The sequence below is a fragment of the Amycolatopsis sp. NPDC024027 genome (genome assembly GCF_040638975.1).
GTDB lineage: Bacteria > Actinomycetota > Actinomycetes > Mycobacteriales > Pseudonocardiaceae > Amycolatopsis.
Map to the genome: position 1 here is coordinate 1 of NZ_JBEZYY010000005.1, position 56,565 is coordinate 56,565.

General features: G+C 72.1%; 54 protein-coding genes (1 of these 54 only partly in view). 32 read left to right on the plus strand and 22 right to left on the minus strand.

Annotated features, from left to right (window positions below; genetic code table 11):
- The 3 genes from AB0F52_RS14285 to AB0F52_RS14295 all read right to left on the minus strand — a co-directional run.
- Positions 1-985, minus strand: a 985-nt coding sequence (locus tag AB0F52_RS14285; protein WP_360169622.1) for a 3-deoxy-7-phosphoheptulonate synthase, incomplete at its 3' end; no start/stop codon positions are given.
- 248 nt (positions 986-1,233) lie between these two features.
- Positions 1,234-1,593 (minus strand): nuclear transport factor 2 family protein, encoded by a 360-nt coding sequence (locus AB0F52_RS14290; protein WP_360169625.1) that lies wholly within the window; start codon positions 1,591-1,593, stop codon positions 1,234-1,236.
- A gap of 57 nt (positions 1,594-1,650) precedes the next feature.
- A complete protein-coding gene (locus tag AB0F52_RS14295; RefSeq protein ID WP_360169628.1) occupies positions 1,651-3,069 on the minus strand; it encodes an MFS transporter in 1,419 nt (472 codons plus the stop codon).
- Between the two features lie 86 nt (positions 3,070-3,155).
- On the opposite strand from AB0F52_RS14295, the gene AB0F52_RS14300 reads away from it, so the two are divergent.
- From AB0F52_RS14300 to AB0F52_RS14380, 17 genes are all read left to right on the plus strand, one after another.
- Entirely contained in the window at positions 3,156-3,752 is a 597-nt protein-coding gene (locus AB0F52_RS14300) for a TetR/AcrR family transcriptional regulator (protein ID WP_360169631.1), read from the plus strand.
- 604 nt (positions 3,753-4,356) lie between these two features.
- Complete coding sequence (locus AB0F52_RS14305; RefSeq protein WP_103339865.1) at positions 4,357-4,620, plus strand: acyl carrier protein; 264 nt, start codon at positions 4,357-4,359, stop codon at positions 4,618-4,620.
- The gene (locus tag AB0F52_RS14310; RefSeq protein ID WP_360169634.1) at positions 4,617-5,819 is read left to right on the plus strand and encodes a beta-ketoacyl-[acyl-carrier-protein] synthase family protein; all 1,203 of its coding nucleotides are present in this window, start codon (positions 4,617-4,619) and stop codon (positions 5,817-5,819) included. Before AB0F52_RS14305 ends, AB0F52_RS14310 begins: the two co-directional genes overlap by 4 nt.
- Positions 5,816-6,805, plus strand: a complete 990-nt coding sequence (locus tag AB0F52_RS14315) for an AfsA-related hotdog domain-containing protein (RefSeq protein ID WP_360169637.1) — start codon at positions 5,816-5,818, stop codon at positions 6,803-6,805. The genes AB0F52_RS14310 and AB0F52_RS14315 overlap by 4 nt, the downstream gene beginning before the upstream one ends.
- Positions 6,802-7,761, plus strand: a complete 960-nt coding sequence (locus AB0F52_RS14320; RefSeq protein ID WP_360169640.1) for a beta-ketoacyl-ACP synthase 3 — start codon at positions 6,802-6,804, stop codon at positions 7,759-7,761. The genes AB0F52_RS14315 and AB0F52_RS14320 overlap by 4 nt, the downstream gene beginning before the upstream one ends.
- 65 nt (positions 7,762-7,826) lie before the next feature.
- On the plus strand, positions 7,827-8,882 hold the full coding sequence (locus AB0F52_RS14325) for a thiamine pyrophosphate-dependent enzyme (RefSeq protein ID WP_360169643.1): 1,056 nt from the start codon (positions 7,827-7,829) through the stop codon (positions 8,880-8,882).
- 56 nt (positions 8,883-8,938) lie between these two features.
- The gene (locus AB0F52_RS14330) at positions 8,939-9,901 is read left to right on the plus strand and encodes an alpha-ketoacid dehydrogenase subunit beta (protein WP_360170771.1); all 963 of its coding nucleotides are present in this window, start codon (positions 8,939-8,941) and stop codon (positions 9,899-9,901) included.
- 5 nt (positions 9,902-9,906) lie between these two features.
- A complete protein-coding gene (locus tag AB0F52_RS14335) occupies positions 9,907-10,428 on the plus strand; it encodes a biotin/lipoyl-containing protein (RefSeq protein WP_360169646.1) in 522 nt (173 codons plus the stop codon).
- Between the two features lie 8 nt (positions 10,429-10,436).
- Positions 10,437-10,892, plus strand: a complete 456-nt coding sequence (locus tag AB0F52_RS14340) for a MaoC family dehydratase (protein WP_360169649.1) — start codon at positions 10,437-10,439, stop codon at positions 10,890-10,892.
- Positions 10,885-12,129, plus strand: coding sequence for an enoyl-CoA hydratase-related protein (locus AB0F52_RS14345; protein WP_360169652.1), 1,245 nt, complete (start codon positions 10,885-10,887; stop codon positions 12,127-12,129). Before AB0F52_RS14340 ends, AB0F52_RS14345 begins: the two co-directional genes overlap by 8 nt.
- Before the next feature lie 38 nt (positions 12,130-12,167).
- On the plus strand, positions 12,168-12,530 hold the full coding sequence (locus tag AB0F52_RS14350; protein ID WP_360169655.1) for a hypothetical protein: 363 nt from the start codon (positions 12,168-12,170) through the stop codon (positions 12,528-12,530).
- Between the two features lie 67 nt (positions 12,531-12,597).
- Positions 12,598-13,593 (plus strand): AfsA-related hotdog domain-containing protein, encoded by a 996-nt coding sequence (locus AB0F52_RS14355; RefSeq protein WP_360169658.1) that lies wholly within the window; start codon positions 12,598-12,600, stop codon positions 13,591-13,593.
- A complete protein-coding gene (locus AB0F52_RS14360) occupies positions 13,590-14,231 on the plus strand; it encodes an HAD family phosphatase (RefSeq protein WP_360169661.1) in 642 nt (213 codons plus the stop codon). Before AB0F52_RS14355 ends, AB0F52_RS14360 begins: the two co-directional genes overlap by 4 nt.
- Positions 14,232-14,269: 38 nt before the next feature.
- On the plus strand, positions 14,270-15,031 hold the full coding sequence (locus AB0F52_RS14365) for a 3-oxoacyl-ACP reductase family protein (RefSeq protein ID WP_360169664.1): 762 nt from the start codon (positions 14,270-14,272) through the stop codon (positions 15,029-15,031).
- A 188-nt stretch (positions 15,032-15,219) separates the two neighbouring features.
- Positions 15,220-17,991: a BTAD domain-containing putative transcriptional regulator gene (locus tag AB0F52_RS14370; protein ID WP_360169667.1), complete on the plus strand. Its 2,772-nt coding sequence runs from the start codon at positions 15,220-15,222 to the stop codon at positions 17,989-17,991.
- Positions 17,992-18,235: 244 nt separating this feature from the next.
- Positions 18,236-19,174, plus strand: coding sequence for a hypothetical protein (locus tag AB0F52_RS14375; protein WP_360169670.1), 939 nt, complete (start codon positions 18,236-18,238; stop codon positions 19,172-19,174).
- 275 nt (positions 19,175-19,449) lie between these two features.
- Positions 19,450-19,896 (plus strand): hypothetical protein, encoded by a 447-nt coding sequence (locus AB0F52_RS14380; RefSeq protein ID WP_360169673.1) that lies wholly within the window; start codon positions 19,450-19,452, stop codon positions 19,894-19,896.
- A gap of 273 nt (positions 19,897-20,169) precedes the next feature.
- Here AB0F52_RS14380 and AB0F52_RS14385 read toward each other — a convergent pair whose 3' ends face one another.
- The 5 genes from AB0F52_RS14385 to AB0F52_RS14405 all read right to left on the minus strand — a co-directional run bounded on the left by AB0F52_RS14385 (position 20,170) and on the right by AB0F52_RS14405 (position 24,707).
- Positions 20,170-20,937: an ATP-binding cassette domain-containing protein gene (locus AB0F52_RS14385; RefSeq protein ID WP_360169676.1), complete on the minus strand. Its 768-nt coding sequence runs from the start codon at positions 20,935-20,937 to the stop codon at positions 20,170-20,172.
- The gene (locus AB0F52_RS14390; RefSeq protein ID WP_360169679.1) at positions 20,934-21,908 is read right to left on the minus strand and encodes an ABC transporter permease; all 975 of its coding nucleotides are present in this window, start codon (positions 21,906-21,908) and stop codon (positions 20,934-20,936) included. Before AB0F52_RS14390 ends, AB0F52_RS14385 begins: the two co-directional genes overlap by 4 nt.
- Before the next feature lie 8 nt (positions 21,909-21,916).
- Positions 21,917-22,945, minus strand: coding sequence for a sugar ABC transporter substrate-binding protein (locus AB0F52_RS14395; RefSeq protein ID WP_360169682.1), 1,029 nt, complete (start codon positions 22,943-22,945; stop codon positions 21,917-21,919).
- Positions 22,946-23,732: 787 nt separating this feature from the next.
- On the minus strand, positions 23,733-24,089 hold the full coding sequence (locus AB0F52_RS14400) for a hypothetical protein (protein WP_360169685.1): 357 nt from the start codon (positions 24,087-24,089) through the stop codon (positions 23,733-23,735).
- A gap of 165 nt (positions 24,090-24,254) precedes the next feature.
- On the minus strand, positions 24,255-24,707 hold the full coding sequence (locus AB0F52_RS14405) for a peptidase inhibitor family I36 protein (protein WP_360169688.1): 453 nt from the start codon (positions 24,705-24,707) through the stop codon (positions 24,255-24,257).
- A gap of 126 nt (positions 24,708-24,833) precedes the next feature.
- Between AB0F52_RS14405 and AB0F52_RS14410 the strand changes: the two genes are divergently transcribed.
- Complete coding sequence (locus AB0F52_RS14410; protein WP_360169691.1) at positions 24,834-27,743, plus strand: BTAD domain-containing putative transcriptional regulator; 2,910 nt, start codon at positions 24,834-24,836, stop codon at positions 27,741-27,743.
- 111 nt (positions 27,744-27,854) lie between these two features.
- Positions 27,855-28,292: a hypothetical protein gene (locus tag AB0F52_RS14415; protein WP_360169694.1), complete on the plus strand. Its 438-nt coding sequence runs from the start codon at positions 27,855-27,857 to the stop codon at positions 28,290-28,292.
- 52 nt (positions 28,293-28,344) lie between these two features.
- On the opposite strand, the gene AB0F52_RS14420 is transcribed toward AB0F52_RS14415, so the two are convergent.
- The 5 genes from AB0F52_RS14420 to AB0F52_RS14440 are packed head-to-tail and all read right to left on the minus strand — an operon-like array spanning position 28,345 to position 32,958.
- Positions 28,345-29,250, minus strand: coding sequence for an acetamidase/formamidase family protein (locus tag AB0F52_RS14420; RefSeq protein WP_360169697.1), 906 nt, complete (start codon positions 29,248-29,250; stop codon positions 28,345-28,347).
- Positions 29,251-29,273: 23 nt separating this feature from the next.
- The gene (locus tag AB0F52_RS14425; protein ID WP_360169700.1) at positions 29,274-29,588 is read right to left on the minus strand and encodes an NIPSNAP family protein; all 315 of its coding nucleotides are present in this window, start codon (positions 29,586-29,588) and stop codon (positions 29,274-29,276) included.
- A 12-nt stretch (positions 29,589-29,600) separates the two neighbouring features.
- The gene (locus AB0F52_RS14430; protein WP_360169703.1) at positions 29,601-30,086 is read right to left on the minus strand and encodes a nuclear transport factor 2 family protein; all 486 of its coding nucleotides are present in this window, start codon (positions 30,084-30,086) and stop codon (positions 29,601-29,603) included.
- Positions 30,083-31,855, minus strand: a complete 1,773-nt coding sequence (locus AB0F52_RS14435; protein WP_360169706.1) for a CocE/NonD family hydrolase — start codon at positions 31,853-31,855, stop codon at positions 30,083-30,085. Before AB0F52_RS14435 ends, AB0F52_RS14430 begins: the two co-directional genes overlap by 4 nt.
- Complete coding sequence (locus AB0F52_RS14440; protein ID WP_360169709.1) at positions 31,852-32,958, minus strand: FAD-dependent monooxygenase; 1,107 nt, start codon at positions 32,956-32,958, stop codon at positions 31,852-31,854. The genes AB0F52_RS14435 and AB0F52_RS14440 overlap by 4 nt, the downstream gene beginning before the upstream one ends.
- A gap of 101 nt (positions 32,959-33,059) precedes the next feature.
- On the opposite strand from AB0F52_RS14440, the gene AB0F52_RS14445 reads away from it, so the two are divergent.
- From AB0F52_RS14445 to AB0F52_RS14460, 4 genes are all read left to right on the plus strand, one after another.
- Positions 33,060-33,968, plus strand: coding sequence for a LysR family transcriptional regulator (locus AB0F52_RS14445; protein ID WP_360169712.1), 909 nt, complete (start codon positions 33,060-33,062; stop codon positions 33,966-33,968).
- A gap of 207 nt (positions 33,969-34,175) precedes the next feature.
- Positions 34,176-34,370, plus strand: coding sequence for a DUF6229 family protein (locus AB0F52_RS14450; RefSeq protein ID WP_230468333.1), 195 nt, complete (start codon positions 34,176-34,178; stop codon positions 34,368-34,370).
- Between the two features lie 82 nt (positions 34,371-34,452).
- Positions 34,453-37,275 (plus strand): type 2 lanthipeptide synthetase LanM family protein, encoded by a 2,823-nt coding sequence (locus tag AB0F52_RS14455; protein ID WP_360169715.1) that lies wholly within the window; start codon positions 34,453-34,455, stop codon positions 37,273-37,275.
- A gap of 201 nt (positions 37,276-37,476) precedes the next feature.
- Positions 37,477-38,097: a hypothetical protein gene (locus AB0F52_RS14460; protein WP_360169718.1), complete on the plus strand. Its 621-nt coding sequence runs from the start codon at positions 37,477-37,479 to the stop codon at positions 38,095-38,097.
- Between the two features lie 196 nt (positions 38,098-38,293).
- Here AB0F52_RS14460 and AB0F52_RS14465 read toward each other — a convergent pair whose 3' ends face one another.
- The 3 genes from AB0F52_RS14465 to AB0F52_RS14475 form a co-directional block, all read right to left on the minus strand.
- Positions 38,294-39,481, minus strand: coding sequence for a cytochrome P450 (locus tag AB0F52_RS14465; protein ID WP_360169721.1), 1,188 nt, complete (start codon positions 39,479-39,481; stop codon positions 38,294-38,296).
- On the minus strand, positions 39,478-39,915 hold the full coding sequence (locus AB0F52_RS14470; protein ID WP_360169724.1) for a MarR family transcriptional regulator: 438 nt from the start codon (positions 39,913-39,915) through the stop codon (positions 39,478-39,480). Before AB0F52_RS14470 ends, AB0F52_RS14465 begins: the two co-directional genes overlap by 4 nt.
- 143 nt (positions 39,916-40,058) lie before the next feature.
- Entirely contained in the window at positions 40,059-40,640 is a 582-nt protein-coding gene (locus tag AB0F52_RS14475) for a TetR family transcriptional regulator (RefSeq protein WP_360169727.1), read from the minus strand.
- A gap of 107 nt (positions 40,641-40,747) precedes the next feature.
- Between AB0F52_RS14475 and AB0F52_RS14480 the strand changes: the two genes are divergently transcribed.
- From AB0F52_RS14480 to AB0F52_RS14490, 3 genes are all read left to right on the plus strand, one after another.
- On the plus strand, positions 40,748-42,310 hold the full coding sequence (locus AB0F52_RS14480) for a GMC oxidoreductase (RefSeq protein WP_360169730.1): 1,563 nt from the start codon (positions 40,748-40,750) through the stop codon (positions 42,308-42,310).
- A gap of 29 nt (positions 42,311-42,339) precedes the next feature.
- Positions 42,340-43,518: a lipase family protein gene (locus tag AB0F52_RS14485; RefSeq protein WP_360169733.1), complete on the plus strand. Its 1,179-nt coding sequence runs from the start codon at positions 42,340-42,342 to the stop codon at positions 43,516-43,518.
- 104 nt (positions 43,519-43,622) lie between these two features.
- Positions 43,623-45,449 (plus strand): cellulase family glycosylhydrolase, encoded by a 1,827-nt coding sequence (locus tag AB0F52_RS14490; protein ID WP_360170774.1) that lies wholly within the window; start codon positions 43,623-43,625, stop codon positions 45,447-45,449.
- Here the strand turns inward: AB0F52_RS14490 and AB0F52_RS14495 are convergent.
- From AB0F52_RS14495 to AB0F52_RS14505, 3 genes are all read right to left on the minus strand, one after another.
- Entirely contained in the window at positions 45,446-47,020 is a 1,575-nt protein-coding gene (locus AB0F52_RS14495) for a M48 family metalloprotease (RefSeq protein WP_360169736.1), read from the minus strand. The genes AB0F52_RS14490 and AB0F52_RS14495 overlap by 4 nt on opposite strands.
- A gap of 88 nt (positions 47,021-47,108) precedes the next feature.
- A complete protein-coding gene (locus AB0F52_RS14500) occupies positions 47,109-47,651 on the minus strand; it encodes a hypothetical protein (protein ID WP_360169739.1) in 543 nt (180 codons plus the stop codon).
- Between the two features lie 153 nt (positions 47,652-47,804).
- Positions 47,805-48,899: a helix-turn-helix domain-containing protein gene (locus AB0F52_RS14505; RefSeq protein ID WP_360169742.1), complete on the minus strand. Its 1,095-nt coding sequence runs from the start codon at positions 48,897-48,899 to the stop codon at positions 47,805-47,807.
- A gap of 165 nt (positions 48,900-49,064) precedes the next feature.
- Between AB0F52_RS14505 and AB0F52_RS14510 the strand changes: the two genes are divergently transcribed.
- From AB0F52_RS14510 to AB0F52_RS14530, 5 genes are read left to right on the plus strand one after another with little or no spacing between them, the layout of a single operon-like run.
- Positions 49,065-51,419: a LuxR C-terminal-related transcriptional regulator gene (locus tag AB0F52_RS14510; protein WP_360169745.1), complete on the plus strand. Its 2,355-nt coding sequence runs from the start codon at positions 49,065-49,067 to the stop codon at positions 51,417-51,419.
- Between the two features lie 22 nt (positions 51,420-51,441).
- On the plus strand, positions 51,442-52,155 hold the full coding sequence (locus AB0F52_RS14515) for a transglycosylase SLT domain-containing protein (protein ID WP_360169748.1): 714 nt from the start codon (positions 51,442-51,444) through the stop codon (positions 52,153-52,155).
- Between the two features lies 1 nt (position 52,156).
- On the plus strand, positions 52,157-53,164 hold the full coding sequence (locus AB0F52_RS14520; protein WP_360169751.1) for a CHAP domain-containing protein: 1,008 nt from the start codon (positions 52,157-52,159) through the stop codon (positions 53,162-53,164).
- The gene (locus tag AB0F52_RS14525) at positions 53,161-53,424 is read left to right on the plus strand and encodes a YbaB/EbfC family DNA-binding protein (RefSeq protein WP_360169754.1); all 264 of its coding nucleotides are present in this window, start codon (positions 53,161-53,163) and stop codon (positions 53,422-53,424) included. Before AB0F52_RS14520 ends, AB0F52_RS14525 begins: the two co-directional genes overlap by 4 nt.
- Positions 53,421-53,786 (plus strand): hypothetical protein, encoded by a 366-nt coding sequence (locus AB0F52_RS14530; protein ID WP_360169757.1) that lies wholly within the window; start codon positions 53,421-53,423, stop codon positions 53,784-53,786. Before AB0F52_RS14525 ends, AB0F52_RS14530 begins: the two co-directional genes overlap by 4 nt.
- Positions 53,787-53,805: 19 nt before the next feature.
- Here the strand turns inward: AB0F52_RS14530 and AB0F52_RS14535 are convergent, their stop codons facing one another.
- Complete coding sequence (locus AB0F52_RS14535) at positions 53,806-54,579, minus strand: ESX secretion-associated protein EspG (protein ID WP_360169760.1); 774 nt, start codon at positions 54,577-54,579, stop codon at positions 53,806-53,808.
- 48 nt (positions 54,580-54,627) lie between these two features.
- On the opposite strand from AB0F52_RS14535, the gene AB0F52_RS14540 reads away from it, so the two are divergent.
- Positions 54,628-55,413: a helix-turn-helix transcriptional regulator gene (locus tag AB0F52_RS14540; RefSeq protein WP_360169762.1), complete on the plus strand. Its 786-nt coding sequence runs from the start codon at positions 54,628-54,630 to the stop codon at positions 55,411-55,413.
- Here AB0F52_RS14540 and AB0F52_RS14545 read toward each other — a convergent pair.
- Positions 55,325-55,918 (minus strand): hypothetical protein, encoded by a 594-nt coding sequence (locus tag AB0F52_RS14545; RefSeq protein ID WP_360169765.1) that lies wholly within the window; start codon positions 55,916-55,918, stop codon positions 55,325-55,327. The two genes, AB0F52_RS14540 and AB0F52_RS14545, sit on opposite strands and share 89 nt — an antisense overlap.
- Positions 55,915-56,565 carry the 3' portion of a hypothetical protein gene (locus AB0F52_RS14550; RefSeq protein WP_360169768.1) on the minus strand. Its footprint extends 42 nt past the window's final position, so the window shows 651 of its 693 coding nt (coding positions 43-693); the start codon falls outside the window, past its right edge; it ends in the stop codon at positions 55,915-55,917. Before AB0F52_RS14550 ends, AB0F52_RS14545 begins: the two co-directional genes overlap by 4 nt.

The window sequence follows — 56,565 nt, forward strand, 5'->3', positions numbered from 1 at the left end:
ACTCCAGCGCCTGCTCCGGCGTGGTCGTCGGGCCGATCTTCAACCCGATCGGGTTGGCCAGCAGCTCGGCGAACGCGATGTGCGCGCCGTCCAGCCGGCGGGTCCGCTCGCCGATCCACAGGAAGTGCGACGACAGGTTGTACAGCTTCGCGTCCGGATCGCCGGGTGAGTCCAGGCGGAGCATGGCGCGTTCGTAGTCCAGCAGCAGGCACTCGTGGCTCGCGAAGATCTCCGTGGTGTGCCACGACGGGTCGTTCGCGCCGCAGGCGGTCATGAACCGCAGGCCGCGGTCGATCTCGGTGGCCAGCGCCTCGTAGCGCTCCCCGGCGGGGGAGTTGCGCACGAAGTCCTTGTTCCAGTCGTGCAGGTGGCTCAGGTCGGTCAGCCCGGCCGACACCAGGGCGCGGAGGAGGTTCATCGCGGCGGCCGAGTTGGCGTAGGCGCGGATCATCCGGTCCGCGTCCGGCACCCGCTCGCGCGGGTCGGCTCTCAGCGAGTTCACGATGTCACCGCGGTAGACGGGCAGGCCGAGCGCGTCGGTCGTCCCCGACCGCGGCTTGGCGTACTGCCCGGCGATGCGGCCGACCTTGACCACCGGCGTGCTCGAGCCGTAGGTGAGGACCACGGCCATCTGCAGCAGCGTACGGATGTTCGACCGGATGTGGGACTCGGTGTTCGACTCGAAGGTCTCGGCGCAATCCCCGCCCTGCAGCAGGAAAGCCTCGCCCTGAGCCACCGACGCCAGCCGCCGCCGCAGCAGGTCGATCTCCGCGGGCACGGTGATCGGCGGGACCGCCTCCAGCGACGCGCGGACCCGGTGGACCGCCTCGGCGTCCGGCCACTCCGGCTGCTGGGCCGCCGGGCGGGCGAGCGCGTCGTCGAGGCGCTCCCGCAGCCCGGGCGGCAGCGCAGGCAACGGCGACAGCGCGCTCAACAGCAGGTCGGCGTCCCACGATCGCCGGACCGGCAGCACCTCGGAGCTCATCGTCGCTCCCGGTGGATCGTGACCCGGCGCGCCGGCGTTCCCGGCCGCGCGCGTTCCCGAACCGCTTTCAAGTCCCCCATGGAATTCCCCTCCAGAACTACAGTGACCGCGCAACCGTCACGGCCGGTGGAACACGGACGGCCGGCGGATCCGCGCGTTGCCGTCGAGAACGAAGACGTCCGTGCCGGAAAGCACCGCCTCGCCGGTGCTTTCACCTCGCGACCGCCGATCAGCGTGTCCGGGACGTCCTACCCCTGGAACATGTAGAGCGCGGTGATGCGGCCGTCCTCGTCGAGCACGAAGAAGTCCGTGCCGGACTTGACGGTGTCGCCCGCCGGGCCGGCGATCTCCCAAGGGAGCTGGATCGCGTTGCCGTTGAGGACCGCGTCCCCGACGCGGAACTGGAGCCCGTGTGCGGCGATTTGCTCCTTGTGCACGCGGGCGATGTTGGCCTCGACGTCCTCACGCCCGGTGAAGGAGACACCAGCGGGGGAAATGTGGTGCACGGCGTCCTCGGCGAAGAGCTTTTTCGCCAGCAGGCTCCGCTCTCCGTCATCGGTGGTCTTCCACACCGAGAGGTAGGTCTGGGCGAATTCGTTGGCGTTCATCAGGGTTGAACCTTCCTCGTATCGGTTTTTCCGTGGAGCGGGCGGGGAGCCGGGTGTTCAGCTCTCCACCGGATCGGTGGCCGGCACGGTGACGCGCTCGGCCGGCGGCGCGGCGGCCGTCGCCCGGCCTCGCGGCAGGATCGTGGCCACGACGAGCGCGCCGGCGCCGGCCACGCACACCCCGGCGATCATCGGGGGCGTCAGGTCGGTCAGCACGCCCGTCGACGCCGTGGCCGCGGCACTGCCCATGATGGCGATGCCGAGCGACCCGCCCATGTTCATGGCGACGTCCGCGACGGCCGAGCCGGCACCCGACTGCTCCGGCGGCGCCGCGCCGACGACCGAGTCCACCGAGGTCGGCGCGCCGAACCCGATGCCGAGCCCGAGCAGGCCGAGCGCGATGAGCACCCGGAGGCTCGACGGCGGGCCGCCGAACGCCATGACCGCCATCGACACGGCGACCAGCAGCGGGCCGAGCGCGGACACCGGTCCGAGGCCGAACCGCTGCACCAGCCGGGGCGCTTGGGGCGCGACCAGCATGACGGTGCACATGCCGAGCATGTGCAGGCCGGCGATCAGCGGGCGGTAGCCCAGGGTGAACTGCAGGTACTGGGTGATGACGAACAGGCTGCCGAACACTCCGAAGAACACCGTCGAGATCGTCACCAGGGGGCCGCCGAACCGCCGGTCGCGGAAGACGGCGTGGCTGAGCATCGGAGTCCGCGTCCGCCGCTCCCACCAGATGAAGATCGCCAGGATGGCCGCGCCGCCGACGATGAAGGAGAGCGTGCGCGGTGAGGTCCAGCCGTGGGCGGGAGCCTCGATGATGCCGTCGACGAGCGCGAGCGAACCGGCGACCGTGAGCACGAGGCCGAGCACGTCGAGGCCCGCGTGGTTCTCGTTGCGGGATTCCGGGATGAGCACCAGGCAGCCGACGATCGCGACGGCGACGATCGGCAGGTTGATCAGGAAGACCGAGCCCCACCAGAAGTTCTGCAGCAGCAGGCCGCCGACGATCGGGCCGAGCGGCACGCCCAGCGAAGCGACGCCCACCCAGATGCCCATCGCCTTGGCCCGCTCCTGCGGCGGGAACACCTGGCCCAGGATCGCGAGCGTGCACGGCATGATCATCGCCGCGCCCAGGCCCATGCCCGCGCGGGCGGCGATGAGGGTCTCCGGTGAGCCGGCGAACGCCGCCGCCGCCGAGGCGATCAGGAAGACCACCAGGCCGGTGAGGAACCCGCGGCGGCGTCCGAACCGGTCGGCGAGGGCACCCGCGAAGAGGATCGGCGCGGCGAAGGCGAGCGCGTAGGCGTCGACCGTCCACTGCAGCTCACCGGGGGTCGCCCCGAGCTGCGTCCTGATCGACGGCACCGCCATCGTGATGACGAGCATGTCCAGCGAGGCGATCACGAGCGCCAGGCACATGATGCCGAGGATCGCCCAGCGGCGAGGGTGACCCGGGGTCGTGGACATAGCGAGCCTCCCGTGCAGCGACCGAGGTTGACGGCGTCAATCTAGCCAGCGATGTTGACGGCGTCAACCGGAGTAGGCTCTCCCGGGTGGGAAACAGCACTGGTGACACGCGGGCCGCGCTGGTCGCCGCGGCGAGCAAGCTGCTGACGCAGGGCGGCCCGGAGTTCGTGACGTTGCGGGCGGTCGGGGCCGCCACCGGCGTGTCGCGGACCGCGCCCTACCGGCACTTCGCCGACAAGGACGACCTGCTCAGTGCCGTGGCCGCGGAGAGCATGAACCGGCTGACCGAGGCGATGCGGGCCGGGGCCGCCGACCTCGCTGCCGGGGGAACGCCACTTTATCGCGCTTGCCTCGGGTACGCCCGTGCCGCGATGGAAAGCCCGGAGCACTACCGCCTGATGTTCGGCGACTTCCCGATCAACCGGCCGAGCGCGGAACTCGAGCGCGCGGCGGACGAGTGCGCTCGGGTGCTCTACGACCTGGTCGCCGAAGCGCAGGAAGAGGGCGCGCTCGCCGGGGGAGACGTGCGCGAAGCCGGGACGCTGCTGTGGGCGGCTTTGCACGGCCTGGTGGACCTCACCCTGACCCGCCACCTCCACGAGCCGCGCACGGTCGACGGAATCGAAGCCATGCCCACATTGCTGGCGATGGCCCTCGGGAACTGGGTCTGCCCGAAAGCCTGACCGATGGGGCGGGAGTCCGCTTCGGCCGCGGAAATGCCGGCAGGCGGCCCCGTTAATGGTATGGACCAGCTGGCGGGAATCGATCCGGTCAATCCTGGTGCATCGCGCTCGCCGTAACCGTTTCGACACGACCCGGATACACGAGCGAACCACGTGAAGGTCCGGGCGGCGGTTCGGACCGGCAATGGCGGGCGATTGAAAGCGTCGATTGTTCCCGCTCGGCCGCCGCCGGACCGTCCTGCGTGCATGGCCTGCGAACTGGGCAAACGCCGGGACGACGGGAGAACCCGGCACCCGGCCGGCAATGTCTTGCCGCAGCCGGAATTCCCGCGGGACGAATATACTTTTTACCGTCTGATTGCCTTTCCGGTAATTGACACACGGATTATCGACGGCGCCCGTTGCTTGTTTACCAAGGGTCACCGTGTATGGCACGAATGGGTGGCCACCTGTGGTCTACTAGGGGAAAGTGGTTGTGATCTGGGTCACTAACGGCTACGTTGACAGCGTCACCCTCCGCTCTATAGCGTGCGTTTGGGGCACCTTGGGGAAGGTGCTGATTTGGACCTGAACGATGGCTGCCAAATCCAATGTTGGGGGAAACATGACAGCACAGTCGTATGCCCATGATCGCAATTCCGTGCAGGCGTTCGTGTACGAGGAGATCGAAGCAATCGGCGCGGACGTCGATTCCTTCTCCCCGGACGCCACCCTCGAAAAGCTCGGTCTCGACTCGCTGGACGTCGTGGAACTGAGCCAGAGCGTCACGAAGAAGCTCGGCATCACCGTCGGCCCGGCGGACTTCGCCGACGCCGAGACCATCTCGGACGTGCTGGCAGTCATCCACAAGCGCGCGGGGATGGCGTGAGGCGCCGGGTCGTCATCACCGGCATCGGGGCCGTCACCCCGCTCGGGGTCGGCGCCGAGGCCCTGCACCACAACGCCGTGCGCGGAGAGAACGGGTTCTCCGGCGGGATGGGCCGGTGCGCCGATTTCGACGCGGCGAAGCTGCTGACCAAACGGGAACTGTCCCGGATGGACCGGTTCTGCCGGCTGGCCGTGGTGGCGGCGGACGAAGCCGTCCGCCAGGCGCGCTGGGACGGCGTTCCGCCGGTGCCGCCGGAACGGGCGCACTGCGTCGTCGGTACGGCGATCGGCGGGCTGGAAACCCTTGAGGCGCAACTGGAAGTGTTCCGGACGGAAGGGCGCGGGTTCGTTTCCCCCTTGGCGGTTCCCTTGCTGATGGCGAACGCCGCGCCCGCCCAGCTGTCCATCCGCTTCGGTCTCGGCGGCGAGACGGCCGCGCTGGCCACCGCCTGCTCCAGTGGTGCCCAGGCGATCATCGCCGGCGCGCGGGTGATCCGCTCGGGCGAGGCCGACGTCGCGCTCGTCGGCGGGGCCGAAGCGGCGACGTCGGAGTTCACCAGGTCGATGTTCGCTTCGAACGGCGCGTTGTCGCCGAGCGGGAACTCGGTGCCGTTCGACCGGAACCGAGACGGTTTCGTCCTCGGTGAGGGCGCGGGCGTGCTCGTGCTCGAAGGGGCGGAGGTCGCGCGCGCTCGCGGTGCCGACGTGCTGGGGGAAATCCTCGGCTACGGCGTGACGAGCGACCACCACCACGTCACCGCCCCGGATCCGACCGGCGCGCCCGCCGCGGCCGCGGTCCGCACGGCGCTCGCCGACAGCGGGCTCGAGGTCTCGGACATCGCCTACATCAACGCGCACGGCACCGGCACCCGGCTCAACGACGTCGCCGAGTCGGCGGCGCTGCGGCTCGCGCTGGGGGAGGCGCTGGCGGACATCCCGATCTCCTCCACCAAGTCCTGCGTCGGGCACCTGCTGGGCGCCGCGGGCGCGGTCGAAGCCATCGCGACGCTGCAGGCACTCCGGTACCGGACGGCGCCGCCGACCCACGGGCTCACGGAGCCGGACGAAGCGCTCGGCGAACTCGCCCACGTCCGGGAAGCGCGGGCGTTGAAGCCCTCCGAGAAGGGATACATCGGGCTCACGAACTCGATGGGGTTCGGCGGCCACAACGTCACCATCGCGATCAAGGGGGCAGCGTGAAGACCGCGGGGGTCGCCGAGCGCGCAGCGGACGCCGTCGACTGGCCGGCCCATACGCCGGAGAAACTCGGCCTGCGCACCGGTTCGGCTGTCGATCGGCGCCTGGCGCACAAGGAGTCCGACGACGAGGTTTTCATCACCGACGTCGGCCGGCGGCGGGGCATGCTGACCGCGGCCGGTGCGGTGCCGCACGCGCACCGCTATTTCGGCGACCGCGCGGCGGCCGGGCCCGACGCGCTGCACCTCGCCGAGTTCATGCGGCAGGGCATCGAGGTCATCGCGCACGCCCTGCTCGATGTCCCGGTCACCCACCACTTCGTGCTCCGGACCGTGCGGATCCGGGCCACCGGCCCGGCCGCGGCGGGCCACGCGGTGATCGCCGTTCCGGAAAGCCAGGTCCGGCGCAACTCCTCCGGCGCCGTCTACGCCGCCACCGGACCGGTCCACTGCCTGATCGGCGGGCGGCCGATCGCCCGGTGCGACGGCCTCGTCGGCTTCCTGTCCCCGGACGCCTACCGGGCCGTCCGGGCGGAGAACGGACGGCCCGGCGCGCCCGCGGGCTCGGTCGACCCGAACCCGCCGCACACGGTCGGCAGGCGGTTCCCGGAGAACGTCTTCATCGGCGCGGTGGAGGGTCCGCCGCGGAGCGCGCGGTGCCGGGTGGTGCCGCGGACGCACCCGGTGTTCTTCGACCGGCCGCTCGACCACTACCCCGGCATGCTGATCGCCGACGCCGCCCGCCAGCTGGCCACGCTCTCGTTCGCCGCATCGGCCGGGGTGCCGGCCGGCCGGGTTCGCACCGGCCACGCCGACCTGGAATTCACCAGCTTCGCGGAACTCGGCACCCCGCCCGTGCTGGAGATCGTGTCCTGGTCCGGATCGGGTTCGGACACCGAGATCACCGTCGAATCCCGCCAGGGCACGCGGCTCACCGCGACCTGCCGGTTCCGGCTTTCCGCCGACGTGGTGGACGGGGGCCGGTCATGAGCGTCGTCGTTTCGGGAGTGGGCACGGCGCTGCCGGCGACGGTGGTGGGCAACGACGCCTTCGAAGACCTCGGCGTGACCGGCGAGTGGATCGTCGAGCGGACCGGGGTGCACCACCGGCACCGGCTCCGGCCCGGCGAGCGCCTGGCCGACCTGGCCGCCACGGCCGCGTCCCGGGCGCTGGCCGATGCCGGGGTGGCGGCGGCCGACGTGGACTTCGTCGTCGCGGCGACGACGACCCCCGACCGGGTGTCGCCGGGGCTGGCGCCGGAGATCGGCCACCTGATCGGTGCCGGCTCGCCCGGCGCGGTCGACGTCAACGGGGCCTGCACGGGGTTCCTCTACGCGCTCGACTACGCCATTTCGCGGATCAGCCACGGTTCCGCGGATCGCGTGCTGGTGGTCGGCGCGGACGCCATGTCGCGGCTGACCGACCCGGCGGATCGCAACACCGCCGTGCTCTTCGGTGACGGCGCCGGAGCCGTCCTGGTGGAGGCGTCGCGCGGCGAAACCTGCGAGGACTGCGTGCCGTTCCTCTCCTTCGGCTCCGCGCCCGAGCACGCCGGGGCGTTGTTCGTCGACCACGAGGACAACGCCGTTCGCATGGACGGCGCCCAGGTCTACGCCTCCGCGGTCGAGGCCATGACCGACGAGATCCGGTCCGTGCTGACCGGCCAGGAGATCACCGAGGACGACGTCGACCTGCTGGTCTGCCACCAGGCGAACAGCCGGATCCTCGCGGCGGTCGTCCGGCGGCTGAAGTGGCGTCCCGAACGGGCCGCCTCGTACGTCGGCGAGTTCGGCAACACCTCGTCGGCTTCCATTCCGCTCGCTCTCGGGAAAGCGCAGGACGAGGGCAGGCTCAAACCGGGGCACACCGTCGTGCTCAGCGCGTTCGGCGCGGGGTTCACCTGGGGCGCGGGCGTGCTCGGCTGGAAAGCGTGCCGGCACACCTGATCCCCGCCCGGTCCGACCACACCACCCACCGAGGTCAGTAGTTTCCGAAATCACTGGGGGAAACAATGCTGTACGGAGAACTCACCGAGGAGCGGGCGCCGATGGCCTGCTCACCCGAGGCCGTGGCGCCGGTCGACGCCGCGGACGCGGTGCTGCTGCGGGGTTACCGGGGCATGGTCCTCGGCCGCCGGTTCGACCAGCAGGCGACCAACCTCGCCAAACAGGGCGCGCTCGCCGTCTACCCGTCGTCCTACGGTCAGGAGGCCTGCCAGATCGGCGCGGTGACGCCGCTGCGGAAGACCGACTGGCTGTTCCCCACCTACCGCGACTCGGTCGCGGTGGTCGGCCGCGGGGTCAGCCCGGGAGAGGCGCTCACGCTGCTGCGCGGCGACTGGCACTGCGGCTACGACCCGAAGGCGACGCGCACCGCGCCCCACTGCACGCCCTTGGCCACGCAAGCCGCCCACGCGGTCGGGCTGACGATGGCGGCGCGGTTCAACGGGGACGACGTGGTCGCCGTGGTGCTGTGCGGTGACGGCGCCACCAGCGAAGGCGACTTCCACGAAGCCGTCAACCTCGCCGGGGTGTACGACGCGCCGGTGGTGTTCCTGGTGCAGAACAACCGCTACGCGATTTCGGTGCCGCTGGCCAAGCAGACCCGGGCCGCGGCGCTCGCCGACAAGGCCGTGGGCTACGGGATCACCGGTGTCCAGGTCGACGGCAACGACTTCGTCGAGGTCCACGAGGCCGTGGCCGCCGCCGTCGACGCCGCGCGGGCGGGCCACGGGCCGGCCCTGATCGAAGCGCTGACCTACCGGATGGCACCGCACACCAACGCCGACGACCCTTCGCGGTACCGGGATCCGGCCGAAGCGCTGGCCTGGCACGACCGGGATCCGATCGCGCGGCTCGAGGCAACCCTGCGCGCGCGAGGGCTGCTCGACGCCGCCACCCGGCAGGCGATCGACGCCGAGGCCGCGGAATTCGCCGCCCGCACCCGGCGGGAGGTCACGCGGTACGAGGCACCCGCGCCCGCCGAGATGTTCGCCCACGTCTACGCCCGGCCGACGCCGCAGCTGCGGCAGCAGGCCCGCGAGCTCACCGAGAGGGGTGTCGCATGACCACCGAAGCGACTCCGCGGATCGCCGAGGCGCCCGCGACCACGTCCCGGCTGTCGATGGTCTCCGCGATCAACGCCGCGATGCGTGACGCGATGCGCGAGGACGGCCGGGTCGTCGTGTTCGGCGAGGACGTCGGGCAGCTGGGTGGCGTGTTCCGCGCGACCGACGGCCTGCTGGCCGAGTTCGGGGAGCAGCGCTGCTTCGACACGCCCATCTGCGAAGCCGGGATCCTGGGCGCGGCCATCGGGATGTCCCTCTACGGCTCTCGCCCGGTCGTGGAAATGCAGTTCGACGCGTTCGCGTACCCGGCGTTCGAGCAGATGGTCAGTCACCTGGCCAAGATGCGCAACCGCACCCGGAGCGCGGTGGCCACCCCGGTCGTCGTCCGCATTCCCTACGGCGGCGGGATCGGCGCCGTGGAACACCACAGCGACTCGTCGGAGGCCTACGCGGCGCACACGCCGGGCCTGCACGTCCTCACCCCGGCCACGGTGGCCGACGCTTACGGGATGCTGCGCCAAGCCGTCCAGGGGCAGGATCCGGTGCTGTTCTTCGAGCCCAAGCGCCTGTACTGGGAGACCGCGGAGGTCGACCTCACGGTGGAGGTCGAGCCCATCGGCCGGGCGGTCGTGCGCCGCTCGGGCCGGGACGCCACGTTGATCACCTACGGGCCCGCCCTGCCGGTCGCGCTCGAAGCGGCGGACGCCGCCGCGCTCGACGGCTACGACCTCACCGTGGTGGACCTGCGGTCGCTCGTGCCCTTCGACGAGGACACGGTGTGCGAGGCCGTGCGGCGGACCGGGCGCGCGGTGGTGGTGCACGAAGCGTCCGGCTTCGGGGGTTTCGGCGCCGAGGTGGCCGCTCGCGTCACCGAGCGCTGCTTCAACCACCTCGAAGCACCGGTGCGCCGGGTCACCGGGCTGGACGTCCCCTATCCGCCGCCGCAGCTCGAGCGGTTCTACCTGCCGACCGCGGCCCGGGTCCTGGACGCGGTCGCGGCCACCTTCGCGGACGGGTGAGCGCGATGACGACTCGAGAAACGCCCGGCACCGCGGACTACGTGTTCCTGCTGCCGGATCTCGGCGAAGGGCTGGTTTCGGCGGAGATCATCGAATGGCTGGCCGCAGCCGGGGACACCGTCGAACTCGACCAGCCGGTGGTGGTGGTCGAGACCGCGAAGTCGACCGTCGAGCTGCCCAGCCCGTACCGGGGCCGCATCACCGAGTTGCACGCCGAGGTCACCGAGACGATCGCGGTCGGCGCGCCACTGGTGTCGCTCAGCGGTCCGGACGGCCAGGCGGCGGCGGGCGGCACCACCCACCTGGTCGGCCAGGTCACCGCGGCCGCGGCGGGGCCGGCGGAGGCGCCGGCCCGCCGGCTGCCGGCGAAACGGCCGGACCGCGGCCAGGTCGTGGCGTCCCCGGTGGTGCGCCGGCTCGCCCGCGACCTGAAGGTGGACCTGCGCGGTATCACCGGCACCGGCGAGGGCGGCGTGGTCACCAAGGACGACGTCCGCGCCGCCGCGGGCGCCACCGGGCCGGGGTGAGCCGGGGCATGACAGCGTTCGAATCCGTCCAGGCGCTCGCCGCGGCCACCGGCCGGGTGCTGGGCACCAGCGACTGGCAGGTGATCACCCGGGACCGGATCCTGGCTTTCGCCGAAGTGACCGGGGACCGCCAGTGGATCCACGTCGACGATCGGCGGGCCCGGGAAGAAGGGCCGTTCGGCGACGTCGTCGCGCACGGCGCGCTGACGTTGTCGCTGGTCCCGGTGTTCGTCCAGGACCAGCTGCGGGTGCGGGGGATCAGCATGATGATCAACGCCGGGCTGGAGAAGGTGCGGTTCCGGACGCCGGTGCCGGCGGGCGCCCGGGTCCGCGGCCGGGTGCAGCTCGCGGACGTCGTCGCGATGGACGGGGCCACGCGGGTGCTCGCCCGGACGACGGTGCTGGTCGAGGGCAGCCCGAAACCGGCGTGCGTCGCCGACCAGGTCGTGGTGCTCCATGCCTGAGAGACCGGCCGTGCGGCGGGAAGAGATCGGCGACGTGGTCGTGCTGACGCTGGACAACCCGGCGGCCGACAACGTCCTCGACGCCGGGATGGTCGACGCGCTGGTGACCGAGACGTCGGCGATCGCCCGGGAGGACGAGGTCCGCGCCCTGGTCCTCACCGGGGCCGGAGCGCACTTTTCACTCGGCGGCCCGGTGGCCGAGTTCGCGCAGGTGCTCGACGAGGGCGCCGAAGCCGTCCGGGAGTACTGCCGGGTACGCACCGAGGCGCTGGCGGCCGTCGTCCTGAACCTGCACACGCTGGCGTGCCCGGTGATCGCGGCCGTCAACGGCCAGGCCGCGGGGGCCGGCTTCTCCCTGGCCCTGGCCTGCGATCTCCGGATCGCCGCGGAGCGTGCGAAGTTCAACTTCGCGTACGGCGCACTGGGCGCGTCGACCGACGGCGGGATGAGCTGGCTGCTGCCCAGGGTGCTGAACCCGGCGAGAGCGGTGCAGCTGCTGCTCGAGCAGCCCGTCATCCGGGCGGCACGCGCCCGCGACGAAGGCTTGGTCAGCGAAGTCGTCCCGGCCGCGGACTTGCGGCGCCGGGCGGTCGAAATCGCGACCGTGGCCGGCGCCGGCGCCCGCCACTCGGTGACCGCGGCGAAACGGCTGGTGCACGCCGCAGCCCGCACCACCCTGCCGGAACACCTGCGGGAAGAACACCGGACGTTCGCCGAAGGCCTGCTGACCGCCGACTTCCGCGCCGCGCTGGCCGCCCGCCGGCGCGGCGAGCTGCCGGCGTTCGGCGGCGGCCGGGCGCCGGTCCATCCGGAAACCGAAGAGAAAGGCACGCGCATGTCGGGAGACGTCGTCACCGCGACCGAGAAGGACGCCGCGATCGCCGGCGAAATGCTGGCCGCGTCACGGCGGCAGGACTGGGAGCGGGTGGCCGAGCTGCTCGATCCCGAGGTGGTCTGGACCATGCCGGGGAACTCGCGGATCTCGGGGGTCGCCGTCGGCAGGCAGGCGGTGATCGAGCGGGCCAAGGTCATCGACGCGGCGAAGCTCACCGTCGAGCCCCAGCACGTCCACATCGGCTACCGCAGCATCGTCGTGACGATCCACAACACGGCGGAGAAGCCGGTGCCCCTCGAGGAATGGCTGGCGCTGGTCTTCGAGTTCCGGGACGGACTGATCACGACCATCGACACCCATCTCTCGGACATCCCGATGTTCGAGCGGTTCTACGCCGCGTGAGACCGGTTCCGGCCGGACGGAAAGGAAAAGGAACGGACATGGACGTCAAAGAACTCATGGACACCCTGCTCGAGGCGTGGAAGACGCCCGACAACGAAGAACGACGGGTCCTGGTGGAGAAGGTCTTCGCGGAGTCCGCGGTGCACTACATCGCGGGCGAAGAGCTCCAGTTCGCCGGCCGCGAGGCGATCCTCGCGAACATGAACCAGGTGAACGAGCAGCAGATCCAGGGCGGCGGCGTGGTGTTCGGGTTCGGCAAGACCGTGGCGAACCACAACGGCGTCTACCAGGAGTGGGACATCACGGCCCCGAACGGGCAGGTCGTCCGCACCGGCCGGGATTTCTACGTCCTGGACGACGACGGGAAGATCACCGCTTTCTACATGTACGGCGGCGTCTAGTGCCGGTGCCCCGCCGCGGCGTGCGGCGGGGCACCCCGTGCGCCGCGGCGCGAAAGGAGGGGAGAGCATGACGGAAGTCAGCGAAATCGGGGTGGCCGGGGAATGGTGGCTCGGCGAGGACACCGCCCTGTCGTTCGACCGCACGATCGACCGCCGCCAGGTGCACCGGTCGGCGGTTTCCGAGGTGTTCGTCACCGACGTCCGCGCGTTGGGCGAGAGCCGGGTGGCGCTCGCCGCGCAGTTGCCGGCCTGCCACGCGTACTTCGGCGATCACGTCTCGGCGGACGTGGACCCGTTGCTGGTCATGGAGATCTGCCGCCAGGCCGGCCTCGCGACGGCCTACGAGCTCGGGGTGTCCACGGACTCCGTACTGGCCACCGAAAGCTGGGATCTGCGGATCGCGGAGCCGCAGGCGTGGCGGGCAGGCGGAAGCGCGGCGATCGACCTGCGCATCGACAGCGAGTTCACGTGGAGCCGGGTGCGCCGCGGCCGGCCGCGGGCCGGCACCTGCCGGCAGCGCGTCTTCTTCGAGGGGCGGCAGGTCGCGACCCTGGACGCGGCGAGCCGGTTCCTGGACCACGGGGAGCTCGCCGTCGTCCGGGCCGCGCAGCGGGGAAGCCCGCCCCCGTGGACGGCCGACCTGGCTGGCCGCGCGGATCCCGAAGTGGTCGAGCCGCACGTCGTCGGCCGGCGCGATCCGCTGAACGTCGTGCTGGCCGCCCTCGAGCTCGGGGCGGACGAGGTGTCGGCCAGGATCGCGTTGCCCCTGGAGAATCGCGCCCTGTTCGACCACTCCTACGACCACGTGACGATGCAGGTGCTCGTCGAGGCCGCCCGCCAGCTGGCCACCGCGGCTCTCGGTGCGCCTGGAGACCGGTATCTCGCCCGGTTGACCGGGCGGTTCGTCCGGTTCGCGGAGCTGGACTCGCCGGTCACGCTGCGCGCCGCGTGGTCCGCGTCCGAAGCGGCCGAGCGCGAGTTCGGGGTCGTCGTGGAACAGGAAGGCCGAGTGGTGGCCGAAATCGCGCCGACCATCGCCCGCACTCCCCGGAGCCGCTCATGAGCGGGCCCGGTCCGGTCACGGCCGTGTGGACCGATTTCGGGGGTGTGCTCACCCCGCCGGTCGGGGAGAACCTGGCCAAGTTCTGCGCGGACCACGTGCTCGCGCCGGCGGAGTTCATGGCCGCGGTGCGCGCGGTCGGCGCCAGGTACGGCACCGCGGACTTCCTCGAGCCCTTGGACACCCCGCTGGTCAGCGAGAAGGAGTGGCTGGCCCAGGTGTCCGAAGTGCTCGGCAGGCCGATCGGGGTCCGCAGTTTCGGCGAGGCGTGGTTCGACGGCCGTCCGGCGAACGAGCACTGGGTCGAGACCCTGCGCGAGGCGCGCCGGCGTGACTTGGGCGTGCACCTGATGTCCAACATGGTCCCCAGCTGGGACGAGCACTGGCGCCGCATGCTCCCGGTGGAGGAGTTGTTCGACCAGGTCGTCCTGTCCTTCGAGGTCGGCTGCCGCAAGCCGGACCGGGAAATCTTCGAGCTGGCGGCGCGGCGCGCCCGGGTCGAGCCGGGCAGCTGCGTGCTGATCGACGACCTCGAGAAGAACTGCGCCGCCGCGGAGGCGGCGGGCTGGCACGCCATCCGGTTCACCGAGGCGCGGCCGGCCACCGAAGAGCTGTGGGAACTGGCCGGCGTGCGGTCGTGAGCAGGCGGTGTCCGCCTGCCGGGGGAGGGTGAGCTGAAGTGGTCGATCGAGCGGCGGGCTGCGCGTTCGTCACCGGTGGTTCCCGAGGGATCGGCGCGTCGATCGTCCGGGCGCTGGCGGCGGCCGGGTGGCCGGTGGCCGTCGGTTTCGCCAGCAACCGCGAAGCGGCCGAGTCGGTGGTCTCCGACGTCGGAGCTTCGGGCGGCCAGGCGGTCGCGGTGGCCTGCGACCTGCGGGACGGCGCCGCGATCGACCGGAGTTTCGAGGGCCTGGAAGAACGCTTCGGCCGAGTCGCGGTCCTGGTGAACAACGCGGGCGTGCGGGCCGACGGCTTGCTGGTCGCCATGGCGGAGGAGGAGTGGCGCCAGGTGGTGGACGTGAACTTGACGGCGGCGTACCACACATCGGCGCGCGCGCTCGGGCCGATGGTGCGGGCGCGGCACGGCCGCATCATCAACGTGACGTCCATCCTCGCGCAGCAGGCGCTGCCCGGCGCGGCGAACTACGTCGCGGCCAAATCCGGTCTGGCCGGGCTGACCCGGGCGCTGGCCGTGGAAATGGCGCCGAAGGGGATCACCGTGAACGCGGTGGCGCCCGGGCTGATCCGCACGGACCTGACCCGGGACGTCGGCCACTTCGAGGATTCGGCGAAGAGGAAGGTCCCGATGCGGAGGCCGGGCACCATCGAGGAAGTCGCCGCGTGCGTCCGCTTCCTGGCGAGCGACGACGCCTCGTACATCACCGGCCAGACCCTGACCGTGGACGGTGGTCTCGCGGCCTCGGCGTTCAGCATCACCTGACCCTCCCGAAGGCGGGCGAACGAAGCCGGCCGGCTGAGACGAGTCCGGTGGCCCGGTGGGTTCTCCGCCCCCCAGGAGCGGAGAACCCACCGGGCCACCGGCTGCCGGACTTCACCCTGCACGACCGTTCGTGTGAACCTCTTGCAAGACTTCTGCATGGGCCTGGTCACTGCGCTATTGCTGGGGGAATGCCGATCCGGATCGCCTTGCTCGGCGAGGTGACAGCACAGGCCGGCGCGCGGCCGGTGGACCTCGGACCCCCGCGGCAGCGGTGCGTGCTGGCGGCACTGGCGGTCGACGCCGGACAGCTGGTGCCGGTCGATCGGCTGGTGGACCGGGTCTGGGGCGCCGACACCCCTCGGCGCGGCCGGGCGACCCTGCACAGTCACATCTCCCGCCTGCGCGGGGCGTTCGCCGGCACCCTGACCATCGCACGCCGCTCAGACGGCTACGCCCTGGAGGTCGACCAAGAGGAGCTCGCGGTCGACCTGCTCCGCTTCCGTGCGCTGCGAAAACAGGCCGAGTGCGCCGGGGACGACGCCCGCACCGTGGCCCTGCTGACCGAGGCGGTCGCGCTGTGGCGCGGAGAACCGCTGACCGGGCTGAGCGGGGAGTGGGTGGAGGCCGAGCGCGACCGGTGGCAGCAGGAACTGTGGGCCGCGGAACAGGATCTCGTCGACGCCCAGCTGCGTACCGGCCAGGGGGAGGAGCTGGTGGCCCGCCTGCTGGCGCGGGTCGCGCGGCATCCGCTCGACGAGCGGGTGGCCGGCCAGTACATGCTGGCGCTGCACCGCGCGGGGCGTTCGGCGGACGCCCTGGACCACTTCCGGCGGCTACGCGACAGCCTGATCGAGGAGCTGGGCACCGAACCCCGCGGGGAGCTGCAGGAACTGCACCGCCGGATCCTGGCCGCCGACCCCGGCCTGAGCGCCACACCCGGGCCCGGCGTGCCCGCGGCGCCGGTGCCTCCCCGGCAGCTGCCGGCCGCACCCGCGACGTTCGTCGGCCGCCAGGACGAGCTGGACCGGCTCGACGCCGTCCTCGCACCCGGCGGCTCCGGTGACGGAGTGGCGCTCATCTCCGCGATCGGCGGAGCCGGCGGCATCGGCAAGACCTGGCTGGCCCTGCGCTGGGCGCACCGCAACCTCGACCGGTTCCCCGACGGGCAGTTGTTCGCCGACCTGCACGGTTTCAGCCCCGCCGAGCAACCGGCCCGCCCGGTCGACGTGCTCGGCGGGTTCCTCGAGGCCCTGGGCGTCGGCCGCGATCACCAGCCTGCCGACGTCGAGGGACGCGCCGGCCTGTACCGGACGCTGGTCGCCGACCGGCGCCTGCTGGTGGTGCTCGACAACGCCGCCACGACCGAGCAGGTCACCGCCCTGCTGCCCGGCGGCCGCCGCTGCGCCGTGCTCGTCACCGGCCGCACCCAGCTGCGCGGGCTCATCGCCCGCCACGGCGCCCGTCCGGTGCCCCTCGACGTGCTCACCGACGCCGAAGCGCGCACCCTGCTCGCCACCGCCCTCGGGGCCGGCCGCGCCACCGCGGCGGCGCCGGCGCTCGCGGAGCTGGCCGACCTGTGCGGCGGGCTTCCCCTGGCGCTGGGGCTGATCGCCGCCCGTGCCGCCGCCGACCCGCGCCTGCCCCTCGGCGACGTCGTCGCCGAACTCCGCACCCTCGGCGTGGAGGCCCTCGACTCCGAGGACCCCACGGCGAGCCTGCCCACCGTGCTGTCCTGGTCGCTGCGGCACCTCACCGAGCAGCAGCGCACCGCGTTCGCCCTGCTGAGCATCGCGCCCGGCCCCGGTATCGGCCTGCCCGCCGCCGCCCGCCTCACCGGCCTGACCGAGCGGGAGACGTACGCGACGGTGCAAGCGCTGGCCGACGCGTCCCTCCTCGACCGCCTCCCCGCCGGCCGGTACGGCATGCACGACCTGGTGCGCGGCTACGCCACCACCGTCGCCGCCGAACTGCCGGGCGAGGTGCGGGAAACGGCGTTGAACCGGGTCCTGGACTTCTACGTCTGCACGGTGCACGCCGCCGACCGGCTGCTGAACCCGTACCGCGACCCCGTCCCCCTCGACTTGCCCGACGCCCTCGCCCACCCGCTCCCCGACGCGGCGGCGGCCCTGGCGTGGTGCGACGCCGAGCACGCCTGCCTGCTCGCCGCGCAGCGCACGGCGGCCGGCCACCGGTGGCACGCGACGGTCTGGCACCTGGCCTGGGGCCTGCACACGTTCCACTACCGGCGCGGCCACCGCCACGACCACCTCGCCGTGTGGCAGGCGGCCGCCGACGCCGCCGAGCACCTGCCCGGCCCGGACCCGGTCATCTCCGCCCACCAGGCCCTCGGCCTGACCTACGGCCACCTGGACCGCCACGAGGAGGCCCTGCGCCACCTGCACCAGGCCCTCACCTCCGCCGAGGAACACCACGCCGTCAGCCACAACGCCCACACCCACCTGCTGCTCGCGAGAGCGTGGAGCCAGCAAGGCGAGGACCGGAAGGCCCTGGACCACGCGCGCTGCGCCCTGGACCTCTACCGCGGCCTCGACCAGCCGGTCGGAGAAGCCGACGCGCTCAACGCGGTGGGCTGGCGCGCGGCGCGCCTGGGCGACTACGAAACCGCTCGCGAGCACTGTCAGGCCGCCTTGGCCCTGCACAAGAGCCTGCGCGACCCCACCGGCGAGGCGGCCACCGAAGACAGCCTGGGCTACATCGACCACCACAGCGGTCACCACGAGCGCGCCATCGCCCACTACGAGCGGGCCATCACCATGCTCCGCGACCTCGGCAACACCTACGAAACCCCGGGCGTGCTCGAATCCTCCGCCCATCCGCACCTCGCCCTCGGCGACCTCCACCAGGCCCGGAAGATCTGGCGAGAAGCCTTGCGGCTGTTCCGGGAGCAAGGCCGGCACGACGACGTCCACCGCGTGCAAGCTCGGCTCGACGACCTCTGATCATCCCATTCCGGAGAATTGCGCGCGAAGACATCCCGGTTGCCGGTAGGCGGTCCGAGCCCGGGTTCCCCTGCCGGATACGCTGCCGCGGCCGAGCACGCGAACCGATGGGGGACAAGGCATGGACAGCACTTCGGGCACGGACAGAGTTCGCGTTCACGAGCCTGTTCCGAATGTGCCGTCCGGGGCCGAACCGCTGTTCGCCGGGTTTGTCCAGAAATTGACCGGGCTGACCATTGTCCGCATGGGACTCAGCGGCGCGCTGGTCATGCTGGGTTTTCTGCTCGTGCTCACCGAAGGGTGGGGGAGCACGCTGCCCTACATCTACTTCGGCATCTTCGGCGGCATGCTGGCGATGTGGACTTACGTCCTGGTCCTCCACCGGCGCGTCCGCAGTCTCTTCGGGGAGCCGTACCACCGGCTCGACGTCGCTCCGGACGGGTTGCTCGCGAAGGGTTCGCGGCTCTCGGTGCGGCTGCCGGACGGGCGGTGGCTGCGGACCCGGTTCCCCGGCGGGCCGCGGGTGCAGCTGGCGGGCGAGCGACGGCTGTGGGTGCTCGGCACGGGCCGGCGGGTCTTCGTCCGCCCGCCGGGGGCGATGTGGCTGCGGTCCGGGCGGATCGAAGACGCACCCCTTCCCGGGGCGACGCTTGCCGAGCTCGTCTCGCGCCACCCGACGCCGCCGTCGCGTGATCCGGTGCTCGCCGCGCACCGGGCGTTCCAGGTCCGGCGGGCGGCCGTCACCGGGGTGACGTTCCTGGTGCTGGGCGCGGCGGGGCTCGTGCTCGCATCGTCGCTGGAGTCCGAACCCGCCGGCGCCGCGGACGCGGCCGGGGTGGGCGGCATCGCCGGGGGCAGCGCGGTTTTCGTCATGCTGGGGCTGTTGACGGCCATCGGCAGCCTGCGGATGCGCCGTCCGATCACCGGGGACAGCTGGGTGGAACTGCGGGTCGCGCTCGACACGCCGTTCGTGCCGCGCGCTCGCACGGCGGTGCGGCTGACGGGCTGGGCGTTGTACCCGGACGGGCGGCAGACGCGGTTCCGGCTGGTCGCCGATATCTCGCTCGCCGCGAACGTCGCGGTGACCGGGCAGCTGTGGCTGCTGGGCTACCCGCCGCCGGGCAAACCGGCCAAAGCCGGTCTGCCGGGCTACCCCTGCCTGGGCAGCTTCCGCCCCGCGTGAGGGCTGCATGTCGAGCTGTCGCCGGCGCTGCACACCGGCGCGTTCGTGGCGGCGGTAAGGGCCTGAGGAGCCAATCGCGGCCCGCGCCGAGGGGCGCCCATCCGGCATCGACCGATCGGCCACCGCATCCGCCGAAGTCCGGGCCGACGGGTTGGCCCTGCGGGGCCGGCATTCGGGTGAAACCGGTTCCGAGGCGGCAACGTGACCTTCGATGTGAGCGTGTTGGGCTGCGAGCCGGAAATCCCGGGTGCCGAATCGATCACGGGGGAATCTCCTTGTTCACCATGCTGAAGTCCGTTTCACGTTCCGCACCGGCGACCGCGCGCCGCACGGCTGCGGCCGCCGGTGTAGCCGCTGTCGGGCTTGTTCTGGCCACCGCGCCCGCAGCCACGGCTGCGCCGACGTCCGTCGCCCGGCACTTCCACGTCCCCTACGGCAACAGTTACGCCGACGGATACGCCACCTTCACCAACCGGTGGGTGACCCTCGACGGCACTCTGCACGCCGTCGGATGCGGCCGAGTCGTCTACGGCGACTCTTACGCGGCGGGGAAGTATCTCGACAGCGCGAGTTCGACTCCGCGCTGCGACGGGAACTGGCCGATCCACATCCCGGTCCCGGCGGACGTGGTGGGCGGTGCCGACAGTGTTTTGATCACCCTGGCCGCCCCGGACGGCACCGCCGCGAGGTGGGCTTACCGTGATATCAGCCTCTCGCGGTAGCCAAAGGGATATCAGCCTCGGGCGGTAGCGAGCGCGATCGTGCGGGAGAGCCCGGCCCGGCCGGACTTCCCTCGCGATCGCGCTTCTGCGGTATCGGGTGAGCCTTGGCGAACCCGGCATGTTCGCCAAGGCCGCGAGCAGTCTCGCATCCGGGCTGGAGATGGTTCCGAACCACGTCAGCTCCCGGTCGTCCTCAGCCGGCTGACGGTCGCACCGCCGAACAGCCGGGGCGTCCGGCGCATCCGCCGGTGTGATCCGCCCAGGACCGGGCTCCTACTGGCCGCCCTTGAGCCGGTATTCCGCGTTCACCAGCTCGAGGAGCTCGGCCACCGACGTGTCCGCGGACCGCCGGTCGAAGGTGATCTCGCCGTGCTGCAGCAGGTTCACCCGGTCGCAGACCTCGGTCACCTGCCCGTAGTTGTGCGCGATGAGGATGATCGCGATGTCGCCGCGCTGCTTCAGCCCCTGCAGCAGACGGAGGATCACCGCGCTCTCCTTGGCGCCCATCGCCGCGAGCGGCTCGTCGAGCAGCAGCAGCTTCGCCTCCGAGTACACCGAGCGGGCGACCGCGATCGCCTGCCGCTGGCCGCCGGAGAGCATGCCCACCTCGGCCGTCACCGACGGGATGTTGATCCCGATCGAGTCCAGGGCTTCGCGGGCGCGGCGCTTCATCTCACGGCGCCGCAGGAAGGGCAGCGGCCGGTGGGTCAGTTCGCGGTTCAGGTGCAGGTTCAGGTACACCGGCAGGTCGTCGACCATCGCGAGGTCCTGGAACACCGTCTCGATGCCCAGCGACCTCGCGTGCACCACGGACTTCAGCGTCGCCGGCTCGCCCTCGAACAGGATGCGCCCGCCGTCCGGCTGGTGGTAACCGGTGAGGATCTTGATCAACGTGGACTTGCCGGCGCCGTTGTCCCCGATGAGGCCGAGGATCTCGCCGCGGCGCACGTGCAGGTTGACGTCGGCGAGCGCGGTGACCGGGCCGAACTTCTTGCTGACGCCCTCGATCCGGATGACCTCGGCGCCCGGTTCCGCCGTCATGTCAGCTCCCGGGAGCCGAGCCGCTTGCGCACCACGATCAGCGTCACGTTCAGCACCATCGCGAGCAGGATGGCGGCACCGAGCACCACGTTGAACGCGTTCGCGCTGACCCCGTTGAGGTTGAAGCCGTCGAACACGATGCCGAGCAGCAGCGCGCCGAGGAACGCGCCCACCACCGTGCCGGACCCGCCCAGCAGCGCGGTCCCGCCGATCACCGCCGAGGCCACCGCGAAGAACATCGTGGTGAACCCGCCGTTGGTCGGGTCGTACGAGCCGACCCGGGTGCCCTGCAGGATCCCGGCGATCCCGGCCAGGGTGCTGGTGACCGCGAAGTTGACCACCTTCACCCGGTTGACCCCGATGCCGGACTCCGCGGCCCCGACCGGGTTCCCGCCGGTCGCTTGCGTGTGGATGCCGAACCGGGTCGCCGACAGCACCACCTGCATGACGAGGACCAGCCCGGCGGCCCACAGGAACTCGGTCCAGGGCGCCCCGCCGAAGACGTCGACCACCCAGCTGTCCTTCGGCGCGGCGACCGGACGGGCGTTCGAGATGATCAGCACCAGGCCCTGCAACAGGAACGCCATGCCCAGTGTCGTGATGAACGACGGGATGCCCAGCAGGGTCCGGATCAGCCCGTTCACCACCCCGACCACCGTGCTCACCACGACCGCGCCGAGCAGCGCGAGCCACAGCGGCCAGCCGTTGACGAACAGCTGCATGAGCGTGAACGGGGCGAGGGTGAACACGAAGCCGGCGGACAGGTCGATCTCCCCGCAGATCAGGAGCATCACCTGCCCGGCGGCAATGATCGCCCACGGGGCGACGTACTGGGCGATCGTCCGGTAGTTGTCGAGGGAGTTGAACGCGTCGCTCGTCACCGTGAAGTAGATCCCCGCGGCGATCGTGACCAGCAGGATGCTCAGTTCCTTGACGTGCATCGCGCCGAGCAGCATCGGCCTCAACGACATCGCCGCGCCTACCGGCTCAACGTGGTCGCCGGCGGCAACGGGATCGCCTTCGGCATCGCGATGACGTCTTTCTTCGTCCCGCCTTCGAACCTGCTGTCGGCCGAGGCGTAGGGGCCGACGTTCTCCTTGGTGACGAACGTGAGGCCGGTGTCGGTGACCGGCGGGGCCACCAGCGTGCCGGACAACCGGAACAAGTAGAGGTACAGCACGGAAAGGAAGCCCTGGAGGTAGGGGGACTGGTCGATGGTGAAGTCGAGCGCGCCGTTCTTCACCCCGGTGACCGTGTCGTCGAGCAGGTCGAACCCCCCGCTGCCGATCTTGCCGGACAGCTTGCGGTCGGCGATCAGCTTCGCGCACGCGGCGGTGCTGCCGGCGTCGACCGCGTAGATGCCCTTCACCCCGGTGTTGCCGGTGTACGCGGCGGTCATCGCGTTCAGCTCGCCGGCCTGCTCGGCCCCGGTGTTCACGGACTGGACGCGCACGCCGGGCGCGGCCTGCTTCAGTGCGTCGGTGATGCCGTCGAGCCGCGGCTGGACGTTGTTCCCGCCCGGCTGGGCGATGCCGACCAGGATGTCGCCGGAGGTGATCTTCTGCGCGATGCGTTGCCCCATCCGGAATCCGGAGAGGTACAGGTCCTGGCCGACGTAGGTGAGCGGGAAGTTGCCCGCCGCGCCGGCGTTGTAGGCGATCACCGGAATGCCTTGGCCCAGCGCGCGCTTGGTGAGGTCGACGAAGGCGTTGTCGTCGGTCAGGGCGATCGCGATCCCGTCGGCCTTGCCGGTGATCGCGGTGTCCATGGCGCTGGCCATCTGGGCGACGTTGCCGTTTTCCGAGCCGGTCCACTGTGGCTCGGGCACCCCGAGCAACGCCGCGGCGTCGGCGAGCCCGGACCGGGTCGGGACGAAGAACGAGTTCGTGGTGACGTGGTTGACGAAAACGAACCGCCACCCCGGCGTGCTCGGGAACGGTCCCGAACCGCCGCCGTTCTGGGCCTGCTGGACGCCGGTGCACGCCGCGAGCAGCGTGCTCGCGGCCATTGTCGCGCCCCCCGCGCTGAGGTACTTCAGTGCTCTTCTTCGTGAAGTTTCAGTAGTCAACGTGACCCCCAAAATCGTCTCAGCGGCAGTGTTCCGGCTACGACGGGTCTCTGACGGTTCAGCTTCGAGGACCATAACAGACGTATGATGTCTCGACCAGTCTTAACCGGTTGTTGGCGGACTTCTTGACAATTTCCTGACCAAGTGTGGCCAGACATATGTTGTCTGGTGGTGGTCTCGCGATCACCGAGTCCCCTCGGCGACTGACCCGGCAGCGGGGAATACGCGCTTCCCGGCCCGCTTCGGAAAGAATTCCGCGTTGGCCGGGCGGGTGGAAATCCGGTTTTCGGAATGGGGGTGCTGGTCTCGAGGGCGAACCGGAGATCGCCGGAAGTCTGCGGTCGGTCGGGTACGCCGCGGACCTGGTCCGACCATCGCCGACGCCGACCTGGCGATCTCCGTCAACGGTTACGCCGACGACTTCACCGCGACGGCGCTGCTGACCTTCGCCCTCGCCAGTCGTTGACGAGCGCCACGGCCGGCGATTTCGAGGACCACTCGCCCCCTCGTACGCGGCGACCTCATGGCTCACCGTGCTGCGGCTCGGAGGTGCCGGGTGCGCGCATTGCGATTCGACCGGCGGGACCGCCACGCTCGCGGCGGCCAGGCGTCGGGGGACGCCGCCGGAGGGCCGGCGGCGTCCCCGCGCCCAGCGAACTCGCCGCCTGGGGAACGGCGGGTCGCCGGCTCTGAGCTCAGTAGCGGCCAGTCCCGCTTCCGGGCATCGTCAGCAGCGCTCGCAGGCACCGATGTCGTAGGCCGCACCAGCGGGACGAGGAGAGCCGTCGAGGTCGAAAGCGGGCGCGGCCGAGCCGGTGTCTCGCGGCCGAACCCGAGGCCAGGTGACAGTCGCCGTGAACCGGATCGGCCACCCGGCTCCTTCGCGCCGGACGGTGAGGCCACCGGAGCAAGTGCCGGCGGCCCTCTTGATCGCCGGGACGACCACGGCCGCCGCCGTCTGCACCGCCGCGCTTCGCGTCTCCACGTCCGCTCCACTCCGTTCCGTCGGCTTTCCGGTGCGCCCGTTTCTAGCGGAGGTCACCGGGGACCGGTCCCCAGTCGAAGGCGGGCGCGGCCATTTCACCGGCCCAGCGCCGGGCGCGGGTTCACAGCGACGTCGTGGCGATGAGGACAACGGTCAGTCGTTACCGAGGCACCTCGCTCGGCCAGCGAGCCCCATGCCGGGCATCTGGTACCCACCCGGCATGGGGCTCGCTGACAGGCTCGAGCGCGACTTCGCGCCTCTGTATCACGTCACGAATTTGACGGACTCATCGAGAAACTTTGCCTGGTACAGATCCGATTGCGACCCGTGGGCGGTAAACAGGTCCGAGGTGTTTTTGTAATCGACGTTGGTGAATACCCTGACGTTGTGGCCCGTGCGGTTCTGCGCCGACCTGGCGTTCCGCCAGACGCAGAGGCCGCTGCCGGTTCCGCTTCCCCGGAACTCGTAGCACGTCGGCTGGGTCGGACCGAGATTGGGAATGTCGGCAACGGCGAAGTCGGACACCGCCCCGCCGGATACGCCCGTCGGGTAGTAGAACAGGCAGAACTCCCCGTCGTCGCAGTGGCCGTCCCGTGCCCCGGTTGCGTGGGCCGTACCGGCCAGGGGGACCGCCAACCCGACCACGGCGCCGACGACCGCCACCAGCCTGGCTGTCCTCGAGCCACCGGAGCGGCGCACCTTCGTGCTGGTTCCCATCTGGTCTCCCTCTCGTCAACGTGCTTTCTGACGACGGGAGCCTCGCAGTGCTTGCTGCAGCCGCACTGCAGTCTTACGGAAAGTAGCTGGTCGGAGGTACGCTCCAGCCAGGGAGGGGACGCTTGCATGCCCGTTGTTCGGTTCGGTGTGCTCGGGCCGGTCGCCGGCTGGCGGGGGACGGACGCCGTCGAGATGAGTTCCGGCAAGTGCCTCCGGGTGCTCGGGATACTGCTGCTGCACGCGAATCGCCGGGTGGAGCGCGAGGAGATCATCGAGGGCGTCTGGGGCGGGAATCCGCCGAGGAGCGCGGTGAACCTCGTCCAGAAGTACGTCGGCGACGTGCGCCGGTCGCTGGTGCTGGACGACGGCTCGCTGCAGACCGTGGGCACCGGGTACCTGCTGCGCGTGACCGCCGACCAGCTCGACAGTGCCCAGTTCACCTCCGCGGTCATCCGGGCGCGGGAGAAGAAGAGCACTGGTGACCTGGCCGCGGCCAGGCAGCACCTCGCCGGCGCGATGGCGCTGTGGCGCGGCCCTGCATTCACCGGTATCGACACCCCCGCGGCAGCCACCGAACGGGCTTGGCTGGACGACTACCGCTCCGGCGCGCTGGAGGACCTCGCCGAGCTCGACCTGCTGCGCGGGGACCTCGCCGTGGCGATCCCCGGGCTGTCCCGGCTCGCGGCTGAGCACCCGTACCGCGAACGCGTGCGTGAGCTGCTGATGGTTGCGCTCTACCGCAGCGGACGCCAAGGGGACGCCCTCGCCGTGTTCGACGAGATCCGGCGGCTGCTGGCCGACGAGCTCGGCGCCAGTCCCGGGCAAGGTCTGCAACGCGTGCACGCCCAGATCCTGGGCGCGGACCCCGCGCTCGGCTCAACCCCGGTGCAGGAAATCCGGCCGAGCGCGTCGCCACCCGCGGCACGCCGCAATTGCCTTCCTCGCGACCTCCCGTACTTCGCGGGGCGACACGACGAGCTCGCCAGGTTGACGGTGTCGGCTGCCGATCGGGCCACCGTCCACACGGTGGACGGGATGGCGGGCGTCGGCAAGACCGCGTTCGCCGTCCACGCCGGTCACCTGCTGGCCGACCGGTTCCCGGACGGTGCGCCCTTCGTCGATCTGCAGGGGCACAGTGCGGGGAAGACACCGCTGACCGTCGAAGAGATCCTGAACGTCCTCCTGGGACAGCTCGGCGTCACCCCGGCCGGGGACGCCCGGGCACAGTGGCGGGCGAAGACCGCGGCGCTGCGGCTCCTGGTCGTCTTCGACAACGCTGTCGACGAGACCCAGGTGGCGCCGCTGCTGCCGAGCGGGCCCAGCCTGGTGATCGTGACCAGCCGCGCGAGACTGCTGGAACTGGCCGGGGCGCGGCCGCTGTCGCTGGCCGTCTTGGGGGAGGCCGAGGCCGAGGCGTTCTTCACCCACTTGGTGGGCGCCGACCGCGCGGGCGCCGAGCCCGAGGCGGTGGCGCAGATCGTCCGGCTGTGCGCCGGCTTGCCGCTCGCGCTCCGGCTGTCCGGGGCAAGGCTGGCGCACCGCACGACCTGGCCGGTCGCGCACCTGTCCGCGCAGCTGGCCCGGGCGCGCCGCCGGCTGCCGAAGCTGTTCGCCGACCGCGAGGTGGCATTGGCGTTCCGCATGTCGCACGAGCAGCTGTCTCCGGTCGAACAGCAGCTGTTCTCCGCACTGGGCCGACACCCCGGCGCCGACGCGGACACCGCCGTGCTGGCGGCGATGATCGGCTTGCCGGCCGGACCGGCCGACGAAGCCCTGCAGCGGCTGGTCGACGTCCACCTGGCCGAGGAGCCGGCGCCCGGCCGGTACCGGCAGCACGACTTGCTGCGGCAGTACGCCCGCGGCATGTCGGACGACCCGGGCATGACCGAGAAGATGCTCGACCACTACCTGACGGCCATCACGGAGGCGGCGGCCTGCATCGAGGAGAACAGCTCAGGGGCGGGAGCCGCGCGGGTCTGGCTGCTGGCCGAGCGCGCCAACGTCTTGGCGGCGACCCGCTGCGCCGCGGCCGAAGGGCAGGGCGGCTACGCGTGGCAGCTGGCGATCTCCCTCTGGCACGTCCTGGGCCGCGACCTCGCCGGTGACTCGATCGAACTGCTCGAGCACGGTCTCGCGGCCGCGCGCGAGACGGCCGAGGGCGGTGAGGACCTGCTGCGCACCCTGCTGGCGCTGGCCCACTGGTCCGCCGGCCACACCGCCCGCGCCCACGACCTGCTGACCACGTCGGCCATGCAGCGGGAGAAGAGCGAATCGCACGCACACACCCTCGCCTTGCTCGCGTTGATGCACCTGCACCGCGGTGCGCACGCCCAAGCCGCGCAAGACGCGCAGGCGGCTTTCGACGAGCTCGGCGAGCTGGCCGAGTTGTCCCCGCTCGGCATCGACGCCAAGATCATCACGCACTGGACCCGAGGCGTCGTCCAGTGGCTGGAAGGCTCGCCCGAGACGGCGCTGGCCCACCTGCGGTCGGCCTACGCGCTCTGCGGCGACCTGGGTCAGCTCAGCCCGAATGACCACGTGCTCACGGCGCTGGCGCGCTGCCTCATCGAGCTGAGCGCCGCCGACGAAGCCCTCGACCACCTCCGCCGGGCCTGCGAACTTCGCCGGCGGATCGGGGATCGGGACGGGGAAGCGGAAGTATGGACCCTCATCGGAGCAGCGCACCGAGCGATGGGGGATGCCGGCACCGCCCTGAAATCCCAGCGGACGGCCATGGCCCTGCTCGACGACGGTTCTCGGCTGCGGGTTTGCGCTCGCCTCGAGTTCGGCCGCACCCTGGCCGCCCTCGGGGACGGAACCGAAGCTGTCCGGCAGCACGAGCTCGCCCTCGCCATCGCGGTGCGAGGGGGGCACCTCCGCGAACAGGCTCAAGCGCATGACGAACTTGCCCGTACCTACACGGGGAGTAGTCCTGGAGAGGCCCGGAAACACCGGCAAGCCGCTGCGGACCTGGCTGTCCGGCTTGGCCTGACGTGCCCGAAATCGCTTCCCCATCTTCGTCCCGCCGGCTGGTGAACACCTTCGCGAATGGCGATCGAGATTCGTATCGGCTAAACCGATCCTGCCTCCCGCGCGTGTGCGGTCATGGCTCCGCTTTCGGACCGCGACGGTAACAGGGAGAGAACCATGGTGAAGAACGGAACGACGGCGAAGAGCGGCACGAGGAAGGTCGCGACGGCCGTGGCCGCAGCCGCGTCGGTTACCGGGATGGTCTTCGCGGCGGCGCCCGCCACCGCCGCCGCTTACCCCACCAGCACCTTCACGATCAAGTACGGAGCAAGCTACTACAGTGGCACTGTCATCTGGCAAAACCGGTCGGTCGCTGTCACCGGAACGTTCAACGCCGTCGGGTGCCGGCGGGTGTACGCGATAGCGAAGTCGGACAACACTCAACTGGACTACCGAAGCTCCAGCACCCACTGCAACTCGACCGCGGCTGCGCCCTTTGCCCTCACCACGGACATCGCCGGCGGGGCCAACAACGTGGGGCTCTGGATGAGCACCGAAAACCCCAACGACATCCTCACGAGCGTCTACTGCTACCGCGGCGAGAGCGTCTGCTGACAGGTCTGCACGAGGCTGCGACGGCTCTGCCGCAGGCGCCCGGAGGCCACCGTCAGCGGATCGCGCCGTGCGGGAGGACGGCGTGCACGCCCCACGTCTCGTTGGCGACCTGGGTGATCCGCAGGTCGACGACCGGCGAGGCGAGCGCCAGGGCGGTCGGCCGGTCCAGGCCGTGCAGCCGCTGCAGCCAGGTCACCATGGTGGCCAGCGCGTCGGCCATGGCCTCGTTGAGGTCGGTGCCGAAGCCGAAGGTGATCCGGCCTTCCGGGGTTTCGGCGTGGATGCCCGGGACCGCCGCGCCGGTCGCGAGGGTGAGGGTCACCTCGGTGGTCATCGGGCACTCGATCGCCGTTCCGCCGACTTCGCCGTGGCCTTGCGCCGCGTGGCCGTCGCCCAGGTGCAGCAGGGCGCCCGGGACGGTCAGCGGCAGGAAGAGCGTCGACCCGGCGACGAGGTCCGGGCAGTCGAGGTTGCCGCCGCCGTCCGGCCGGGGCGGGATGGTCGGGTGCGGTCCCGGTTCGGCGGGCGGAACGCCGATGACGCCGAGGAAGGGCGTGACGGCGACGGTGTGGCCGAGGTCGCTGGTGGCGGTCTCGGGCCCGATGTCCCACGTCAGCCAGGCGCCGGGGCCGCCGGCCACCCCGAGCCGGCGGTTGAGCGCGTTGTCCTTCGTGCCCGCGGCGGTCCAGCCCCAGTCGCCGGGCGTGATCGACGTGAAGTGCACGCCCAGGACCATGCCGGGCTCGGCGCCGCGCACCGCGATCGGCCCGGTCAGGCAGTGGCCGCGCCGGTCCGGGAACATCGTGGGGCCCGGCACCCGCCGGTCCAGGTAGCCGGCGGCGTCGAGCGAGCCGACCACGACGGAGTCACCCGGGTCGACGGTGAGCACGGGCGGAGTGGCCCGGTCGAAGACGTCCACTGTGGACTCGCGGGTCGCGGGAAGCCGGTGCTCGGCCACGGGTTTCCTTTCCGGCGTCGGGTTCAGCGCAGCGCCGACCCGGCGGTCGGCACCAGCCGGATCGTGGCCGCCGGGTCGCTCGTCAGTGCCGAAACGGTGGCGGCCAGGGGCGCGCACCGGGGATCTTGGTGGACGTCGTCCAGGATACGTTCGCGGTCGGCGTCGTCTTCGAAGCGCCTGATCCAGACGACGGCGTCTTCGTCGCCGGCCACGGTGAACGAGCCCACCACCCGCATCCCGCGTTCCTGGTGCAGCGGGATGACGGTCTCGTCCAGGTAGCGGGCCAGTTCGGCGCCGCGGCCCGGCCGGGCGTGCTCGGTGCGGATCTCGTAGAACATCGGCGGTGCTCCTCAGGTTCGGGGTGCGAGGCGGGCGGCGGCGAGGGCGTAGGCGTCCGGGGAGCCTTCCCACGGCGCGGTGCGCACCACGGTCCAGTGCTCGATGAGCCACTGCCCGTCGAGCTTGCGCAGCTTGAGGTCCCAGCGGCCGCGCATCGTGCAGTGGTCGACGACGCCGGGATCGGCGGGAACGTGGTGGTAGGCGACCACGTGCGCGCGGCAGGTGGCCTCGTCGCCGGTCTGCCGCACGAGGAGGTCGGTGGCGGCGTGGTGGGTGCAGTCGAACCCGGCCAGGGTCGTGCGGGCCAGCTCGACCAGGTCGGCGGCGGTCACGGTGGTCGGCGGCCTGCCGTGGTAATGGGTCGACAGGTCCAGCGTCACCTGCCCGGCGAACAGCCGCCGCAGGGTGATCCAGTCCTGGTCGTCCTGGGCGTGGGCCAGGCCGGCGACGACGTCGGCGATGGCCGCCCGGTCGGCCGGTTCCGGCAACGCGTTCATGCTCGGTCCTCCTCGGACGTGGGGCGTTCGATCACCGGCAGGATCAGCCGGCTGGGGTGTGCGGGTCCGTGGAGGACGTGGTTGACGGCGACCACCACGGCGTCCGCGTCGTCGGTGGCGATCGTCGCGCCGGTGTTGGTGTTGCGGTCGTAGCGGGGGAAGTTGCTGCTGGAGACTTCGAGCCGGATGCGGTGGCCTGGCCGGAAGACGTTCGCGGTGACGCCCAGGTCGAGGGTGAGTTCGGCGACCGTGCCCGGCGCCAGGAGCGCGGGTTCGGTGAGCGACTCGCGGTAGCGGACGCGCTGGAGGCCTTCGCAGAGCAGGATCGCCCGGCCGTCGGGGTGGACGTCGACGAGCTTGCCGGTGAAGTCGGTGTCCGGTGTGGACGAGCGGATGTGCAGCACGAGGGTGATGTGGCCGGTGACTTCGACGGGCCGCTGGAGAACCGGGGTGGTGAAGCACAGGACGTCCGCGCGCGTTTCGATCGCGGCCTGGTCGGCCGGTCCGGGGTAGGTGCCCGGCGCGGCGGCGAGCACGGTGCCGCCCAGGCTGGGGACCGGGTCGCGCGGGTCGTAGCGGAAGGTGTCGGTCGCGTCCTCGGCCGGGGCGTCGAGGGTCAGGACGCCGTCGCCGGCCGCGGTGCCGGCCCGGCCGCCGCCGTCGAGGAAGAAGCCGGTGTACCGGGTGTCCGGCAAGGGCCAGTCCGGCTCGTCGCGCCACTCGTCGGCGCCCATCACGAAGAGCCGGACCCGGTGGGTGTCGTCGGGGAGGCCGGGCCGGCCGCGGACCCAGCGGTCGAAGAACCGCAGGTGCGCTTCGGTGATGCCGGCGGTCTTGATGCTGCCGGCGAGCCCGAACGACCGGTCGGGGTAGGTGCCGAGGTCGGTCCCGTCGGGGTGGGACCAGGGGCCGATGACCAGCCGCTGGCCGTCGCGGGCGGCGGCGCTGCCGCCGCGGTGGCGCAGCATCGTGTACGACCGGACGGTTTCGCCGATGAACACGTCGTACCACCCGCCGATGTGGAGGGCCGGCACGGTGATCCGTTCGCCGTGGTCGATGGCGGCGATCTCCCGCCAGAAGGCATCGCGTTCCGGGTGGTCGAGCACCTGGCCGAGCCAGGGCAGGGAGCGGGTCACCGCGGCGCGGCCGGCGATCGGCAGCGGTTCGTGCAGCGATCGCGGTTCGGACAGGCCGGCCAGCAGCGCTGCGGCGTCGGCGGGGTCACCGCGGCCGTCGCCGAGTCCGCGCCGCAGGTTGCGGAGGGCCGAGAGGGTGCCCCAGGTCAGGACGGCGTCCTGGGACAACGCGCCGCCGGGGGAGCGCCACGGTGCCGCGTACGGGTCGGCCGAGGTCATCACCGGCGCGATCGCCCGCAGTGCCGGGACGTCGTGCACCGCGGCCTGCCACTGGCTGAAACCCAGGTAGGACCCGCCCCACATGCCGACCGCGCCGTCGCACCACGGCTGCGCGGCCAGCCAGCCGAGGGTGTCGACGGTGTCCGGGCCTTCGTGGGTGTGCGGCACGAACGTGCCGGGGGAGCGGGAGGTGCCCCGGACGTCCTGCGCCACCACGGCGTAACCGGCTTCGACGAGGGCGAACACGTCGGGGAGCTTCGGATTGCCGTACAGCCCGGCGTCGTCCTTGCCGTAGGGCGTGCGGACCAGCAACGCCGGGAACGGGCCGGGCCCGTCCGGGAGCCACACGTTGGTGGCGAGCGCGGCGCCGTCACGCATCGGCACCGGCACGTCCACCTCCACGGTGAAGCTCATGCGGTCACCGGGTTCCCGGCCGGGGTGATCATCCAGTGGCTGAACGCGGCGTAGTGCCGCGCGAACCCCTGCGGCGTGGCGGCGTGCTCCACCGCCGCCGACAGCTCCGCGACCCGGGCGTACCGCGGGATCCGGTCCGCCTCGTAGGCGGCCAGCGCGGCGATCACGTCGCCGGTGGGGGAAAGCAGGCGGCCGAGCAGCGCGGCGTCCTCGATGCCCAGCGTCGCGCCGGCCGTGACGTGCGGCGACATCGCGTGGGCCGCGTCCCCGGCGAGCACGACGCGTCCGGACGCCCAGTGCGGCAACGGCGGCACGAGCATGATCCGGTTGTGCAGGATCCGGTCCTCGGGCGTGGCGCGGATGAGCTCGGCGAGGACGCCGCCGTGCTCACTCTCGTCCAGGTGCGCGGCCCGGGCCAGGGCCTGCTCCTGGAGGGTGCCGGTCGGTTCCGGTGCGTCGAACTGGTTCACCAGCCAGTACACGCCGCCGTCGTGGGTGCGCAGGTACCCGCCGCGGCAGCGGTGGCCGCCCAGGATCAGCCGGTTCTCGGTCAGTGCGAGGCCCGGATCCGGGAGCACCGCGCGCCAGGCGTGGTGCCCGGGGTGTTCCTGCGCCGACGTCCCCGGCACCAGCTGCGCGCGGACCGCCGAGTACGCGCCGTCCGCCCCGACGAGTACGTCGGCGGCCTCCTCGCTGCCATCGGTCAACCGGACCGTGACGTGGTCCGCGTGCTCTTCGTACGCGGCGAACCCGGTGGCGAGGCGGATGTTGTCCCGGCCGACGGCGCCGGCGAGCAGATCGTTGAGCTTCGCCCGGTGCACCAGCAGGAACCGGTGATCCTCGACCCCGAATTCCGGGGTCTCCAGCAGCCGCCCGGCCGGGTCGTGGAAGGACATCTCGCTGGGCTTGCCGATCGCGCGCACCCGCTCGCCGACGCCGAGGGCGTCGAACACGGCCAGCGCGTTGGCCCACAACCCCAGTCCGGCCCCGGCCGCGCGGAGCTCCGGCGCGCGTTCGTGGACCACCACGTCGATTCCCTTGCGGCGCAACGCGATTCCGGTCGTCAGGCCCACGACCCCGCCACCGATCACCACAGCTCGCATCGCGGTCCTCCTTCGTCGTTCGCCATGACGCTAGGGACGGCACCCGGTTAACTCCAGTGCAACCTTGGTACGGAGTAATTCCACCTGCGATAATCGGCGGGATGGACCACGACCTGAACCTCATCGAGGCGCTGGACGCCCTGCTCACCGAGAGCAGCGTGACGAAAGCGGCGGCGCGCCTGCACACCTCGGCGCCGGCGATGAGCCGCACCCTCGCCCGGCTGCGGCGCGCGTTCGACGATCCGCTGCTCGTCCGGGCCGGCCGCGATCTCGTGCCGACCCCCCGGGCGCTGGAGCTGCGCAGTGAGGTGCACGCGGTCGCGACCCGGGCCCGCGCGCTGTTCACCCCCTCGACCGCGGCCGACCCGCGGGCCGCGGTGCGCATGTTCGACCTGCAGGTCGCCGACGTGCTGTCCACGACGTTCATCCCGGCCCTCATCGACGACCTGCGGAGCCAGGCGCCGGGGATCTCCCTGCGGCTGCGGCCGGAAAACCTCGAGGACACCCCGGCGCTGCGCGAAGGACTCGTGGACCTGGAGATCGGGACGCTCCGCCCGGGCGACCCCGAGATCCACTCGGAAACGCTCGTCACCGAAACGCTGGTCGGCGCGATCCGGCCGGAGCACCCGCTGGCGAACGCGAAGTCCGTCACCCCCGAGAGGTTCGCCGCGGCGGACCACATCGTCGTCTCGCGCCGGGGCCGGGCCCACGGCCCGATCGACGAGCGGCTGGCCGAGCTGGGCCTGAGCCGCCGGGTGATCGCCGTGCTGCCGAGCTTCGCGGGCGCGCTGCACCTGGCCCGGGGAACCGACGTCGTCTGCGTCACGCCCGCCCGGCTGGGCCGCTCGATGCTGGAGACGCTGGGGCTGCGGACGTTCCCGATTCCCGTGGTGTTGCCGGAGGTGGTGCTCGGCATGGCCTGGCACCCCCGCAACCACCACGACCGGACACACGCACTGCTGCGGGAGCGCACCCGCCGGATCATGGCCCAAGCCGCGGGCCTGCCGTGATCGTTTTCGAGGAACGACGAAGGAGTGGTACCGATGAATGGTACCGCCATTTCGGCGAGCCGATTTTTCGGAAATCGGACATAAAACGATCTTGACGAATTTCTGTGAGCCGTTGGAATTGCGTCCGAACGGCCGTCGAAGCGCCGATGCGTAAATGCATACACTGCGCTCGAAGTGTTCAGGTGCTTCGTCGAACTGGAGGATGCCATGCAAACTGTGGATTCCACGGCCGTGCTGGAAGGCTGGCTGTCGGGTTCGGAATCGGTACACGGCCTGGCGAACCCCGCCGGCCCGCTCTACGTCGGCGGGAACGCCGCCGAGGCCGCGCTGGTCGACCCGACCGACATGCTGTACGCGTTCTGTTCCAGCCCGACCGGCTCCCACGGCAGCTGGTGCTGCTGACGAGATCGATTATCGGTACGCGCCCGCCATTCCCTCGCGGGAGTGCGCGGGCGCACTCGGAGCGGATCAGGCGGAGGCCGGCGTGCTCGATGCAGTGGACAACGAAACCCTCCCGTTCGGCGGCCCGGTGGAACGGCTCGCCCGGCCGTGGCGGACCACGCTGGCGGGCGAGCTCGACGCGATTCCCGGCCTGGCTCCGGACGAGCGTGACCTGGTCCTGGCGGCCGGGAGCGAGGCGCTGGTCCAGTCCTTGCACGCGAAGCTGTCCCGGGTGTTCCTCATCGAGCTGCACGCGCGGCGGCTGGCCGCCGGCGCGGCCGGAGACGGCGAAATCTGGGCGGACTACGTCGAAGAAGCGACGCGCGAGGGCTACCTGACGAGCATCGAAGGGCGCTACCCGGTCCTGCCGCGACGAGTCGAGCGGGTGGCGCGGGCGTCCGTGGCCGCCGTCGCCGGCTTCGCCGCCCGGCTGGTGGCCGACCGCCCGGCCTTCGACGAGCCGCTGCGCGGACCGCTGAAGGCGGTCGTGTTCGGGCGGGGTGACACGCACCGGGGCGGCCTGACCGTCAGCCGGGTCGACGTCGGGGCCGGGACGATCATGTACAAGCCGCGGAACTCGGCGATCGACGTGGCGCTCGCGGCGCTGATCGAGGACGTCTACGCACAGTTCCCCGGCGCGCCGGGGAACTGTGCCGAGCGGATCCGGGTGCCGCGGGTGCTGCCGCGCGACGGCTACGGGTGGGCCGACTACGTCGAGCCGCGGTACTGCGCCGACGAGCGGGAGCTGGGCGTCTTCTACCGCAACATCGGCCACTGGCTGGCCGTCCTGCGGCTGTGCGGCGGCACCGACATGCACGCGGAGAACATGATCGCGGCGGGTCCGGTGCCGGTCGTCGTCGACGCCGAGACGTTGTTCGACGCACCCGCGGAGTTCCCGGCCAGCGGGCAGGGCGACGCCGTGGACGTCGCGACCGCGTCGATCCGCCGGACGGTCCTGCGCACCGGCCTGCTCCCGGTGCGCGGCACGGGATACGCGCTGGGCGGGGTGGACATCTCCGGGATCGGCGCGCTGCCCGGGCAGCAGCCCCGCATCCCGGCGCCGGTGATCGCCGGCGCGGGCACGGCCGCCGCGCGCCTTCAGGTCGACCTCGTCGACGTGCCGGCCGCGGGCAACCGCCCCAGCCCGAAGCCGGTGCTGCACGCCCACTGGGACCGCGTGCTCGAAGGCTTCCGGGAGATGACCGCGCACCTGCACCGCCTCGACACGTCTCCCGCCGGAGACGTGCACCGCCTGCTCCGGCACTTCGACGGCGTCGAAGCCCGCCGGATCCTGCGGCCGACGCAGGCCTACGTCGACATCGGCCGGATGCTGTGGCACCCGGCGTCCCTGCACGACGAAGCGGCCGCGATCGAACGCGGGCGGGACATCCTGCTCCGCAACGCGCAGGTCCTGCACGGCGCGCCCCAGGACCGGCCGACCATCGACGCGGAGATCGCCGACCTGCTGGCCGGGGACGTCCCGTTGTTCAGCTTCACCGTCGACGACGCGGCGATCGCGGCGTCGGTGGCCGACTGGCGCGGGGCGGACCTGCCGTTCGAGGAGTCGATCATCCAGGACGCCCTCGTCGGCGCCTACCTCAACGAACGCACCCTGCCGTCGCGCCGCCAGTACCCGGCGCACGAGCCGCACGGCCGGGACCGGGACCGCCGGCGGCGGGCCTTGGCCGCGCGGCTGGTCCGGCAGCTGTGCGACGGCGGGGTGCGCGGCGCGGACGGCACGGTCACCTGGATCAGCCCGGTGTTCACCCCGGCGGGCTGGTCGATCCGCGTCCTGCCCGCCGACCTGTACACCGGCCAGGGCGGGGTGGTGCTCACGCTGGCCGAATACCTGGCCGAGGTGCGCGCCGGCCGCGCCGACGAGGTCGCCGGGGTGCAGGAGTGCTTCGACGGGGCGCTGAGGGTGCTGATGAGCGTCGAGGAGCTGACCGAGACGCCGTCGGCCGGGGCGTTCAGCGGTGCGGCGTCGCAGGTGTGGACGTGGCTCGCGCTGCACCGCGCGCTGGGCTGGGACTGGCTGCCGGAGCGGGCGGCCGAGCGGGCCGGGCTGTTCACCGACGGCCGCATGATCGCCGAGGACCGCGAGGTCGACCTGCTCAACGGCGTCGCGGGCGCCGCGGTGCCGCTGCTCGGCCTCGCCGCAACCGGCCGGCCGGAGTGGCTGCCGGTGGCCGCGTCGGTCGGGAACCGCCTGGTGGGACTGGCCGTGCACGAGGACTACGGGGCACGCTGGCCCACCCGGCTCAACCCCGAGGGCATCGGCGGCTTCGCCCACGGCGCAACCGGCATCGGCTGGACCCTGATGCGCCTCGCGCTCAGCGACGCCGGGACGGCGGCGGAACGGGCCACCTGGCGGGAGCTGGCGGAGCGGGCGTTCGCCTACCAGGAATGGCTGTACCGCCCGGAGCAGGGCAACTGGTTCGACGCGCGCATCGGCAGTGAAGAGGACTTCTTCACCAGCTGGTGCCACGGCAGCGCCGGCATCGGGCTGGCGGCGCTCGACCTGCACCACCGCACCGGCGAGGGGCGGTGGCTGGAGATGGCGGGCCGCGCCGCCCGCGCGAGCGCCGCCGAAGGCTTCGGCTGGAGCCACACGCTGTGCCACGGAGACATGGGCATGTGGGAGATGCTCGACGCGATAAGGCAGGCCGAGCCGTCCTGGGACGGCCCGCACCGCGACGAGATCGACGCGGAGCTCCTGACCGGCCTGGAGCAGCGCGGCCCGGTCGGTGGCCTGGCCCGTGAGGCGTTCTCACCCAGCCTGATGTCCGGGTTGGCCGGGGTGGTGCACGGGCTGCTCCGCATGCATCCCGAGCAGCGCCTGCCGTCCCCGCTCCTGCTGGACTAGGACTGGCTCTCACCCGAGGGGGTGACCGCCGGATGCCCGGAACCGGCAGGGGCTCGCGGCGACGTCATGACCCGGAACGGGGCAGCCGGATCGCCGGGAGCTCACCCTTCGGCGATCCGGCTCCGGTTTCGCGGCCATTTACCTGTAACCCGGCGGCCGGCAATGGCGACTTCGATGACACCCACGTTCCGAGGAGGTCTGATGAAGCCGTTCTTTTGTCACACGAATCGTCCTATCGGTGTTGTCTTCAAGGTATTCGTCGTCGCCGGGTTGCTGGGCATCGGCGTGGCGATCAATTCCGCACCGGCTCAGGCGGCTCCTGGCCACGCCGGCCGTGGCGACGCGGAAGCCGTCCTGCACGCGAGCGGCACCGGCGGAGCAGCCATCCGGAACCACGGCCCGGTCCACGGTGGCTCTCCGGCCGACATCGACGGGCGGGTGGGCATTCGCGTGCTGCAGTCGGTCGACGGCCGGCACTTCTGCCAGGACGACTGGCACGTCATCCTGGTGGCGGAACACAGCGGTGGAGACAAGTCGTTCACCATGCAGAACGCCAAGGCGGAATTGAACTCCGTGCGGCTGGAGTTCTTTCTCGACGGCTCGCCGCTGGCCACCGAGCGCACGTCGATCAAGCGGTTCCTGGACCCGGGCTTCTTCAGGGTGGAAGAGGCGTACATTTTCCAGCAGGGCGCGATCATGGCACCCGGCGATCTGACGGTCGGCGCGCATTCATTGCGAGTGGTGGAAACCGACCCGAACGGCAGCGGGGAGAACGACATCACGGTCTGGATCGATGCCACGGGCACCGGTGTCTGCCGTTGACTCCGGTGCCCTGGAGCCGTCAACGGCCCACAGCGCCCAGGGCACCGGGGATCTACGCCTTCGGTTCGGTGCCGGGTGGGCACTTCAACCCGACGGTCACCGTCGCGCTGGCCGCGCGCTGGTCCGACAGTTCCAGGACACCTCACCCTTGCTTCGCTGGTCCTTTGAGGACGGCACTGCGGATCGCCCGCACTCGTCAGTCCCAGGTCACCGGGAGGCGGTCGATGCCGTAGATCGGGTGGGCGTGCCGGAACGGCAATTCGCCGGTGGGGACGGCGGGCCGCAGCCGGGGCAGGCGCTGCAGCAGCGTTGTCAGCGCGATGTGGAGTTCGAGGCGGGCGAGGTGGTGGCCGAGGCAGAGGTGTTCGCCGTGCCCGAAGGCGAGGTGGTGGTTGGGACTGCGGGCGAGGTCCACCTCGTCGGGGTCGGCGAACTCGCGGGGGTCGCGGTTGGCGCTGTCGGCGGCGGCGATGACGCCCTCGCCGGTGCGGATGGTCACGTCGCCGAGCCGGACGTCGGCGGTCGCGACGCGGCGGCGGCCGAAGTGGGTGATCGTCAGCAGCCGCAGCAGTTCGTCGACCGCGGTCGCCGGTGGGCCCTCCGCGTTGCGGAACGCCTCGGCGTGCTCGGGGTTGTCGAGCAGGAAAGCGGTGGACAGGGCGATCTGGTTGGCGGTGGTTTCGTGGCCGGCGATCAAGAGCAGGATGGCCGTGGCCACCGCGTCGGCCCGCGAGAGCGCACCGGTGGCGACCTGCTCCGCGTTGAGGCGGCCGAGCAGGTCGTCGCCGCTTCTCCGGTGCAGCAGGGCGCCGAGGTAGCGGGCGAGTTCCGCGGTCGCGGCGCGGTTGGCGTCGCCGCCGGCGGAGTCGTCCAGCATCGCGCGGGCGCGATCTTCGAAGAAGGCGTGGTCTTCGTAGGGCACGCCGAGCAGTGCGCTGATGACGATGGACGGCAGCGGCAGCGCGTACCGGGCGACCAGGTCGGCCGGTTGCGGCCCGGCGGTCAGCTCGTCCAGCAGTTCGGTGGCGGTGCGGTGGATGGCCGGCCGCAGCGCCTCGACGCGGCGCACGGTGAACTCGCTGATGAGCATCCGGCGCAGGCGGGTGTGTTCGGGGGCGTCCATGGAGATGAAGGAGCCACGTCCGGTGCGCCGGCTGCGGCCGGCCGGGCCGCGGGCGGGGTAGCCGGGCCGGGTGGGATCGACGCTGAACCGGCGGTCGGCGAGCACCGCCCGGACGTCGGCGTACCGGGTGAGCAGCCACGGCGTGCTGCCGTCCCAGATCCGGACCCGGCTGATCGGGGCGTCGCGTTGCAGTTCGCCGAGCCGGGGCGGTGGCGAGTACGGGCAGGCGCGGGGCAGCGGCAAGGCGTCGACGTCGGTCATGCTTCGTCCTTCGTTGCGGGGTGGTCGGAGAGCCGCGCCAGCAGGGGCGCGGCCAGGCGGAGCAGGCCGCGCTCGGTCTCGCTGAACGTTTCGAGCGCGGCCGCCAGCCATTCGTCGCGTTCGCGCATGTCGGCTTCCAGCGCGGCCGTGCCGTGCGCGGTGAGGTGCAGGAGGACGCTGCGCCCGTCGAGCTCGTTGGGCGACCGGTTGATTAGCCCGTCGGCCTCGAGTTCGGTGAACACCTTGGTCAGGGCCTGCGGCCGCTGCGCGTCGGCGGCGGCGATCTCGCCGGGACTGCTGGGGCCGTGCTGGGAGAGGTAGCCCAGCACGCCGACCTTGGCGGGACTCAACGCCCCCGCCGAGCGGCTGCCGCGCAACCGCCGTGCGAGCCGCAGAACGCTGCGGCGCACTGCCTTGACCGTCTCGTCGTCCACAAACCAGTACTATATTGAGTATCAATATTCTGAGCAAGTGGCTTCGGGACGAGTAGGTAGTAATGAGTTAAGAACTATCCAGCCCACGGCGGGGGCTTCCGGTGGCGATCTCCTGTTCGGCGCCGAGGCCGCCGAAGGGCCGGCTAGGCGGTGTCCGCGGGCCGGTTCCGTGGTTCGGCGAGGCCGTCGAGGAACACCCGCACCAGTCGCTCCGCCGGTTCCGACGGCTCCCGCGTGACCAGTTCCGACGCCAGGGCTGCCTCGTGCATTTCGAACAGCAGGGCCAGGTCCGCTGGTTCGATGTCCGCGCGCACGGTGCCTTCGCGCTGTGCCTGCTCCAGCGCCGGGCGCAGCAGCGAAATCAGGGCGTGGGCGTGGTGGCGGCGGCTGCGCTCCGGCAGCTCGCGGAACAGCCGGACGAGCGGGCGGCGTCGAGCCTGCATGGCCAGCACCGATCCCAGCAGTTCGCGAAACGGCTCCTGGCCGCGGACCCGGTTCTTGAGCGCGGCGAGGTGGTGCGCGGCGACGGCCAGGGCGAGCGCCGTGCGGTCGGGGAAGTGGCGGTAGACGGTCGCGCGGCCGAGGCCGGTGCGGCGGGCCACCGCATCCAGTGCGACGTTGGCGTCTTCGCTGAACGCTTCGTCGGCCGCGCGGAGGATCGCCTCGCGGTTGCGCCGGGCGTCGACGCGCCGGGGTACGGCGGCGGACGGTCGCGCGGCGCGCATGAGGCCCGACCCTACTCGTCAGTAGTGAGACGGGCAATCCGTTCCATCTCTCGCTTCGGGTTCCTACAGTCACCGAAAGTCACGATCACGGTCGGAGGAACCCGTTCATGCGCACCCTGAACCGCCGTACCCTCCTGCAGGGCGCCATCGCCTTCGGTGGCGTCGCCGCGCTCGGAGCGGGCCGCGTGCCGGTCAGCCGGGAAGAGCACCGGGTCGTCGTCATCGGGTCCGGGTTCGGCGGCGGGGTCACCGCGTTGCGGCTCGCCCAGGCCGGGGTGCCGGTGCTGGTGCTCGAACGCGGCCGTCGGTGGCCGACCGGGCCGGACGCCGAGACGTTCCCGCACCCGACGTCGGCGCCCGACAAGCGGATCTTCTGGCTGGGCTCGGCGCCGGCGTTGCCGGGCCTGCCCTCGCTGCCGCCGTTCGAGCGCTACACCGGCTTGCTCGAGCAGGTCACCGGCCGGGGGATGAGCATGATGTGCGCGGCCGGTGTCGGCGGCGGCTCGCTGGTCTACCAGGGCATGACGCTGCAGCCGACGGCCGAGCTGTTCCACGCCTGCTTTCCCGAGCAGCTCGACTACGCACGGCTGGACGCCGAGTACTACCCGCGCGTCGCCGCGATGCTCGGCATCGCCACCGCGCCGGACGCCCTCGTCGCGAGCACGCCGTACAAGGCGTCCCGGATCTTCGCGCGCAACGCGCGCAACGCCGGCTACTCCGTCGAGAAGATCCCGATGCCGATCGACTGGAACTACGCCCTGCGCGAGCTCGACGGCGAGCTGAAACCGTCCTACACCAACGGCGACTGCGCCCTCGGGGTCAACAACGGCGGCAAGCACTCGGTCGACGTCACCTACCTCGCGGCCGCCGAGGCCACCGGCCGCTGCACCGTCGCCGTCCTGCACAACGTCACCGACGTCGCGCTGGCGCCCGACGGCCGGTGGGAAATCCGCGTGGACCGCATCGACACCGCCGGAAACGTGCTGGAGAAGAAGGTCTTGACGGCAACGGCGCTCGTCATGGCGGCCGGCACGGCGAACACGACCCGGCTGCTGATGCGGGCGGGCGCGAAGGGCGACATCCCCGACCTGCCCGACGGGCTCGGCGCCGGCTGGGGCAGCAACGGCGACCGCATCTACACCTGGACGAACCTCGCCGACGACTTCGGCGCCCCGCAGGGCGGCCCGGTCGTCTACGGCAGCAAGGAGTGGGACGACCCCGCGAAGGCCAACACCGTCATCCAGGCGTCGCTGCCGCCGCTGCCGGACCTGCGGACCACGATGCTCGTCGGGTACGGCATCAGCGAAGGCCGCGGCCGGTTCGTCTACGACGCGGCGAAGGACGACGCCGTCTTGCACTGGCCTTCCGGCGCCGACGCGAAGCTGAGCGCCCGCATCCACGAACGGATCACCCGCATAGCCGGCCCGCTGGGTGTGCTGCTCGACACCACCGCCGTCGTGCCGAGCACCTGGCACCCGCTCGGCGGCGCCGCGATGGGCTCGGTCTGCGACCTGGACGGCCGCGTGCTCGGCCACCGCGGCCTCTACGTGCTCGACGGTGCCTTGATGCCCGGCACGACCGCCGCCTGCAACCCGTCGATGACCATCGCCGCCCTCGCCGAGCGCGCGCTGGACCACCTGATCGCCCAAGACGTCGACCGCGTCTTCTGAACCCGAGTCGGACTCAACGAGGAGTTCCCGTGCGCCGAAGTCCTGTTTGGACGGTTCTGCTGGCCGTCGTCGTCACCCTGCTCTCCACGGTGTCCGCGCGCGCCGCGACCGCGGATCCGCCGCGTGGCCCGGACGGTGACGCCTTCTACACACCGCCGAGCCCGCTGCCGGAGGGCGCCGACGGCGACGTCGTCTGGTGGCGGCCGTTGCCGGACTCCGGCAGCGCCAAGGGGTACCTCGTGCTGTACCGATCGAGGTCCGCGACGGACACGCCGATCGCGGTGTCGGGCCGGGTCCTGGTGCCGACGGCGCCGTGGCCGGGCCCGGGTCCGCGCCCGATCGTCTCGGTCGCCAGCGGCACCCGCGGCATCGGCGACCGCTGCGCGCCGTCGAAGTTCCAGCCGGACTACGAGAAGCCGCTGTTCGTCGACGCCATGCTGAGCCGCGGCTGGGCCGTCGCGATCACCGACTACGAGGGCCTCGGCACGCCGGGCCTGCACACCTACATCGTCGGGCGCTCGGAGGGCCACACGGTGATCGACGCCGTCCGCGCGGCCACCCGGCTCCCGGCCGCCGGCCTGGCCGCCGGGGGGCCGGTCGCGTTCTCCGGGTACTCCCAAGGCGGCGGGGGAGCGGCCTGGGCGGGCGAACTGGCCCCGTCGTACGCGCCGGAGCTGCACGTCGCCGGCATCACGGCCGGCGGCACGCCCGCGGACCTGACCGTGGTGGCCAAGAACCTCGACGGCGGCGTCGGGTTCGGCTTCCTGCTGCTCTCGGCGCTCGGCCTGGACGCGGCCTACCCCGAGCTGGACCTGCCGGACTACCTCAACGACCGCGGCCGGACCCTGTACGCGACGCAGCAGGACGCGTGCGTCGACGCGGTGTTCGGCTACGCCTTCGGGCACATCGCCGACTACACGACGTCGAACCCGCTCACCACCGCGAAGTGGCAGGGCCGGCTGGCCGAGAACGAACTGGGCGCCCGTCCGCCGCGGGCGCCGATCTTCCTGTTCCACGGCAGCCTCGACGAAATCATCCCGCTGTCGCAGGCGCAGACCCTGCGGCGCGAGTACTGCGCGGCCGGGGTCGACGTCACGTGGGGCACCTACGTCGGCGAGCACGTGACGACGCTGGCGTTCTCCGCGGGCGATGTCGTGCACTACCTGGCCGACCGGTTCGCGGGCAAGCCCGCGCGCTCCGACTGCTGAGCGATCTCCGCCCGCGGACGTCGTGACGGGCGAAGCACTCCCTTCGGCGCTTATCAGGCGGCTCGCGAGTTGGTTGACTTCCTTGCGTGAGGATCCCGGGTGCGCTGCTCATCGTCCTGCTCGCCGCCGCAGGCGTCGTCGTTCCCGTGGCCCGGGCCGAGGCGGACCCGCCGCCCTGGGCCGGGCCGCTCAGCACCCGCGGCCGGTACATCGTCGATGCGCACGGCGACCGCTTCAAGCTGAAGGCAGCCAACTGGCACGGCGCGAGCGGCACGTGGACCGGTTCCGGCGACGTGAACGACCCGGCGAACCACCACGCCGGCGAGATCGCCTACCAGACCCCGCTCGGGCTGGACCGTGCGTCCATCGACACGGTCATCGACGGGCTCGCGCAGCTCGGCCTCAACAGCGTCCGGCTGCAGTTCTCCAACGCGATGCTCCACGACAGCCGGCCCGTCCCGGACCTGGCCGCCAACCCGGACCTGCGCGGCCTCACGCCGCTGCAGGTCTACGACCGCGTCGTCGAGCGGCTGACCGCGCGCGGGTTCGCCGTCGTCCTCAACAACCACACCACGACCTCGCGCTGGTGCTGCGGGCTCGACGGCAACGAACGCTGGAACACCGCGCAGACCAAGCAGCAGTGGCAGGACGACTGGCTGTTCATGGCGCGCCGCTACGCCTCGAACAAGCGCGTCGTCGGCGCCGACCTGTACAACGAGGTGCGCCGCAACACCTTCGACGACCCCAACTGGGGCTGGGGCAACAGCACCGACTGGCAGCGCGCGAGTCAGCAGGTCGCCGACCGCATTCTCACCGAAGCGAACCGCGACCTGCTGATCTTCGTCGAGGGCATCAACTGGACCGGGCTGCCGATCGACGGCTTCCCGCACGGCCGGCCGACGCTGGAACCCGTCCGGACGCTGTCGCACACGCTCGTGGACTCGGGCAAGCTCGTCTATTCGGCGCACTTCTACGGCTACACCGGGCCCCACCACTCCGGTGCGACCGGCGTCGGCGAAACGCACGACCCGCGCTACCGCGACCTCTCACCCCAGGAACTGCGGGACGTGCTGTACCTGCAGGCGTTCTTCGTCTCGGCCGACACCGGCCGGCACTACACCGCGCCGTTGTGGATCAGTGAATTCGGCGAAGGCCGCAACACCACCGACCCGGCGTCGCGCGCGTTCTTCGAGAACTTCGTCGGTTACCTGGCCGAGACCGACACGGATTTCGCCTACTGGCCCGCGGTCGGCTTCCAGACCGACGGCTCCGGGGACGGCTGGGCCCTGCTCGGATACGACCCGGCGGGACGCCGTATCGACGTCCTCGACGGCACGGACTGGCGCGGCCCCGCGTGGCAGCGGCTGATCTCCGCACCGTCGCGCACCGGGCCGATCCTGGACGACGTGGCGCACTGGTCGATGCTGAACCTCGACTACGCCGACTTCCCGGAGTCACGTCAGGTCCGTGCGCTGCCGGACTGGGACCCCGGCGCCCGCAAGGGCGTCTGTCCCGACGGGCAGCGGCTCGCCGGCCTGGCCCACACCGGGAACCGCGGCCTGTGCACCGGGACGCTCGCCGCCCCGGCCGGGTACGTGGTCGTGCGCGACGAGACCTACGTCGACACCGACTGGGCGTCCGGCTACACCAAGACCCAGTGCCCACCCGGCCACGCGGTCGTCGGCTACAGCGTCCGGGGCGCGGCCTTCTCGGCGGTGTTGTGCGGCCGGTCGGCGACACCGCTGGGCCGCACGGGCCGCACGGTGTGGTTCGACCGCGGCGACAACCGGCCGTCCGGCGACCCCGGCGGCGACTTCGCGACCGGGAACCACAAGGGCCAGTGCGCGCCGGGGGAGTACCTCGCCGGCGTCGCCTACACCGGCCGGATCGGTTCGAGCCGGACGCCGGACGCGCTGCTCTGCCGGTCCTAGCCCGGGAACCACCGCTTGGTGGTGCCGCCGAGCCTGGCGAGCACCGGAGCCAGTCTTCCGGTCACCGGGAAGATCACGGCGGCGGCGAGGACGACCACCAGCGTCGGTTCGGCGCCGCGAAGGTCGAGCAGGTGCGGCAGGGAGTCCGAAGGTGTCATGGACTCGATGATCTGCAGGTCGATCCGGGAGGCCAGCAACGGAGCCAGCACCAGGGTCAGCAGCGCCGCCTCGACTGCCACGAGCACGGGGACCGACGCCCCGGGTGAGGCCCAGGTCCACTGCCGGGCCGTCACGTCCACGATCATCGACCACAGCCAGCACACGGCCACCAGCACTCCGCACCAGGCGATGCTCCACGAGAACGGTACTTCCACCGGGAACAGGCCGAGGCCGGACCCGGTGAAAGTCAGGTGCACACCGCCGATCACACCAGCGGCGAACACGACACTCACCAGGCTGCCGGCGCTCGTGCGCCCGTCCCGGGCGCGGTTGGCCACCGTGGTGGCCAGGGCCGCACCGACGATCGCGGTCAGCGGCCACAAGGCCAGCAACGACGCCGAGACGCTGGCATCGAAAAATGTCTCGCGACGCAATACGTACAGGACACTCGGCCACGCGAGTCCGGTGAGGGCACCGAGCAGGAACACGTCGAACAGGCCGCTCGTCCACAGTGGCCGCGACTCGGCCAGGGCGCGCCGCCGGTGGACGGGGCTGGGGTGGAAACCGAACAGCACCCGGATGCGGTTGCGCACGGTGGCATCGCGCGACAGGAGCCGGTCCAGGCCGGCCGTGCTCGCTGCCCACCGCGCCGCGGTCGCGTCGGCCAGGTACTCACGTCCATGCAGGACACCGTTGCGGGCCACCAAGGCGAGGACCGAGAACGGGATGAGCTGCGCTGCGGTCAGGCTCCCGTGGGTCAGCGTGGCGAACTGCTCATCGGCGAAGATCAGGAAGGCGAACGGGATCAAGGTGACCGCGACGAACGCTCGCCAGGTCGCCACGGCGAGCGCGGTGATGCCGAGATCGTTGTTGTGGACGTGCGCGAGCTCGTGCAGCAGGACGCCGCGGAACGTCTCCGGGTCGTCCTTGGCCAGTGGCACCAATCCGCCGTTGAGGACCACGTACTTGCGCCAGGGATAGCCGAAAGCTGCTCCGCCCACCCGGGAATCCCCCGCGGCGCACCGGAACCGGACATCATTGCCGACTCCGGCGGCCTGGACGACTTCGCCGAACAGGGCTCCGCCGTCGGGGAACGCCTCAGGCCGCAACCCGGTGAGCCCACGCCGGAAGATCCTCAGCGCCGGCTCCACCACCAGCTGCAGCCCGATCAAGGCCGCGAGCAGCAGGAGCGCGAACCACTGCGGCGCGAGCGGGAACGGGTTCTCCCGCGTGACGCAATCCGGATGTTCGGCCATCAAGGTCGCCAGCCTGTCCGGGACGAACGGCAACCGGAAAGCCGCGAAATACCGGGTCTGGCACGCTTCGCTCATTTCTTCCAGCGGAACCAGCCGGGAGTCGCGGTAGGACTGGAACAGGCGCATCGTGAGCACCGCGACGCAGAGGATCAACACCAACGACCTCGAGGTCAACGTCGTCGGTGCCCGGAACACGGTTCGGCGAGCCCGCCGCCCGGTCGATTCCGGATCGATCGCGGCCGCGTCAGTCATCGCCGGAACCCGGCAGGACGAGTTTCGCGACGATCGTGTCCGCCAGCTTGCTCGCCCGCGCCGGCGGCACCTTGAACTCGAGGGCTTGTCCGTACGCGTGGGCCCGTATTCGCCCGAGCTGCTCCTCGGTCCACGGGATGCCCCGCGGCTCCTCGCCGCCGCGTGCGGTCTCACCCCCCGCGGGGTCGACGACCACCACCGCGCGGTCCGACTCGTCGGTGGGCGGCGCAAGCCGCCGGAATCCGCGCCTGATCCAGGCGCGGATCGTGGACGCGCCCTCTTCCTCCACGCCCTTCTTGAACTCGGCCGCGACGAACACCAGCACGGATTGCACCGTGCTCAGGACCGCGAACGTGGCCACCGATGTCCACGCCTCGATGCCCATCGCCAGCGGATCCCGGCCGTGCCCCTTCCGGTGGCGGAAATACGCGCGGCACCGCTCCGGGAACAACCCCAGTTCATCGGGCGCGACCTCGGCCACCACCTCGCGCGCCAGATCGACGACCACACGCCGGTCCGCAACTGGCTTACCCATGAGGCAACCGCCCTCCGTCGGTACACGACAATGCCGTTATAGCGGAGCGGTGCCAATTCGTCACACAACCCCAATGCGCGTGAATCGGCTCGTGAACCGAAGGGGAATCACCGGCAAAGCGCCGCGGCGGGAATTCGATCTGTCAGCCGGTGATCACGCTGTCCGTGCGGCCGGTGCCGTCTCGTCCGCCAGAGCTCGCTCGGCGCGCAACGCGATGCGCAGGTTGAGCCGTTCTTGCGGGTCGTCCAAGCGCGAGCCGAAAAGGGTGCGCAGCCGGCGGAGACGGTTGCGGGCCGTTTGCGGGTGGATGCCGAGCCGGGTCGCGACTTCCGGGGCGCCGCCGCGGGCGTCGAGCGCCGCCGCGAGGGTTTCGGCGAGCTTGCCGCGCCGGTTCTCGGGCAGCCCGGCCAGGGGTTCCAGGCTTTGCGCGGCGAGTGCGCGGGTGAGCGGCTCGTCCGCGAACAGGCACTGTGTGGTCAGGTGGTCGGGCCAGCGGACGACGCGGTCGCGAGGGAGCACGCCGCGGTCCCGCAGTGCCCAGGCCCGCCGGGCCCAGCGCAGCGAGGTGGCCGCCTCGGCCGGGGGGACGGCCGGTCCGGTCGCGGCCGGGCCGTGGCCGAGCAGCCGCGCCGGATCGGTGTGGGCCGGGAGGAGCAGGTACGGCGGTTCGGCGGTGAGGTCGGCGAGCAGTCCGGAGTCGAACGGGGCGATGCGCACGCCGGGCGCCACGACGACGGCCAGCACGCGCTCGGGCGGCGTCCACTTCGCGCGCGCGGCCAGGTCGGTCCAGGGCCGGCCGGCCAGCAGCTCGCGCAGCAGGTCCCGTCGCAGGTCGGCGGCGGTCGGCGGTTGCGCGGCCCTGAAGGCCTCGGTCGACAGGCGGCTCAACACGTCGACGCACCGGAGCAGGGCCTCCACCCCGGTGGCGACGGCACCCGGGTGCGCCCGGCGGCCCAGCTCGGCCACGATCGGCAGGCCGCCGCGGCCGCCCGCCCAGTAGGCGCGCGTGAGCCGGTCGAGGTCGCCGCGCGCCGCGTGCTCCGCGACGCCGGCGCGGCGGAAGGCGCCCGCACCCGCGGCGATCCCGGCGGGGACCGGCCGGGAGCCGCTCAACAGCGCGGCCACGAACTCGGTCGCGCTTGCGTCGAACAGTGCGGCGTGCCGGGGGACGGCGTGCCGGACGCCGGCGACGACCGCGCGGGCGATCGCCGCCGCGACGCCGTCGGGCAGGGGCTGGGGGACGGTCATCGTCGACCTCCGGAGCGGGCGGGCCTCGCTGGCGCGCCGAGTCTGGTCGGCGAGAGCCGCTGCCCGCGTCGGTGAATACACGTATTTCCGGCTGATCGGCGCAACGGGGGTTGGTCCACATGGACACGAACACCGCGACCGATCAAGATGGGAAGCGGAGGCGCGGTGGACGACGGCGGCGTGAGCGCGCGGCGGGACCTGACGAGTTACGTGGGCCGCGCCGAGGACGAAGCCCAGGTGCGGCGCTTGCTGGGTGCGAGCCGCCTGGTCACGTTGACCGGTCCCGGTGGCGTGGGCAAGACCCGGCTCGCCTGCCGGGTCGCCGGCTCGGTGACCCGGGCCTTCTCCGACGGCGTCGCGATGGCCGGGTTCGCCGGGTTGCGCGATGGCACCCTGGTGACCCGCACGCTCGCCGACTGCTTGGGCCTGCACGACACGGCCGCCCGGCCCGCCCGGGACACCGTGCTGGCCCACCTGCGCGACCGGCGGATGCTCCTGGTGCTGGACAACTGCGAGCACCTCGTCGCCGACTGCGCCGAGCTGGTGGGTGTTCTGCTGCGGCAGTGCCCGGGCCTGGCGGTGCTCGCGACCAGCCGGTGTTCGCTCGGGGTCGCGGGCGAGCGGATCGTGCCGGTGGCGCCGCTGGCCGTCCCTCCGGAGAACGCCCGGACGGTCGCGGACGCGGTCGCCTACGACGCGGTACGGCTGTTCGTCGACCGGGCGGCCGAGGTGCTGCCGTCGTTCCGGCTCACCGAGGACGACGTGGCGTCCGTGGTGGCGTTGTGCCGGCAGCTGGACGGCCTGCCACTGGCCGTCGAGCTCGCCGCGGCGCGCACCCGCGTGCTCTCGCCCGGGCAGATCGTCGCCCGGATGGGCGACAGCCTGGCGCTGCTGACCACCGGCGCGAGGTCGCTGCCGGAGCGCCACCGCAGCTTGCGGGCCACCATCGAGTGGAGCCATTCCTTGTGCACGGACGTCGAGCGGGCGGTCTGGGAGTGCTGCTCGGTGTTCGCGGGTGCGTTCGACCTGTCCGCCGCCGAGGACGTCTGCGCGGTTCCTGGGCTCGATGGCTTCGCGGTGCTGGACGCCGTGGACGGATTGGTCGACAAGTCGGTGCTGCTGCGCGTCGGAGGAACGAACGGCATCCGGTTCCGGATGCTCGAGGCCCTGCGCGAGTTCGGTCAGGAACGGTTGACCGCCACCGGGACCGCCGAGGTCGTGGCCCGGCGGCACCGCGACCACCACGCGCGGCTGCTCGGGCAAGCCGGCGCCGAGTGGTTCGGCCCCCGGCGCGAGGACTGGTTCGCCCGCCTGTCCGACCGGCACGCGGACCTCCGGGCGGCGCTGTCGTGGTCGCTGCGCGACCCCGAGGAGGCCGCGGTCGCGCTCCGGATGGCGAGCGGCGTGATCGAGTATTGGATGGCCCGGGGTGCCGCGTGGGAGATCCGGGAGTGGTTCGACCGTGCGCTCGCCGTCGCGCCCGATGACGCCCCGGGGCGAGCGAGGGCGCAGGCCCGCGCGGCCTTGTGCGCCGCCCTGCACGCGGATCTGGACGGGGCCAGGCACCGGCTGAAGCTCGCCGAAGCCATCAGCGACGACGACGCGGTGCCGTACATCTGCCACGCGCGGGCCTTCGTGGCGCTGCTCGCGGTCGAGCCGCGTGCGCTGGAGAACGCCGCCGAGGCCGTGCGGATCTTCGGTGCGCGGCGCGAGCCGCGGCACCAGCTGCACCCGATGTTCATCCAGGCGGTGGCGACGGCGTTCCGCGGTGACCTCGCCGGTGCGCGGCGCCTGCTGGACCGGATGCTGCGGCTGTGCGAATCGGGGAAGGACGAGTCCTACCGGTCCATGGCCCTGTTCGGACTCGGCACGGCCGAGATCCTCTTCGGCGGTGACCTCGGTGTCGGTGAACGCGCGATGCGCGACGCGCTGGAGATCGACCTGCGGGGGCCGGACGTGCTGTCGGCCGCGTACCGGGTGGACGGGCTGGCGTGGGCTTCGGCCAAGCGCGAGGACTGGCCGGACGCGGCGAGGTTGTTCGGCACGGCGGCGACGTTGTGGGACCGGTGTGGAGCGGAGCCGGACATCGCGGTGTCGCTGGCCCACCGCGAGCTGCTTGCGGCCACTCGCGACGCACTCGGCGAAGCGCGGTTCGAGGAGGCGTTCGCCGAGGGGCACCGGCGGAATCCGCACGACATCCTGGCGCCGGAGGCGGCCGCGGCCACGGAGTGCGAGGAGGCGGCCGGGAACGCGGTGCTGCCGCCGCTGACCCGGCGCGAGTCGGAGATCGCCAGGCTGGTCGCGACCGGGTTGAGCAACCGCGAGATCGCCGTCCGCCTGGTCATCGCCCAGCGGACCGCGGAAACCCACCTCCAGCACATCCTGAACAAACTGGACCTCGCGAACCGGACCCAGGTCGCCGTCTGGGTGAACGAGCGGCTCGCCACCTGGACGGGACCCGCAGGAGCCGCGCGTGCACCCGGGTTGTCCCTGCGTGCACTGCGCCTACCGGAACGGTGACCCGGCCGGACAAGGTCGGACCATGACGAAGCTGAGCGCCGAGCAGATCGCCCGGCACGCCTACGCGGCCGGGTTCCGCGGCCAGGGCCTGACCACCGCGGTCGCCGTCGCGCTGGCCGAGTCCGGCGGGCGGGCCACCGCGCACAACGCCACCCCGCCGGACGATTCCTACGGTCTCTGGCAGATCAACATGCTGGGTGCGCTCGGCCCGGAACGGCGCCGCCAGTACCACCTGAAGTCCGACGGCCAGTTGTTCGACCCGGACACCAACGCACGGGTCGCGAACCGCATCTCGGGCGACGGCCACGACTTCACGCCCTGGTCGACGTACACGAACGGGGCGTACCAGCACCACCTGACGGCCGCGCGCGCGGCCGCCCGGGACGTCACCAAGCACCGCGGTGAGCCCCAGGCACGAGGAGGTGGCGGGCGGCTGCGGGTGGACGACGCGGTGCTGCACGCCTACGTGCACCGGACCCGGCACGTCGCCGACGCGCTGGGCACCGCGACCGGGCAGCTGCGCGACGTCCGCGAGATCGCCCGCGACAGCTTCGGGAAGATCGGCGAGGAGTCGGGGTTCGCCGGCGCGCTGGCCGAGTTCGGCCTGGCGCTGCAGCGGCAGGTCAACGGCGTCGGCGCGCACGCCGACGGGCTCGCGTCGGCCGCGGGGAAAGCCGCGAAGTCCTATCGCGACCACGAGACGGCCACTGCCGCCGCGCTGAACGGAAAGGGCTGAGATGGACACCGCCGCGCTTGCGCGCTCCTTCGCGAAGGACCTCATCGCGCACCGCGACAAGCTCGCCGGGAAGGCCGAAGACGCCGTCCGCGCCGAGTACGCCCTGCACCAGGTGGCGGGGGCGCTGGACGCCCAGCACGACGCCTACCACAAGGAAAGCACCACGGTCCTGGAACACTGGCACGGCCGCGGCGCCGACGGCTTCCGCCACCACAGCGCGAAGCTGACGAAGGAGCTGCGGATCACCGGCGGAGCCGGCGCGGCGGCGGAGCAGGTCGTCGCGCACGTGGCATCCACAGTGGACAGCGGACACACGGCCGTGCAGCGGCTGGTCGACGAGTACACCGCCCAGGCCAAGCAGGTGCTCGACGCCGGTGTCGCGGCCGGGACGCAGGCGGCGCTGATGCGGGCCGTCGGGCACGCCGCCGACCTGGCCCCGCGGTACACGCGGCAGTCGGCGTCGACGCTGCGGCACGTCGACGCCGAACTCAAGGCAGCGGCGAAGAAGCTGCACGAGCTGCGGAAGGACCTGACCCACGATGGGGTCGTGGACAAGGCGGTGAAGACGACGCACCCCGGCAAGGTCTCCGGGCGGGGCCGGGAGATCGTCCACGCGGCGCGGAAAGAACTGGGCACCCGCGAGAACCCGCCGGGCAGCAACCGGAACCCGTACGGGCCGGCCGCCGCGTGGTGCTCGTCGTTCGCGACGGCGATGTGGCGCAAGGCCGGGGTGCAGATTCCGGTGCTGCCCTTCAGCGGTGACGTCTACCACTGGGGCGAACGCAACGGGCACGCCTACGGCAAGCACGCGCTGCACGAAGCGAAGCCGGGGGACGTGCTGATCTTCGGCACCGGCCCGCAGAACACGTCGACGAGCACGCACATCGGCATCGTCGAGAAGGTCGAAGGCAACCAGGTCACGATGATCGAAGGCAACTCCGGGGACGCCGTCCGCCGGAACACGCACCCGCTCTCGGCGTCGACGTTCTACGGAGGGGTCCACCCGTGATCACCGGAAAAGCCGCCGACCGGACGGTCGCCGTCGAGGTCGCGCCCGGTGGGGCGCTGCAGGAGCTGACCCTGGAAGCCGCGGCGCTGCGGCTGGAGCCGGACGAGCTGGCGCGCCGGATCCTGGTGCTGACGGCGGCCGCGTCGGCGCGGGCCACGGCTTCCTTGTGGCACACCCGCGACGGGGTGGCCGCCCTCGGCCTGCCGGAGCCGGGGCCAGCCGCGGAAGAAACCACACCGGACAGCTGGCGGGCGCAGTGACCAGGACGGCTGTGGAGCTGGCCGACGACGCTTTCGCCGCCCCGGAGCCGGGATACGGTGCTCGGCTGGCGGCGATCCGCGCTTCGGCGGCGGATGACGGCGTGTCGGTCGTCGTCGACCTGCACGGCGCGCTGGTGGACCTGCGGTTCGACCGGTCGGCGCTGAACAAGGCGCCGGGAGAGCTGGCCGGGCTGATCCGGCGGCTGGCGTCGGAGGCGGGGGCGGATGCCCTGCGCCAGGGCCGCGAGCTGCTGGGAGACCTGCTGCCGGACGAGCCCGGGACGGCCGCGCGCCCGGACCGCGCCCGCCGGCCGCCGGAGCCCGACGAGGACTCCCTCGTCCCAGCGACCTGGGCGATGTGAACGAGCGACGGCCGGCTGCTCAGCGGACGTCGTCGACCATGCGCGCCAGGCGGTCGGCCAGCCAGGCGCCGTCGGCGGGGGTGACCGTCACCCACGGCTCGCCGCCCACGTGCTCCGGGGTCACCGCGTACCGGCCGGCGGCCGTGTCGAACCAGGCCAGCACCGGGCTCCGGCCCGCCGGGCCGGTCGCCGCCAGCTGCCCGGCCGCGTAGCGCTGCGCCGTCACCAGCGTCGCCAGCGGGCGGACCGCGCGGCCGGTGATGCCGGCCGTGCTCAGCGCCCGCTCGAACGCGTCGTACCCGCTGCGCGCGTAGGCGTCCATCGCCGCCGAATACGCCGCACGGGGCAGCCGCAGCTGGTCACCCGGCCCCGCCTCGGCCGCGCCCACCATCCGGGCCACCGCGGGGACCAGGCCGTCCGGGCGCACCGGCTCCAGCACCAGGTCGCGGTCGTCCAGCACAGCGAGCACGCCGGCGCCGGCCCGCGCCGCCGCGAGCAGCCGCCACGGCGCTTCACCCAGCACCAGCGCGTCGACGCTCACCGTCGGCGAACCCAGCAGCACGACCAGGTCCGCCAGTTCCGGGTCGACGTCGTCCCCGTCCGTGAACCCCGCCTCGGCGAGGCCGGCGAACACCCGGACGCCCAGGTCGTCGCGTTCGGCGTGCGTCGCGCCGTGCGACGGCACGTCGAACGGGTACGGCGGTGGCCCGCCCGGCCCCAGGTCCTCCCAGAGGAGATCGAATTCCAGATGCGACAGGATCACTCCCGCCGCCGTCGCGGTGCGCCGCGCCATGGTCCCCCTTCCCGGGCCGAGCGACCGCCGTCGGGCACGATGGTGCCGATGGCCGAGCCGCAGTCGTTGGACGTCCCCGCGAGCGGGTACCTCGTCGTCCGCGCGTCCGGGGCGGCGGCCGCGCGCGCCGCGATCCTCGGCGGCCGCAAGGACCCCGAGGACGTCCAGCTGCTGCTGCGCTGTCCCGTCCCGCGCGCGGTCGCCGAATCCGGCGCGAAGCTGACGTTCGCCGACGCGACGCTGCACCTGCAGCCCTCCGGCGTCGTGATGCTGACCGTCGCGGCGGCGAAGCTGTCGATCTCCTTCGCCGAGCTGCGGCCCCTGATGTTCCGCCCGGTCGAGGTCGACGCGCCGCTGCGTTCGCTGTTCGCCGGCGCCGTTGCCCACGTCGTGGCGGCCGGTCCGCGGCTCGACCCGCACGGGCTCGCGCACCACCTGCTGGGCCTGGCCGAACTGGTGCTGCGGAGCGCGTTGCGCGTCGAACTCGACCGCGTCGACGCACTCGCGGCCCGGCGGCGCGAAGCCCTGGAGTACATGCGGGCGCACCTCGGCGAGCAGTCGCTCAGCGCGGACAAGATCGCCGAGGCGCTGTACATCTCGCGTCGGCGGCTGTACCAGCTGTTCGACGACGGCCAAGGCGTGTCGGAACGGCTCAAGGGCCTGCGGGTCGACCGTGCGAAGGCGTTGCTGGCCGACCCGGCGAAGGCGGGACGCGGGATCGCGGAAATCGCGCGGGACTGCGGGTTCACCAGCGCCCCGCACTTCTCGCGGACGTTCCGCCAGGCGACCGGCCGGACCCCACGCGAGTTCCGGGAGCGGGCGCTGCGGGGGTGAGGTCGACGCCGGCGACGAGCGTCCCGGCCAGGCCGGCGACCTCCAGCCAGCCGCGACCGCCGGGGGAGTGCAGGGTGAACACGGCCGCGCGCGGCCGATCCGGGTCGAGCACGACGGCCTGCAGCTGTGCGCCGGAAAGGCCGATCCGCTCGACGATCACCACCGGGTAGCCGCGGCCGGTCCGCGCATCGCTGACGTCGCGGATACCGGGGGTGTGGTCGGCGAGGTGGTACCCGAGGTCGGCGGCCTCGCCGGGGTGGTCGACCGGGACGACGCCCGCGATGAGCAGGGCGGGATCGGCGTCCCGGTGTTCGACGAGGGCCAGCAGCCCCGCCCGCTGCTCGTGGGCGACCTCCGCGCACTGGACGGCGGCAGCCTCGAGGCCGAGGTCGCGGGCGGCGTCGGGACCGCGCAGGCGGGCCATCAGGGCGTGCAGCTCGGCCGTGGTGCGCTCGACCGAGTCCAGGTTCACCGGGGTGATCCCCGGAACGGCGGGCAGTTTCACCGGCCACCCAGTGCGGTGGCGAACGCGCCGACGGCACCCGGCGGCGGCGTGACCGGCACGACCGGAGTCTTCGCGACGGTCACGCCCAGCTCGCGCCCGACGGCCGAGAAGGTCTCCAGCTGGGTCGCCACCCCGGAGAAGCCGGGCGCGGCCGGCAAGGGGGCTCCGTCGCCGAGGGCACTCAGCCGCTCGGCGACGCGGGTCGCTTCGGTGTTGTGGGCGCGTTCCAGGTCGCGGGCTTCGGTGAGGACGCGGTCGAGGTCGTCCTGGCGGGCCGCGAGCCGGGCGCGGGCTTCGGTGAGGTTCGGCTGGGTGACGGGAGAGAACTGGGCTTCGGTTTCGGCTTGCTCGACGTCGTCGTGCGCGGCGGTGACGGCTTGGCGCGCCACACTGGCGCGTCGGTCGAGGTCGTCGGCCCGGCGGTGGTTCGCGACGAGAGCGCCGGCCCAGTCTTCGAGGACGCCGGCGGCGGCGCGGAGGGCGTCCCGGGTGGCGGCGAGGGCGGCGGCGGCTCGTTCGGCGTGTTCCGCGAGTGCTTGCGCGGACCGGCCGGCCCACTCGGGGATCGGGCCGGGGGAGCGGATTTCCTCGAGCCCGGCCGCGGCGGCGGTGCAGCGGCGGGCGGCTTCGGCCACCGCGTCGGGGCT

Coding starts and splice junctions, on each gene's coding strand:
- AB0F52_RS14350 (WP_360169655.1), top strand. CDS start 12,168: ATGGACGTCAAAGAACTCATGGACACCCTGCTCGAGGCGTGGAAGACG.
- AB0F52_RS14425 (WP_360169700.1), bottom strand. CDS start 29,588: ATGTTCTACGAGATCCGCACCGAGCACGCCCGGCCGGGCCGCGGCGCC.
- AB0F52_RS14540 (WP_360169762.1), top strand. CDS start 54,628: ATGGCCGAGCCGCAGTCGTTGGACGTCCCCGCGAGCGGGTACCTCGTC.
- AB0F52_RS14440 (WP_360169709.1), bottom strand. CDS start 32,958: ATGCGAGCTGTGGTGATCGGTGGCGGGGTCGTGGGCCTGACGACCGGA.
- AB0F52_RS14390 (WP_360169679.1), bottom strand. CDS start 21,908: ATGTCGTTGAGGCCGATGCTGCTCGGCGCGATGCACGTCAAGGAACTG.
- AB0F52_RS14505 (WP_360169742.1), bottom strand. CDS start 48,899: ATGACCGTCCCCCAGCCCCTGCCCGACGGCGTCGCGGCGGCGATCGCC.
- AB0F52_RS14375 (WP_360169670.1), top strand. CDS start 18,236: ATGGGACTCAGCGGCGCGCTGGTCATGCTGGGTTTTCTGCTCGTGCTC.
- AB0F52_RS14335 (WP_360169646.1), top strand. CDS start 9,907: ATGACGACTCGAGAAACGCCCGGCACCGCGGACTACGTGTTCCTGCTG.
- AB0F52_RS14320 (WP_360169640.1), top strand. CDS start 6,802: ATGAGCGTCGTCGTTTCGGGAGTGGGCACGGCGCTGCCGGCGACGGTG.
- AB0F52_RS14460 (WP_360169718.1), top strand. CDS start 37,477: ATGAAGCCGTTCTTTTGTCACACGAATCGTCCTATCGGTGTTGTCTTC.
- AB0F52_RS14450 (WP_230468333.1), top strand. CDS start 34,176: ATGCAAACTGTGGATTCCACGGCCGTGCTGGAAGGCTGGCTGTCGGGT.
- AB0F52_RS14395 (WP_360169682.1), bottom strand. CDS start 22,945: ATGGCCGCGAGCACGCTGCTCGCGGCGTGCACCGGCGTCCAGCAGGCC.
- AB0F52_RS14355 (WP_360169658.1), top strand. CDS start 12,598: ATGACGGAAGTCAGCGAAATCGGGGTGGCCGGGGAATGGTGGCTCGGC.
- AB0F52_RS14305 (WP_103339865.1), top strand. CDS start 4,357: ATGACAGCACAGTCGTATGCCCATGATCGCAATTCCGTGCAGGCGTTC.
- AB0F52_RS14535 (WP_360169760.1), bottom strand. CDS start 54,579: ATGGCGCGGCGCACCGCGACGGCGGCGGGAGTGATCCTGTCGCATCTG.
- AB0F52_RS14415 (WP_360169694.1), top strand. CDS start 27,855: ATGGTGAAGAACGGAACGACGGCGAAGAGCGGCACGAGGAAGGTCGCG.
- AB0F52_RS14500 (WP_360169739.1), bottom strand. CDS start 47,651: ATGGGTAAGCCAGTTGCGGACCGGCGTGTGGTCGTCGATCTGGCGCGC.
- AB0F52_RS14325 (WP_360169643.1), top strand. CDS start 7,827: ATGCTGTACGGAGAACTCACCGAGGAGCGGGCGCCGATGGCCTGCTCA.
- AB0F52_RS14465 (WP_360169721.1), bottom strand. CDS start 39,481: ATGACCGACGTCGACGCCTTGCCGCTGCCCCGCGCCTGCCCGTACTCG.
- AB0F52_RS14290 (WP_360169625.1), bottom strand. CDS start 1,593: ATGAACGCCAACGAATTCGCCCAGACCTACCTCTCGGTGTGGAAGACC.
- AB0F52_RS14405 (WP_360169688.1), bottom strand. CDS start 24,707: ATGGGAACCAGCACGAAGGTGCGCCGCTCCGGTGGCTCGAGGACAGCC.
- AB0F52_RS14515 (WP_360169748.1), top strand. CDS start 51,442: ATGACGAAGCTGAGCGCCGAGCAGATCGCCCGGCACGCCTACGCGGCC.
- AB0F52_RS14345 (WP_360169652.1), top strand. CDS start 10,885: ATGCCTGAGAGACCGGCCGTGCGGCGGGAAGAGATCGGCGACGTGGTC.
- AB0F52_RS14295 (WP_360169628.1), bottom strand. CDS start 3,069: ATGTCCACGACCCCGGGTCACCCTCGCCGCTGGGCGATCCTCGGCATC.
- AB0F52_RS14520 (WP_360169751.1), top strand. CDS start 52,157: ATGGACACCGCCGCGCTTGCGCGCTCCTTCGCGAAGGACCTCATCGCG.
- AB0F52_RS14370 (WP_360169667.1), top strand. CDS start 15,220: ATGCCGATCCGGATCGCCTTGCTCGGCGAGGTGACAGCACAGGCCGGC.
- AB0F52_RS14435 (WP_360169706.1), bottom strand. CDS start 31,855: ATGAGCTTCACCGTGGAGGTGGACGTGCCGGTGCCGATGCGTGACGGC.
- AB0F52_RS14410 (WP_360169691.1), top strand. CDS start 24,834: ATGCCCGTTGTTCGGTTCGGTGTGCTCGGGCCGGTCGCCGGCTGGCGG.
- AB0F52_RS14340 (WP_360169649.1), top strand. CDS start 10,437: ATGACAGCGTTCGAATCCGTCCAGGCGCTCGCCGCGGCCACCGGCCGG.
- AB0F52_RS14360 (WP_360169661.1), top strand. CDS start 13,590: ATGAGCGGGCCCGGTCCGGTCACGGCCGTGTGGACCGATTTCGGGGGT.
- AB0F52_RS14475 (WP_360169727.1), bottom strand. CDS start 40,640: ATGCGCGCCGCGCGACCGTCCGCCGCCGTACCCCGGCGCGTCGACGCC.
- AB0F52_RS14445 (WP_360169712.1), top strand. CDS start 33,060: ATGGACCACGACCTGAACCTCATCGAGGCGCTGGACGCCCTGCTCACC.
- AB0F52_RS14330 (WP_360170771.1), top strand. CDS start 8,939: ATGGTCTCCGCGATCAACGCCGCGATGCGTGACGCGATGCGCGAGGAC.
- AB0F52_RS14430 (WP_360169703.1), bottom strand. CDS start 30,086: ATGAACGCGTTGCCGGAACCGGCCGACCGGGCGGCCATCGCCGACGTC.
- AB0F52_RS14480 (WP_360169730.1), top strand. CDS start 40,748: ATGCGCACCCTGAACCGCCGTACCCTCCTGCAGGGCGCCATCGCCTTC.
- AB0F52_RS14385 (WP_360169676.1), bottom strand. CDS start 20,937: ATGACGGCGGAACCGGGCGCCGAGGTCATCCGGATCGAGGGCGTCAGC.